Below are 57,179 nucleotides of genomic sequence, written 5' to 3'. Positions count from 1 at the left end.
TCAACCACGTTTTTACAGACTTCGAAGAAATGCACGGTGATCGCCACTACGCAGACGATCGCGCCATTGTGGGGGGTATCGCACGTTTAGATGGCCGCCCTGTGATGGTGATTGGTCACCAGAAAGGTCGTGAAGTTAAAGAAAAAGTATTGCGCAACTTTGGTATGCCGCGTCCAGAAGGTTACCGTAAAGCACTACGCTTGATGGAAACAGCAGAGCGTTTCAACATGCCAATCGTGACGCTAATCGATACTCCTGGGGCTTACCCTGGTATCGGTGCGGAAGAACGTGGTCAAAGTGAAGCGATCGCTTTCAACTTGGCTGTGATGTCACGCCTAAAAACACCGATCATCTCTACCGTGATTGGTGAAGGTGGTTCTGGTGGCGCTTTGGCCATTGGCGTATGTGACGAGCTAATGATGCTGCAATACGGTACTTACTCTGTAATCTCACCAGAAGGTTGTGCCTCTATTCTTTGGAAGAGTGCGGACAAAGCTTCTGATGCGGCGAAAGCCATGGGCATTACCGCTCAGCGTCTACAAGAGCTAGGTTTTGTGGATAACATTATCCCTGAGCCATTAGGTGGTGCGCACAATGCTCATGAGCAAATGGCACAAAGCCTAAAAGAGAATGTATTAGCTGCTCTTGATCGTATGGAAGCTTTGAGCACAGAAGAATTGCTAGAACGCCGTTACAAGCGTTTGATGTCTTACGGACTGTAAGCCTTTCGAGTAAGAAAGAGCCTCCTTCATGGGGGCTTTTTTGTTTTTAAAATCGTGATTTTAGGGCAGTAAATGACGCTAACAGACCGCTTTATAGACGACACCAACGCATTAACCTTTTCTCCTACATGGCTTGAGGCTTTGCTTTCCGACGCCGGACGGGTGTGGGTAGGGCTAAGTGGTGGGGTGGATTCTTGTGTTCTGTTGCATGCTCTCGTTAGTCAGATTACTCCAAAGCAAAGACAGCAATTAACCGCGATTCACATACACCATGGTTTGAGTGCAAAGGCGGATGAGTGGCTTCTGTTTTGCCAGCAGCTTTGCCAAGACTGGGGCGTGGGGTTCGTCGCAGAAAAGGTCACCCTAAAGACGCAATCTTCCATTGAAGATGCCGCCCGAAAAGCTCGATACGACGCTTTTGAACAGCATTTAAAAGCCAAAGATGTGCTGCTACTTGCCCACCATCAAGGGGATCAAACCGAAACGGTTCTGTTTCGATTAATGCGTGGTACAGGGTGCAAAGGCTTAGCTGGCATGCCTGTAGAAAGGCCTCTTGGTGAGACCGGTGCGCGATTGTTACGGCCATTGCTGTCGGTAAGCAAAACTCAAATAGAAAGTTATGCAGAACGTTTTGCTTTGAGTTGGGTGCAGGATGACTCCAACTTTGACGAACACTATACCCGCAACTTTTTACGCCAGAGTGTTATTCCTCCACTGGTGTCTCGCTTTCCCAAAATGCAGGAAAATATTGCCTCAACCGCTCAGCGCATCCAGACGGATTACACCATGCTGGCGCGTTTCGCAGAGCAGCAATTAGCAAGCTGGTGTAACACTCAGGGAGGCTTAATGCTTACTGAATTAGCTGAACTGCCAGCAGAAGAAAGGCAATTTTGGTTGCGTCACTTCTTGGCTCAGCACCAGGTATCTTTGCCCCACCGACAACTGCTGAATCTAGATGCCATGCTCACCAGTGCCGAAGACAAACAGCCTGAAGTCTTACTAGCGGATAAACGCCTACAACGTCATCAACATTGTCTGTATGTGTTGCCACAAGAAAACACAGTGGTACTTGGAAAGCTAACCGAAGGCCAATGGCTAACACGCCCATTCGATAGAGTAAGAGTAATCGGAGCGACCGACTGCGAGCTTAAACCCCGCCCACAAGGCGTTAGCATTACCCTCGCCAATGGCAATACACGCAAGCTGAAAAAGTGGCTCAACGACCAAAGCATCCCCAGCTGGTGGCGAGATCATTTACCCTACATCTATCAAGACAACCAACTGGTCGCCATCGGCGACCTTTGGGTTCATCCAGACTGGCAAGGCACAGTCGAATGGCAGCCCTCACCACAACTGCCAATCTAAAGCTGATAAACACAACTTCTCCATTATTAATGGCATTTGAAAATGACATTCCTCCTCGAAACTACCGCCTACCTCGCCGGAATGTCATTTTTTAAACGCCTCGTATCGTAGGTCGTACTTCAGTGCGACAAACACGAATCTCCGACCCCCTCGGATTATTGACGCCATTTGAAAATGACATTCTTCCTCGAAACTGCCGCCTACTTCGTCGGAATGTCATTTTTCAAACGTTTAGTATCGTAGGTCGGCATTTATGCCGACGCGGAAACCATCTTCCCCCGTAGATCGCTAGTCTTGGCGACAAACACAAACCTCCGAACCTCTCGCATTATTGATGGCATTTGAACATGACACTCCTCCTCGAAACTACCGCCTACCTCGTCGGAATATCATTTTTCAAACGCCTAGTATCGTAGGTCGGTATCTATGCCGACACTGAAACCATCTTTCCCTGTAGATCCCCATTAATGGCAACCAACACCAGCCTCCGAACCTCTCCAATTATTGATACCATTTGAACATGACATCCTTCTTCGAAATATCATTTTTCAAACGCCAAGCATCATAGGTCGTACTTCAGTGCGACAACTTACTTTACTTTTGATCTGCTCAATTCTCTACTCACTTGGTCTAAAAAATAATCATAAATTTGTGTGTTTATACTGGCCGATAACCAAAAAGTCTTTTAGTATCAATCAACAAGGTTGTACAGTGTCTAAATAATGTGCTGTGGATAAAAGGAATATCACGCACGCTCGTTTTGCCCGCTTTTAGTTTTGTGAATAGCTTTATAAATTCATCTTAATTCAGTAGGTTATAAAATTATTTAGATAGTTTGGAATACATGTGAACGAGCGTGCGACTATTAAAATGATATATGCTTCGGAAAGCAGGCATGTTGAATGTCGAATTAAAAAAGAGACATAGATGTTAGAAAGAATACATAGAATAAGAGGTATAGGGCTTTTACATGATGCTGATGCAAGAGCTCATGGGTTGCAGAAAGCCAGCTTTATCTATGCAGATAATGGACGAGGTAAATCAACACTCGCTTCATTATTTCGTTCTTGTTCCACGAATAAGCCTGAATTACTTGTAAACCGCCGTACTATTGATGGTAATAACGACCAAGAAGTAATTCTTCAATTTTCTAATGGACAGAGTTCTAACTTTAAAAATGGTAGTTGGGATGTCGATCGCCCAGAACTTTTAGTATTTGATGCCGATTTTGTTGAGCAAAATGTTTATGCAGGTGGGCAAGTTACCGCGGACCAACGTAAAAATTTATTACAATTTGCACTTGGCGAAAGTGCTGTTGTGGCGCAACAAGAATATGATCTTGCAGATAATAGTGCGAGAACAGCAGCCAGCTCTTTAAGAGAAACAAGTAATCAATTAGAAGTGTTACACAGAGGTTTGACGCAAACTCAATTTCAAAGAATAGCCGAAGTTGTAGATGCAGATGACCAAATATCCGTTCTTAATGGCAGAATTGTTGAAGCTCAAAACATCGGTCTAATTCAAGCTAAGGCATTACCTCAGCAATTGGTGTTGTCGACACTTAATGTCGATGATGTTTTCAATATTTTAGGTACATCCCTTGAAAATATTGACCTAGCTGCGGAGCAGCAAGTTAAAGAACATTTAAATATCCACAATAAAAGTCGTTTAGAGAAATGGATAAGTGACGGACATGCATATGGTGATGAAGGTAATTGCTTGTATTGCAACCAATCTCTTGATGGGGTCGAATTAATACAAGCATATCGCAGTTATTTTAACCAAGATTATAATCAGCTTAAAACAGATGTTTCTCGGCTGGCAGGCCTTATTAACGCAAGCTGCTCTAATGAGATAATTGAGATATTAAAGGCACGGTTTGAAACTGCCAGCGCAGTTATTGATGGTTGGCAGGAACATTTAGAGGTATTGCCTCCAACATTCGATGAAAGTTCAGCAAGAGATGCTCTTTCTAATATTGAAAATCTGTTAAACGCCTTGAGAGAGAGAAAAGAAGTCAATTTGCTTGATTCTGTTGGCTCTGAAGAGGATAGAAACGAAGTTGCTAGAAACTGGCAGGAAGTTTTAGATGTTGTTGTTGCATGTAACGAATCAATTTCAAATGCTAAAGCTGTTATAACAGACTATAAAAACAATTTGGCAGCTCTAAGTATTGATAATTTGCAAACCCAAATCCGTGATTTGGAATGGGCTAAAACACGTTACAGGAAAGATGTCATAGATTTATTTTCACAGCTCGCGTTGGAAAAAAATCAAGACATAGCTGCAAAAGCTGAAAAGCAAACTAAGAAAGATGCCTTGAATCAAATCATGCAGGCAACACTGGAAAGCTACAAAGATCGTATTAATGAGCTTTTACGCGGTTTTGGTGCTCAATTTCTGATTCCTAATATTGATTTCAATTACCGAGGTGGTTTGAGAAGTGATTATGTACTGCAAATGCGCGGTGCCAATATTGCTTTAAATGGCGGTGTGCCAGATTTTAATACTTCTTTGAGCGAAGGTGATAAACGCACATTAGCTTTTGCTTTCTTCATAGCTTCTGCAGAGTCTGATCCTGATTTAGCCAACAAGGTTATCGTAATAGATGATCCAATGTGTAGCTTAGATCTTAATAGAAAGCAGCAAACACGTACTGTGTTGAAGAGAATGCATGATAGCTGCGAGCAAATAATTGTTCTTGCACATGACGTTCATTTTCTTCGAAATCTTCGTGATGATGTGTTGCGTACAGGAAGCCCAAACGGCATTAAGTGTTTAAAGTTAAAATCGGTTATTAATCGCTATAGTGACTTTGATGTAATTAATCTTGATCAAGAATGTGAAAGTGCATATTTCAAATGCCACCGCATGCTTGATGAATATATAGTTGGCAATGTTCAGAGTAGTAGTATGGAAATAGCTAGATCAATTAGGCCTATGCTTGAAGGGTATCTACATAGACGTTTTCCTAACCTGATAAATGGCGGTCTTTTGTTTGGTCAAGTTATTGACTTGATAAGTAATGCGCAACCACCAAGCCCCTTAATTAAAGCTAAAAACATTACTAATGAACTAAATGAGATAAATCGTTACGCAGGACAGTTTCATCACGATACCAATCCTGCGGCAGACCAAGTTCAAATCACAGATGGTGAGCTTTTAAGCTTTGTGGAGAGGTCGCTAGCTGTGATATATGCTGGATAAACATATTAGTAATCAGCACATAACAAGGCCATAAAGTCGGATTCGTAACAGTTGGCTCGGTTCTGCTTCGCTATACATTTTAGCCAACTGTTACTCACCGCTTATGGCAGCGTTATGTTTCAGGTAAGTTATGAGTGACATCGATAGAATCATCAAGCAAATAGAGTACCTTACAGCACCTGCAAGGCAAGCTGCTGAGGCTATGAATAAAGTAATACCTCCTCAAATTCAAAGGCTTCATGAAACAATGTCGCCTGCTATCCAGCGCATAAATGAAATTACTCACGCATTCCAGCCGTATATCTCTCAGCTAAATGCGACAATGGCAAAAATGGCAAAAATAGCCGAGCATGCCCAGCTGTGGCAGGAAGCCAGAAAGCAAGATGTTACTATCATGGCTGAGAATGGCTGGTATCCGAACTGGTATACATTCTTTTATTCACCTGAACATGAGCCAGAATCATTAGATGAGCTTATGATCAATCATCTCAATGAAAACTGGGATGAAATATCATCAAAAATTATCGAGCTTTGCCCTAATCGCAACCACATTCTTGAGAATGCATTCGCCCTGCACAAATCAGGAAATTACATAGCTTCTATCCCTCTGTTGATATCCCAAGCAGATGGCATATGCTGCGAAACGTTAAAAAGTTTTCTGTTCACAGGAAATCAAACAGAAGAAAAAATATTAGAGCTAATTGAAAATGATGAGATTTCAGAAAACATACTAACAAATATATTTTTGGAGCCGTTTAAATTAAAAAACCATCATAATGTTGGTATATCTAAACATAGCAAGACAGCTAAAGACAAAGCTCCAAATAGGAATGGCATAATACACGGACATCGTCGGCACCTAGATTACGGAACAGAAACAAATTCACTAAAGTGTTTTTCATTACTTAGCTTTGTAGTTTATTCAACCAAGGAGCTTATAAATGAAACATAACAAGTCAATCAACCACGTGCCTTTCAGGCGCCGGACGCAGCAGAGCTGCGCCGGTTATTGAAGCGTTAGTTTTTTAAGGAAAGTCATGAGTGATATCCCAGTTAATGTACTCGTTCCAGTGGGTGTGGTGATTGCCGCACTTATCGCAGGTTCATTCTCGTTTCTGAATTTGGTGTTAACCAAAGAACAGCAAATTTCCCAACTAAGACAAAACTGGATAGATGCCCTACGTGATGATATATCAAAGTACATAGCAGCATTAGTCGCAACAGAAGAAATTTATTGGGCTATGAGTCACAAGCATGGTGACGCTGTAGACGTATTAGATCGAACTATGGAAACTAAGGATGAACACCAAGAATTAGCGATTGCCTATTCAAGTATAATGATGCGATTAAACCCCAATGATAAAAGTGAACATCAAAAGGCGTTGCGTAAAAGTCTTGTCCAGTCGAAAACTCTTGCAACTAATGGGCAGTGGAAGGAGTCGGCTGCAATGGTTGATAGTATCCGAGAGTTCGCACAACTGACGTTAAAAGAGGAATGGGAGCGCGTTAAAGAGGGCGAACCATCCTTTGTAAATTCAAAAAGGGTAGCTGCAATTGGTGTAATTACTGCGTTAGTGGTTGCAGTGTTGGCAATCTACAATATCTCAGTATCTTTTGAGATCCATGCAAATAAAAACTAACAAAGCGCTCAACAGTGACCCAAAACGTATTTAACTAGGCCATGCACCTCAAAAAGCTAGTAAATCCGTGGTTTTAGCCATTTTCTAAAATATTCTTGGTGATCTTTTCTATTGATGTTTGTGCTTATGCTGTAATGAGTAATCATCTCCATATTGTGCTTCACATAGATGAAGAAAAAGCCAAATCATGGTCGACATTAGAAGTTATACAACGTTGGCATCAGCTTCATAAAGGCACCTTATTTACACAACAAGATAATTCGGGTCAGAGTAAAATTAGCCTCTGACCCATCCCCCTTATGACTGCCTAACCAGCCCACTGCACAGGACATTGAAGGCCTCTATTGCTTTTGGCAATACAGCTTCTGGTTTATCGCTTGCGGCAACCCAAAGCGCGGCGTTAAGCGCAGCGCCATTTAACAAGCGTGATACGGCTTCTACATCGACATCCTTCAAAACGCCTGTATTTACTAGTCGCTTAACTTTCTCAATAGTGATTTGCAGGCATGCGCTCTGGCTTGGCCATTGCGATGGGTCACCAAGAAAGGCTGGTCCGTCCAACAAAACAATGCGCTGTATTTCTGGTTCTAGTGCCATTTCAATATAGGCTGTTCCCTCCTGTAACAAGCTTTCCCACTCGCTTGCCGCTTGGTCACCCTCTGCTTTGGCTTTTGTCGCCATTTCCGAGTCAAGCTGGTCAACAACCGCAGCCAACAAACCAAGCTTGTTGCCAAAATTATGATAAAGCGCACCTCTTGTTAAGCCAACGTTTGACGTTAGGTCATCCATAGAGGCTTTCGCAAAGCCTTTTTCGGTAAAGGCTTTTCGTGCTGCTTGAATCAATTTAAGCCGAGTTTCGGCCATTTGCTCCTGTCTCTTATTCATTAACTTACCTTTCACATACGATGCGTATATAAATTTGACATACGCTATGTATTTAAAATAAAGTGACATACGTTGTGTATGTCAGTTAGGTGGATTTTACCCATAATCTGCCTTTTATACACGCGGCAAACAGACCATTTCTTATCATGAAGGTGTTCATTTATGTCAAATCGAGAAGCGATACTACCAAAAGCTGCAGAACGTCACGCTTTATATGAGGCTCATGGTTATTCTGCTGCCATAAAATCCGGAGACTTATTGTTTGTGTCGGGACAAGTAGGAAGCAGGTTAGACGGTAGCCCAGAGCCAATCTTTAAAAAACAAGTCGAGTTGGCATTTGGAAATTTAAAGAGTGTCTTAGCTGCGGCAGGTTGTGACTTTGAAGATATTGTTGATGTCACAACTTTCCATACTGACCCTGAAAATCAGTTTGGCGAAATCATGGAAGTTAAGGAGGCTCTTTTCAATACAACTCCGCCATCGAATTGGACGGCTGTTGGAGTAAACTGGCTGGCAGGCTTTGATTTTGAGATTAAGGTGATTGCAAGAGTGCCATCCGTTTAAGGTTCAAAATAGTGGTGAACTGAAAATTCGCGTCAGAGTACATTTAGCTCCCTACTTGGGGGGGCTAATCTTTATTTGTTGAAGGTGTAAATTGGCAGGGCAGAGACAAACACAGATGAAATGATGAGGGTCAAAGGCAGGGCATATAGTTTAATTTTACTTTGACCCCGTAGCACTACTTCTAAGTCCAACCTTCCACTTCTCGTTTTTAGTGGTAAAATTAGATCTTACTCAATGGGAGTTATTTTATGTCTGACGCATTAAAAGTGATGCTTGAAAATATCGAGCAACTCAGTACTAAAGAGAAAGCTCTTGCTGCCCACTGCCTGCTAACGGCTATGGACGCTAAAATCGACAGTGATGTGGAATCTGAGTGGATAAAGCTTGCCGAAGCTCGCAGTGTGGAGCTGGAATCAGGTGTAGTAAAAAGCATTAGTTGGGAAGAAATAGAAAAGGATCTTAATTAGAAGATGCTGCCTGTTTCCTTTCACCCTGAAGTCAAAAGGGAAATTAAAGCGTCATTTAGTTGGTATCAGGCACAATCACTTGGGCTGGGATATGAGTTCACTCAGGAGATTAAGGAAGCCATCGATTCAGTTCGCTCTTTGCCATCTGCATGGGCCAGAATAGGGAAAACTCACCGACGTTTTGTATTAAGCAGATTCCCATATTCTATTATCTATAAAATTATAGAAAATAAAGAGATTAGTGTAGTAGCAATTATGCACAATCATCGAAAACCAGGTTATTGGTATGAACGTGGTAAATAAAACGTTCTAAGCACTCCTTTAAGTCGCTGGGACATCCTCCCTTGTAGGCAATATCATTCGCTCCCCCGCATTACTAAAATAAATTAAAGACTTATCAATCTATCCACTTTGCCTTTGTAGCTTTCCACAAGGCGTGCATTTAAGCCATCACTGGCGTTGATTCTGTCCATGGCTTGTTGATGACTAAAGCCCCAAGCTTGCATGTGTCTTTTCGCCAAGCGTTCTATGGCAAGTTCCACCGGCACATCCAAAAACCAATGTTGGTCGAAAAGTGCTGCGGCGTCTTGCCAGCCATCGTCTTGGTGGAGCAGGTAGAGGCCTTCAATTAAGACCACTTTAGTTTGTTTTCCGATACTTAGAGCATCCAGCACGGGATCGCCTTGTTGGTGATCGAAACTCGGCCATTTCAGATCATGAGTTTGGTAGCTCCCACGAATGTTATTTACAGCGGTTACGAAGCCTTGGCTATCGAATGTCCATGGAGCACCACGTCGAGCAATGGCGTGTTCTGCGTCTGGGCGTTCGGCAAGTTGTGCTTTGGTGAGATGAAAACCATCCATAGATAAGGCCGCTAGAGCATTTTCTTGGTGGGCAAAATGCTCGGCTAGATAGGTCGCTAAACTGGACTTGCCGGAGCCTGGCCCTCCCGTTAGGCCGATTAAGGTACGCTGTGGGGCTTGTCGGCATTGCTCAATATATTGAATCATGGCTTGAACGCTTTGACTTTGCTGATATAGCTCATTAAGTTGTATAGGTGTCATGGTGAATATTTTAATGAAATCCTTTGCCAAGAGAGAGACAGTCTGTAACTTTTTACACTGTATGGAAAGCGAATTCCATTGCTTATTAGGTTAAAATATATCCACCATTTTTGTCCTATAGGACAAATCAAGCTCGTTTTACATTGAGCAAAAGGGCTTGCAATGTTAGTATTCTCCTCCGTCCTGAAGGTACACTTGGCTGTACCATCATCTCTCATATTTTTATACTTTAAGGCGGGTTAAACACTCATGGCGACACGATATATTTTCGTCACAGGCGGCGTGGTTTCATCACTAGGTAAAGGGATTGCATCAGCATCTTTGGCAGCAATTCTTGAATCTCGTGGTTTGAAAGTCACCATGCTTAAATTGGATCCATACATCAACGTGGATCCTGGCACCATGAGTCCATTCCAGCACGGTGAAGTCTTTGTAACAGAAGACGGTGCTGAGACAGACCTAGATCTAGGTCATTATGAACGCTTTATTTCCACTAAGATGGGCAAACGCAACAACTTTACCAGTGGTCGTGTGTATCAACACGTACTGAAAAAAGAGCGTCGCGGTGATTATCTTGGTGGTACGGTTCAAGTTATCCCACACATCACGGACGAAATTAAACGTCGTGTACAAGCCGGTGCTGAAGGCGCAGATGTTGCCTTGGTAGAAATCGGTGGCACAGTGGGTGATATAGAATCCCAACCTTTCCTTGAAGCTGTACGTCAACTACGCGTTGAGTTAGGCGGCCGTCGTGCGTTGTTCATGCATCTGACGCTAGTGCCTTACATTCGTACCGCAGGCGAAACCAAAACTAAGCCAACACAGCACTCTGTTAAAGAGTTGCGTTCTATCGGTATTCAACCAGATATTCTTATTTGTCGTTCTGAGGTGTCTATTGAAGCGCCAGAGCGTAAGAAAATTGCCTTGTTTACGAACGTAGAAGAGCGCGCGGTTATTTCATTACCCGATGCGGATACCATTTACCGTATTCCACAGATGTTGAATGACCAAGGTTTGGATAGCCTAATCGTTGATCACTTTAATTTAGATTGTAATACCCCTGACCTAGAAATCTGGAACAAGGTAACAGTTGCTAAACTGAACCCTGAGAAACAGATTAATATTGCTATGGTTGGTAAGTACATGGAGCTATTAGACGCCTACAAGTCTCTAATTGAAGCCATGGATCATGCCGGTATTCATGCTCGAACTAAAGTGAAGCTTCACTATATAGATTCAGAGACCATTGAAGAAAATGGCACTCAAGCCCTACAAGGCATGGATGCGATTCTTGTTCCTGGTGGTTTTGGTGAGCGTGGCGTTGAAGGTAAAATTGCTACAGCTCAATACGCTCGTGAAAACAAGGTACCTTATTTAGGTATTTGTTTGGGTATGCAGGTGGCGGTAATCGAATACGCCCGCAACGTTGCCAAATTGGCTGGTGCCCACAGTACAGAGTTTAATTTAAAAGCAGAGAATCCAGTGGTTGGTCTGATTACAGAATGGACTAACACCGAAGGTTCCAAAGAAATCCGCTCAGAGGAGTCTGATCTGGGTGGGACTATGCGTCTTGGTGCGCAAAACTGTAACTTAACAGAAGGCACTAAAGCCTTTGAAGCTTACGGTGAAGCGGTTATTGAAGAACGTCATCGTCATCGTTATGAAGTAAACAACTTCTATGTTTCAGCATTAGAAGAAGCAGGTCTAACCATTTCTGGTCGTTCTGCTGACAACTCTTTGGTAGAAATGATCGAGATCGCCGACCATCCTTGGTTCGTGGCTTGTCAGTTCCACCCAGAGTTTACTTCAACACCTAGATACGGACACGGCTTGTTCAGTGCGTTTGTTCATGCAGCGCTAAAACATGCCGGTAAAGAAAAATAATCTTCGCAAATTTTTTGTTTGTGGTTTTTTACTTATTTAAAGGGGTTTTTTATGAGTCAGATCGTTGATATTAAGGGCCGAGAAGTACTTGATTCTCGTGGCAATCCAACTGTTGAAGCGGATGTTATCCTAGCAGACGGTTCTATTGGTTCTGCTTGTGCGCCTTCAGGTGCTTCTACCGGTTCACGTGAAGCCTTGGAATTGCGCGATGGCGATAAAAGCCGTTACTTGGGTAAAGGCGTACTTAAAGCGGTTGCTGCAGTAAATGGTCCTATCCGCGATGCCCTAATCGGCAAAACGGCGGCAGACCAAACTGAACTTGATAAAGTGATGATCGATCTTGATGGCACTGAAAACAAGTCAACTTTTGGCGCAAACGCTATTTTGGCGGTTTCTCTAGCCGCTGCTAAAGCCGCTGCGATCTCTAAGAAAATCCCTCTTTACCAACACATTGCTGATCTAAACGGCACACCTGGCGTTTACTCTATGCCAGTACCAATGATGAACATCATCAATGGTGGTGAGCACGCGGATAACAATGTTGATATCCAAGAGTTCATGGTTCAGCCTGTTGGTGCACCAAACTTCCGTGAAGCACTACGCTACGGCGCAGAAATCTTCCACGCCTTGAAAAAAGTACTAAGTGCTCGTGGTTTGAACACAGCGGTAGGTGACGAAGGTGGTTTCGCGCCAAACTTGGCGTCTAACGCAGAAGCCCTCGCGGTAATTAAAGAAGCTGTTGCGGCGGCTGGTTACGAGCTTGGCAAAGACATCACTTTGGCGATGGACTGTGCAGCGTCTGAATTCTTTGAAGACGGTCAGTACAACTTGAAAGGTGAAGGCAAAGTCTTCTCTTCTGAAGGTTTCTCTGACTACCTAGCTGAGCTATGTGAAGAATACCCAATCGTCTCTATCGAAGATGGCTTGAACGAGTCTGACTGGGAAGGTTTTGCTTACCAAACTAAGATCCTAGGCGACAAAATCCAACTAGTAGGTGACGATCTGTTCGTAACCAACACTAAGATTTTGAAGCGTGGTATCGACGAAGGTATCGCTAACTCTATCTTGATCAAATTCAACCAGATCGGTTCTTTGACTGAGACACTAGAAGCTATTCGCATGGCGAAAGCAGCAGGTTACACGGCTGTTATCTCTCACCGTTCTGGTGAAACAGAAGATGCCACTATTGCTGACCTTGCTGTCGGTACAGCGGCTGGCCAAATCAAAACGGGCTCACTATGTCGTTCTGACCGTGTCTCTAAGTACAACCAATTGCTACGTATTGAAGAGCAATTAGGCGGCAAAGCACCTTACAAAGGTCTTGCTGAGATCAAAGGCCAAGGTTAATTTTAACCTAGCTCATCAAAGGGAGAACTTAGTTCTCCCTTTTTTTGTTTTTTTTTCACTCGTTTCCTTTGATAATAGGGAATCTATTTTTTATTGAGGGCGTTATGGCACGTTTGTTATTGGTGTTGTTCATTTGTGCCATTGGCTATCAGTCATACCGATTTTATTACGGTGAGCAGGGCGTGAAACGCCAAGAAGAATTAGCCAAGCAAATCGAATATCAAGAGCGTATTAATTTACGTTTGAAGCATCGTAATGATGCTTTACGTGCTCAAGTGGAAGATCTTCGTTTAGGGGAAGAAGCGGTAGAAGAGCATGTTCGTACAGAGCTGCAATACATAAAAGAGGGTGAAGTTTTCTATCGGATGGTGGAGAAATGAGCGCGCCAATATGGGTGATCATACCCGCTGCTGGCGTGGGCCAGCGTATGCAAGCGGCTTGCCCAAAACAGTATTTACCCCTGTCTGGTCAAACTATCCTAGATCGTACTATTGGCCTGTTTATTGATCATCCGCACATTGCCGGTGTTGCCGTTGGTATCAGCGAAAACGATGCTTACTGGCCCGACTCTCAATGGTTCTCTCATCCACAAGTGATTCGTTTCAATGGTGGCGATGAGCGCAGTGATACTGTTTTGAATGGCCTTGCTTTGCTCTTACAAACGAAAGGCATTCAAGATCAAGCTGTCTTAGTGCATGATGCAGCCCGCCCACTGTTAAGTTCCTCTGGTTTGCAACGCATCCTTTGCCATCAAGGAGAACAAGGTGCTTTGTTGGCGATGCCTGCGAAAGATACTGTAAAACAACAAAACAGCGCCCAGTGCGTACAAACCACCTTGGATCGACAGTACATTTGGTTGGCACAAACACCACAAAAGTTTCCTGCAAATGCTTTACACAACGCCTTAGTGAAAGCCAAAGAGCAAGGCCTGCCAGTGACAGATGAATGCTCCGCGATGGAGATGATTGGCTGGCAGCCAGCCTTGGTAGAAGGCGAAAGCCGCAATTTAAAAATTACCTTACCCGAAGATCTTGTGATGGCTGAAGCCCTCTTACAACAAACACAGAAAGCCTCGGGCAATCCACCTACAACAGGGGAAAAAATATCATGACACCGTTTCGTATAGGCCATGGTTTTGATGTGCATAAATTTTCCGAAGGCGAGTTTATTATTATGGCTGGGGTGAAGATTCCCTATCATCAAGGTTTACTCGCTCACTCTGATGGCGATGTCGCCCTGCATGCTTTAACGGATGCGCTGTTAGGCGCTGCGGCGTTAGGAGACATTGGCAAACACTTTCCTGATACTGATCCCGACTTTGCGGGAGCAGACAGTCGTGTGTTATTGCGCACTGCCTATCGAGAAATTCAAAACTTAGGCTATAGCGTGGCGAATGTGGACGTTACCATCATCGCCCAAGCGCCTAAAATGCGTCCTCATATAGACGATATGCGGGCCAATATTGCCAAGGATCTTGGTGTGGAAATCGGTGCCGTTAATGTAAAAGCTACAACGACGGAAAAGCTCGGTTTTACGGGTCGTAAAGAAGGTATCGCCGTTGAAGCGGTGGCCTTGATTTATAAGCAAGGTGATCTATGAATACCGATTGGCGCTATGCATGGTCAAAGCCAAATGTCACTGGGGATCTGAAAACCCATGTGCAAGATTTCTATGTCGAAGAGCAGCTTGGTTTCGAGCCGGATGGGCAAGGGGAGTTTTGTTTTGTCTTCATTGAAAAACAGGGGGTGAATACAGACTTTCTTGCGAAGCGTTTGGCGCAAATGGCGGGCATAGCCAGCCATAAGGTTACTTACAGTGGTGTTAAAGATCGCCATGCTTGTACTCGTCAGTGGTTCTGTTTGCACGTGGTGAACAAGGAGCCAGACTTTAGTGGTATCCAAGAAGCCTTTCGAGCTCCAGAAAGCGTACGTTTAATCGTGCAGTTACGTCATTCTAAGAAGTTGCGTACAGGTTCTCATATTGCCAACCGCTTCGTGCTTAGAATACGCAATATTGAAGGCGATATCGCCGAGCTGGAGCAACGCTTAACCTTGATCAAGCAAGGGGGCGTTCCTAATTATTATGGCCCTCAGCGCTTCGGGATAAACGGCAACAATTTGCATAACGGAAAAGGTTTTGTGCTCCAGGGGCGGCAAAGTAAACGTAAGCTTGCCAAAACAGAATCCTTTTGGCTGTCTGCAATACGTTCTTGGTGTTTCAATGAGGCCCTTAGTGATCAAGTTGAAAACGGTATGTGGGCACGTTTGTGCGATGGCGACATTGCTCAATACCAGCAAGTAAACGAGCAGTTTAGGGTGAAGAAGATGGATGCAAAAACTCATTTGCAAGCCTTGCATGGTGAGGTAAGCCCAGTGTTGCCTTTGATTAGTGGCGGTTGGGAAGCCGGCACAGGGCCTCAGCGTGAGGCTGTCATTAAAGCGTCTCTAGCGGACGCCCAAGAGATTGTTGACGCTTTAATTGCCTTCGAACTCTCACGAGATAGTCGTTTGGCACGATTAGTTCCGATGAATATGGCGTGGGAATTGCTAGGCAGTGGTCAAGAGGAAAGGCAGTTGATCGTAGAGTTCTCTCTCACAAAAGGGTGTTTTGCCACCAGTGTGTTACGGGAGATGATTGATGTCACGGATAAGTCGGCCGAGAAGTACCATGAGAATATTGATCGCGAATGATGACGGAATAGACGCATTGGGCCTAAAGACCCTCGCGAGACAACTTTCTAAAGAATATGAAACCCTAGTAGTCGCCCCCGATCGCAACCGAAGTGGGGCCAGTAATTCACTAACATTGACGCGGCCCTTGCAACCCACACAAGTGGCAGAGCATGAGTTTCGAGTGGATGGCACCCCCACAGACTGCGTGAATTTGGCGTTGTCTGGCATGATAGATGGTCAGGTGGATATGGTGGTGTCGGGGATTAACCATGGCGCGAATCTAGGCGATGATGTCATTTACTCCGGTACGGTTGCTGCGGCCATGGAAGCCCGTCATTTAGGGCGTCCTGCTTTAGCGGTTTCTTTGGTGGGGACACAACACTTTGAATGTGCCGCACAAGTGATTTCTCAACTCCTGAAAGATTCTCATACTCTACAGTTACCCGCAGGCATTTTACTGAACATCAATGTTCCTGATGTGCCTTATGAGGCGCTTAAAGGTATCCGAGTGACTCGCTTAGGTTATCGCCATCGTGCCCAGCAACCGATTTCTGCGGCTCACCCAAGAGGATTACCGAGCTTTTGGATCGGCGCTTTATCAGAGCCTAATGATTGTTCACCGGGTACAGACTTTGAAGCCATTGAATCTGGTTATGTGTCCATTACCCCAATACATACCGATATGACCTGTTATCAGGCCCAATCATCGCTTGAAGAGTGGGTGCATACAATTCGTCCATGAAGCAACGTGATCTTAGTCGGCTGGTAAAAAACACTGAACCTCAAGCCTCTAAAATGGTTCAACAATTAATGGCCCACGGTATTCATCATACTGAGCTACTTCAGCTCATGGGCGATATACCGCGTCATCAATTTGTCGAGTCTGCTTTTTCGCATCTTGCTTATTCTGCAACACCATTACCCATTGGTAAAAACCAAACGATTAGTCAGCCCTTAACCGTCGCTCGTATGACCCAGTGGCTATTAAGTTACGCACGCCTGGGTCGAGTATTAGAGGTCGGCACGGGTTCTGGTTATCAAACGTGTATTTTGGCGCACTTTTTCAATAAAGTGCACACCATAGAAAGACAAGAGTCTTTGTACCTTAAGGCTAGGCAACGGCTGACTGACATGCAGGTGAATAATGTGGAATATTTATTTGCGGATGGACAGCAAGGGTGGCCAAGTGACATGCCCATGGATGCGGTGATTATTACCGCCATGGCCAGTAAAATTCCTTTGGCACTGACCAGTTGCTTAAAGGAACAAGGAATTTTAATTATGCCGATTGACCACCCAACGCCGCAAATAGGTTGTTGGCGAAAAGAAGGCGATCGTTGGAAATGTTTAGGGACACAACCTGCTCATTTTGTGCCCTTATTAGAAGGATTAGAACATGCCTAAGTGGCTGAAAGTATATTTAAGTGGCGTTCTTATGGGTGCAGCAGACGTGGTGCCTGGGGTTTCTGGGGGCACTATGGCGTTTATTTTAGGTGTGTATGACAGGCTGATACGTGCTTTAAGCGGTGTGAATAAAGACAGTATCCAGCTTTTGTTTAAAGGCGACTTCAAGAGCTTATGGCGTCATTTTGATGGGGTTTTCTTATTGCCGTTAGGGCTCGGTATTATGACGAGTATTTTCGCCATTGCTGGCCTCATTACCCATTTGCTCGCGACGTATTCTAGTTTCCTATGGAGCTTCTTTTTTGGTTTGATCCTCGCTTCGGCTGTCTTTTTACTGACTCAAATTAAACCGCTGCGATGGCAGCACATAGTGCTACTTATGATTGGCGCAGCGCTAGGCAGTAGTTTGTCTATGTTGGTGCCAACTCAGCTGAATACCTCTTATGTGATGATCTTCTTTGCGGGAATGGTGGCAATTTGTGCGATGATTTTACCGGGCATATCCGGTAGCTTCTTGTTGCTGATGATGGGCATGTATGGCTTTGTTCTTTCCGCCATTAAGAGCTTTGATATGGTGGTGATTATTGTTTTTGCTCTGGGTGCGCTGGTGGGCTTGCTCAGCTTTTCTAAGCTGTTAGGGTATTTATTAGAACACGCAAAAAATGTCACTTTAGCCGCACTAACAGGGGTTATGTTAGGGGCTTTAGTGAAGGTTTGGCCATGGAAAGTCACTGATCGCTGGGTGGAAATAGGCAGTAAAAAATTGCCAATCGAAGAGCATTTAATTTGGCCTTGGCAGAGTGTTGGCTTTCAAGTGACGCAAGATTTGCTATGGCCAATGGGTTTCATTTTAGTGGGTTTTTTAAGTGTTATTCTCATTTCTTACACATCTTTACGAAATTCTGAGAATGTATCCTGAGACCTTAAAATTGATTGTAAGAGAGGTAAACGTATTTTAAGTTGGAGCGTGGTAAAAACACTGTTTTGCTCTAAAACCTACCGTATTGGTTGGGTCGCTTTAGCGTGTTTTTTGACGACGGCTTGTTCCTATGAAGTGCTGCATTACTCTTCGGGTAATAGCCCTACCAGCCGCTCAACTTCTTCTAGTCAAAGTGCGATTCCGAGCACCGGCTATCACCGGGTGAAAAGCGGTGAAAGCCTGTTTTCTATTGCTTTTCGCTATGGTTTAGACTACCGAGATGTGGCGGAATATAATCGCATCTCTTCTCCTTATGTGATTTATCCAAATCAGAAAATTCGTCTGTCAGTACCGACTAAGAGCGCTCAAGCTGAGCCTGAACTGGTGGCGAAAACTAGCCCAACGCGTGCAGCCAAGGCAACGACTCAAACACCAACGAAAAGTGCTAAAAAAGCGCCTGTAACCACGGTTACAAAAGCTACAAATACGCCTCAAAATGTTGCTTCATGGCATTGGCCTGTGGATGGCACTGTGACTCAGGGGTTTTCAAACGCTGGCGTAAGTAGTAAAGGTATAGACATCAAAGGCAAAAAAGGCGCGTTAGTTAAGGCCGCTGCTGATGGTGTAGTTGTTTATTCAGGTAATGGTTTGATTGGCTATGGCAATCTGGTCATAGTGAAACACAGCGATGTTTACCTTAGTGCTTATGCGTATAACGAAAGCATTCTCGTTAAAGAACAGCAGAATGTTAAAGCAGGGGACTCACTTGCTGTAATTGGAGGAAAAGGCAGTAACAAACCAGTGCTTCATTTTGAAGTACGCCGTGATGGTCAACCGATAGATCCGCTAAAAATTCTACCAAAAAAATAATAGCTAAAAGTTGGTATTTGAGGAGGCAGTATGGAGTTAACCAATATGGAAAAGGTAACCTCGGAAGAGTTGAATGCTGGTAAGTTTGAATTAGAGGGTAGTGAACAAGCTATTCTTGATGAAGAATCTGAAAATCAAGAATTTGAGTCCGCAGTAAATGCTATGTACAGCGATAACGCATCGACCAAAAGTCTAGATGTGACCCAGCTGTATTTAAGCGAAATTGGCTTTTCGCCACTGCTTAGTGCAGAAGAAGAAGTCTATTTTTCTCGCCTTTCTTTGAAAGGGGATGAGAAAGCCCGCAAGCGCATGATAGAAAGTAATTTACGGTTGGTAGTGAAAATATCACGCCGCTATTTGAACCGTGGATTGTCTTTATTAGATTTAATCGAAGAAGGCAATTTAGGACTTATCCGCGCGGTGGAAAAGTTTGACCCAGAAAGAGGTTTTCGCTTTTCGACTTACGCGACTTGGTGGATTCGTCAAACCATAGAGCGTGGCATCATGAATCAGACCCGTACTATTCGGTTGCCTATTCATGTGGTGAAAGAATTAAATGTTTACTTACGAGCCGCAAGAGAGCTGACCCAGAAATTGGATCATGAGCCGAGTGCAGAAGAAATAGCAGAAATGCTTGATCGTCCGGTAAAAGATGTACAAAAAATGCTGGGCTTGAATGAAAGAATAAGCTCCATTGATTCTCCTGTAGGAGGAGATGTCGATAATGGTAGTCTAGTGGATATTCTGGCTGACAACTTACATCAAGGTCCAGAAGAAGATCGCCAAGAAGGTGATGTTCTGCACAATATAGAAGGCTGGCTTAATGAGCTAAGTGACAAGCAGTGTGAGGTGATTGCACGCCGTTTTGGGCTTCGTGGACACGAACCCAGCACATTAGAAGATGTCGGCTCAGAGATAGGTTTAACGCGAGAGAGAGTACGACAAATTCAGGTAGAGGCATTACGTAAATTACGTCTTATTATGGATAAGAACGGCCTGTGTTTGGACGATGTGATACGCATCGAGAATTAATAGTCGAATAAGTGTTCGGCAGTGCTAAAAAAAGATCGCCCTAAGCGATCTTTTTTTATGGGTATCAAGAAAGTGCTAAACAACCGTTTTGCTCATTTCTTCTATGTGTTGTTGCACTTTTTGTTGGTACTTACCAGATAAACCTTTTACCGCATAAGCCATCATTTCTTCCTCATTATGCTCCAGAATTTCTGGCAAGCCTGTAAACACTCGATTCTGTATATGGGGTAGGGTGAAGACACTTTCGTTTAGTAACAGCACGTTGGTGCTTTGAGATTGTCTCAAGGCTTCAATTTCTGTTAAAAGCTCGCCCATATCATCGGCGATGAAATCATCTTGATGAACCATCTCGGCGGTTTTGCTATTACCCTTGTGCAACCCCAAGTGAAATTCAAGCGCTGGGGCTTCTTCATAAAGCTCTGTCGAAAGTAGCTGATTCACTAAGCCTAAGAAAAGCTGCGCTGTGCTCACGGCATTAAGGTATAGGTTATCTTCGCAGTCCGTTGCACTGTAGAAAATCATGATGCCATCACTTTTGTATTGCTTTACCTGACCAAGGTAAAGATCACTGGCTTGGAAAATGGCGCGATAAATGGGGGTGAGTAGGTTCGCAACCTGTAGCTCCGACATACTTTTATGCCATTCGCTTAAGTTCACTATGTCTATGTAGAGAACACAGCTGCGTTTTTTCGATTCGGCAAAAATTTCATCAAAGTTAATTTCAAACTGCGCTTTTTCGGGTGTTTGCTCTATTTCTTCTTTTTCTATTGCGGGTGGTGTCTGTGGCGTAAAGTCCAAGGCTTGCACCGATTCAATTTGCTGAAAGAGGTGTTTTACCTCTCGATATTTAGGCTGTGGAAGTGGAATGTCTTTATGGCCTTTTACTAAGCTTTCTAAGGCGTAGCTGGCATCGTTTATAGGGTTATAAAGCCAGCGAGTAATCAGCAATATTAGAATGGCCGCAATGGTGGTGGAGAAGATCGCTACGCCGATTAGCAAGTTATTAAGGTGCTGTAACGTCGCTTGGGCTGGGGTTTTATCCAAAGTGATCAGCACATGGCCGACAATTTCATCACGGAATTTAATACTGGAGCTGTAAATGCGTCGCTGATCACTTGGGCGATAATCTTGATCTGCAATTCGATTGGCTTGGCTGCTGTCTGCTTCCGCTAAAAGCTCATCTTTTTTATTAAAGACCCGAGCACTCAAAATATTTTCGTCAATAACCAGACGATTCAACAACACATTAAGGCTTAATAGGTCGTTAGTGAGAATGGATTGGGTGGCATTGAAAGCGGCTTGTGTGGCTAAACTGCTGCCCAACACTTCGGTTTGCTGGGTTAAGTAGTTCCCCAATGCATGGGTGAGGGTATATAAGAACAAGCAAACCGTAAGAACAATTAGTGCGATAAAGGTCGTGACGGTGACAGCGGCGGCGTTAACCTTGTCACGTAAAAAAACCATAAAACGACTTTCTTTCAATGCTCTCATTAATGTCCTGCAAAAACTCATCGGGATAAAAGGGTAATACAAAGCTAATAAAGGGTTAGCTGATTGTTAAGCCAAGCCAACATGGCTCACATTTTAAGTATACCTATCATAACGGCGGTTTTCTGGATTCTTTAAATTAAAACAGGCACTCATTGAATAAAATTTTACTGGACGCCTAGCGGCTTTTTCTAGCCCTGTGTCCACATTCCCTACTTTCATCTAAAAGGCGATTTGTTATAGTAGCTGCCATTATTGAATTAAGGAGTTTACATGTCTGCCCGCATTACTTTAATTGGCAACTTGAACGCTGAATTCCTCGAGGAATTTACCCACTGGTTAGCGTCAAATCACAGTGTTTCAGGCGAAAGTCGCTACCTAACCTCAACAGCGGCAGATGTCGCGGTGGTTGAACTGGTTCTAACCTCTGAAATTACTGATCTAAAACACTTGCAGCAGCAGCTCCTAGAGCGCTCGGATACCACAGGGGTTGATCATATTCTACAAACCCACAGTGTCGATATTCGTCGTGGCGGTGTGGCGGTGTTTGACATGGATTCTACCTTGATCAAAGCGGAAGTCATGGATGAGTTGGCCGTCGAGGCGGGTATTGGTGAACAAATTTCCCAAGTGACAGCCAGCGCTATGCGCGGCGAAATTGATTTTGTGGAAAGCTTTGTGCAGCGCCTGGCTTTGCTGGAAGGGTTAAGCAGTGAAGTCATGGATGGTGTGTATAAGCGCATTGTACCTATGGATGGTATCGCAAACCTAATGAAGGTCTTGAATCATTTTGGTTGGCATACAGCGATTCTATCGGGTGGCTTTACCTATTTCGCAGACCGTGTAAAAGCGGCTTATGATATGAGTGAAGTGCATGCCAATGTACTTGAAATTGTCGATGACAAATTGACAGGTAAACATCTTGGCCCGATTGTAGATGGCGAGCGTAAAAAGTATCTGTTATCAGAGATCGCTGCCCAACAGGATACAGATTGGTCTCAAACCATTGCTTGCGGTGATGGTGCAAATGATCTGTTGATGTTGAATCATGCGGCATTGGGTGTGGCCTTGCATGCTAAGCCTTTGGTGCGAAAACAAGCGCCTTGCCCGATGAATAATATGGGCTTAGATGGCATTCTGTATTTATTGGGCATGACGGCAGACGAAATTAACGTAGCGTTACGATAAATATTGTCAGATACCCCCTGCTTGGAAGAAAGCTTGTTATAATCAGCAGTCATAACAAGAAGAGCTTTCTCTTACTAGGGGGTATTCGTGTCAGAAATCAAACTATCTGATATAGATTTGAATCTGTTGCACATCTTACAAGTGTTAACAGAAGAGTTGAATGTCACCAAAGCGGCATTACGTTTGGATGTTTCTCAGCCTGCAGTAAGCCGTTCCCTCTCCAGACTTAGAGAAATTTTCGACGACCCGTTATTTGTTCGCACCTCCCATGGACTTTCTCCTACAGCGAAGACGCAATCGCTATCTCCTACTTTAGGCCAGACGCTACAGGCGTTAGAAAGCCTAATCCAGCCAAAAAACTTTGTCCCACAGACCAGCCAGCGCCGTTTTACGCTATCAACGACCGATTTTGGTATTTTGACTGTGCTTCCTAAGATCTTGGATCAATTTCGACAGCAAGCCCCGAATGCTGTGTTGGATGTGAAAGCTTGGAATGAAGACACGAGTCTCGACTGGGACAGCATGGATGTGGATCTCGCCGTGACTGTGCTATCGAAAGAACCTTCTAATAATGTTCATGCGACGCCTTTAAAAAGCGATAGGGTCGTATGTTTAGCAAGAAAGAATCACCCGAACACTCAACAAGGTTTGACCTTAGAGAGCTATTTAGCGGCAAGCCATGTGCAGGTAGTGTTAGGGCGAAGAGAGTACTTCGCCGTGGATAGAGAGCTCGAAAAAATGGGTGCAAAACGTCATGTGGCCGTGCAATTGCCCAATTTCGTACCCGCTGCACGAGTGGTAATGGACAGTGATTTGCTGTTAACCGTACCGGAATTGTTCGCTGCAGATATGGTGGCGACAGCGCCAGAACTTGAACTATTTGAATTACCTTTCTTTAACCGAACCTTTGACTATTCCATGATCTGGCATGAACGCTATCAACATGATGCGGCACATTTGTGGTTTCGCCAGTTACTGAAAGACGCTTTTATTGAAGCGTAAACCTAAACAACAAAAGCCCGGCATAATGTCATGAACCATTTGCTAGGCCTTTGTTTAAGGCGGCGCGATCTGTTTGTGTTAGAACTCACTAAAAGGGTAAAAGTCGTACTCTTTCCCTTCTTCGATCCGTTCTCCTGCCTTGATGTGTAAATAACCAAGACTTTCACAAGCCGCTAATAGCGCCCCAGAACTTTGTTGGCGATGAGCAATTGCTGAACCTTTTTCATCCATAGAAACGCGAATGAATTCATCGCGACCAATGCTTTTGTTACGGCTAAAGCCTGCTGTGACCGGGTAAGCCTTTGGTCGTGCTGTTTGCTGACCAGCACTGGCGGCCAGTAAGGTGCGAGCAAACCAGTGGAAGGTCACCAGTGTGGAGCTTGGGTTACCCGGTAATCCCAAGAATGGCACGCCGTTGACGCTAGCATGCACTAAGGGTTTGCCGGGTTTAATGGCGATTTTCCATAAATGCAATTGGCCGAGTTGTTCAAGGCATTGGGTCACATAATCTTTCTCGCCTACTGAGACGCCCCCAGAAGATAAAATCACATCACATTCTTGGCTAAGCTTTGTTAGAGCGTCAAGGGTTGCTTGCTCTTCATCTTTTACATGCAATGCACATGTAACTTGATAGCCTAATTGGCTGACGAGAGCTTGCAGCATAGGGCCATTGGAATTGTATATTTGGCCTGCTTCAAGCGTATGGCCTGTTGGGACAAGTTCATCCCCTGTGGTTAAAATTCCTACTTTTAAGGGTTGGTAAACGCTCACTTTCGTGAGGCCTAGGCTAGATAATAATCCAATGTGCATGGCTTTTATCTTGGTACCCGCACGTAGCACAGTTTGGCCGATGGACATATCTTGCCCTCGGGGGCGAATATTGTCATGACGCTTAGGCTGCTGAGCAAATATCACCCCTTGTTCAGTGACTTGAGCATTTTCCTGCATGATGACCACATCGGCACCAGCAGGAATGTTGGCACCGGTAAATATGCGTGCGCAACTGCCCGCCTGTAGAGGGTCTGGTGCACTGCCTGCGGCAATGTATTGGCTGACAGACAGAGCTTTGTCCGCCTGCCAATCTTCATATCGCAAGGCATAACCATCCATCGCACTGTTGTCACAAGGAGGGACATAACACTGAGCAAGGACGTCTTCACAAAGAATCCGATTTAAAGCATTACCTAGTTCGCAGTTTTCGGCTTGAACCAGCGTTTTGCTGCTTTCCTGTAGGCTTTTTAGGGCCTCTTCAAAAGGCATGAGTGGTGGCACAGCTTAGACCTCATGTAAAGGTGAGATATAAGGACCAATTAGCATGCTGACAAAATTACAAGGACGATGAGAAGCGTCCAATTGCTCTGCTAAAATGCCATTCCAAGCTGTCTTACAAGCCCCTGTTGATCCCGGCAGGCAGAAGATAAGCGTTTGGTTAGCGAGTCCAGCGACAGCACGAGACTGTATGGTTGAGGTGCCGATTTCTTGATAAGAGATTTGTCTAAACAGTTCACCAAAACCTTCAATGTTTTTATCAAACAAGGGGGTCATGGCTTCTGGGGTGCTGTCTCTAGAATAGAAGCCTGTACCGCCTGTAATTAACACGACATGCGTCTCTGTGCTGGCGATCCATTGGGACACCACAGCACGCATTTGGTAAACATCGTCTTTAACTATTTGTCGTTCGCTAAGCTGGTGGCCTGCATTCTGCAAAAGCTCTACCAGAGCATCGCCAGAAGTATCTTCGGCAAGAGTACGAGTATCGGAAACGGTTAATACGCTGATTTTTAAAGGGCGAAAAGGGGTTTTAACTTTGCTCATAGGGGTCCTTTGTTAGCCTCCAGTTGCGCTCATAAATCGCAATATTTGTGGGGCTTCATCGAGGTTAAAATGATGTTTTTCAGGCTTGAGTGTCAAAGCCTCAATAATCGCCTCTTGCAGTGTGATGTTTGACTGCGCTTGTCGAATATAAGGCTTCAAATCTTTGGAGTGTTCATTGCCCAAACACAGTAATAACCGACCTTCTACGGTTAAACGCACGCGGTTACAAGTATCGCAAAAGTTATGACTGTGGGGCGAAATCACACCAACACGGTGGCTATGGCCGGCCACTTGATAATAACGAGTGGGGCCGCTGGTGGTGCTGGTGCTGGGGGTTAATTGGTAATGTTGACTTAAATCTTGGATGACTTCGTCGCTGGATTTGTAGGTGGCCGCTCTATCGTGGTCACTAATATGGCCCAATGGCATTTCTTCGATAAAGCTAATGTCCATGTTGCGCTGAAGAGCGAAATCCGTCAGAGCAAACAGCTCATCATCGTTGTGATTTTTTAAAATCACACTGTTAATCTTTAGGCGCTTAAAAGGTAAAGAGGCCGCTTTCTCAATACCTTCGATTACTTGTTGGAATTTGTCTCGACGTGTGAGAGTGAAAAAACGCTGAGGATCAAGGGTGTCTAAACTGATGTTGATACGAGACACCCCCACATCAAGTAGGTCTTGAGACATTTTATAGAGCTGTGAGCCATTGGTGGTAATGGTTAACTCTTCCAGTCCTGGTGTTGATGCGATTTGCTCGAGTGCCCAAAGAATGTTCTTGCGTACTAAGGGCTCACCACCGGTAATACGAATACGTTTGGTGCCCATGGCTATAAAGGTTTTGGCGACTTGCACGATTTCTTCTAAAGACAAGATGTCTTTTTTCGGCAGAAAACTAACATCTTCATCCATACAATAGGTACAACGAAAATCGCATCGATCTGTAACTGATATGCGTAAATAGTCTATTCGGCGACCAAATGGATCAATGAGCTGTGAGTCGTGCAAAAAAATACCTCATAGGTTGGATCACCATCAAAGCAAAAAAATGCCAATTTAGCAAAGTCATGATGGTTAATTTGAACATTTAGCCGCTGATTAGTTCCCAGAGGTATTAAGGTCGGGAGGAATTGCCTGCTTTTTGGAGGACGTTATTTGTGCTGCTGTGCAATGGCCCAGTCAACATGTTCTTTTACCAGCTCTGAGGCATCGTTGGATGCGGCTTGTAAACTGTTCATGACGCGCTCAGAAAAAGGGGCATTACCCAGTGCGACCGCAAGGTTTCGGCGCCAATTTTCATAGCCCGTACGACGAATAGGGGAGCCTTCAGTATTTTTAAGGAAGGTCGCTTCATCCCATTCAAATAAACTGACCAGATCTTCCGAATCAAGGTTATGACGTGGTTGAAAGTCGTCTTCCTTGGTGTATTTGGCAAACTTTGTCCATGGACAGACCAGCTGGCAGTCGTCACAGCCAAACACTCGGTTGCCCATTTTACTGCGCAGTTCTACGGGGATGGGGCCTTTGTGTTCAATGGTCAAATAAGAGATGCATTTACCCGCATCCAGTACCCAAGGTTCAACAAAGGCATCGGTTGGGCATTGGGTGAGACATGCGGTACAACTGCCACAGTGACGTGTTTGGGTTGGTTCGTCCACCGGCAGTGGAAGGTTGGTGAAGATTTCCCCCAGTAAAAACCAGCTGCCTGCTTTGGGGGTTAATAATAGGGTGTTCTTACCTATCCAACCCATGCCGGCTTGTTCGGCCATTTGTCTTTCTAAAATAGGCGCACTGTCCACAAAGGCTCGATAGCCATGAGAACCCACTTGTGTTTCTATCTTTTTGGCCAATTGTGTCAGGCGTTTACGGATCAGCTTATGATAATCACGGCCCAAAGCGTAACGAGCAATATAAGCTTTGTCTTTGGTGGCAAGGCGTTTTACGGTCTCGACGGATTGAGGCAAGTAGTGCATCCGCAAGGAAATAACGCGTCGTGTGCCTGGGTGTAAGTTGGCTGGCTGAAAGCGTAACTCTGAATGGTTGGCAAGGTAATCCATGCCTGCGTGGTAACCTTTTTCTAACCATTGCTCGAACTGGGGACGATATTGCTCAAGTTCAGGTTCCACAATGCGTGCTTCGGCAAAGCCAAATTCTGTGGCCCATAGCTTAATGTCGCTGGCTAGTTTTTCGAGGTCTGCACTGGTAGATAAAGATGGGGGAAGCAAAACAGGTACCAAAATAGGCTTGGCTAGGCGAGGGTGTCGCCTAGCTCAGGATGATCAGTAAAGCAGAGAGTCGCCTTTCACCACATCCATTAGCAATTTAACGAACATGCGGTCCGCTTCTGTGTGGTTCTCTTGGATTTTAAGTGTGGTTTGGTTAGAGACCTCTTCCGCAATGCGTTCATAAGCATTTGGCTCATTGATATTTTCTTTAGCAATGCGTACCAATTCCCCTGCTAATTCTGGATCCATCAGCATTTTTCGGAAACAGCGCAAAAATTCATCAATAATACGATGTTGATTGAGCTCAGTGGCCATTTTAAAACTCCTAGTCAAATAATCTTGCTATGACACCATGAAGTGTAGGTTAGAGCAAGTTTTATCATTGTTTTCCAAGGCGGGTGTTGACAATATTTTAGGTAAGCTCCAGAATATTAAAATATTTTCGGCGCTACCCTGTCGATTACGTCCTTTTAGGGGCCATCAGCCCTCTCAATCAGATGCAATCTGATAAACACAAGTATTGAAAAGCGTGATGTTTGCCTTTTGATACTTCCCCTCGCGAAAAGACGCGGGCAGTGTAAAAACTGCGATTTCTTGCGTTTGAGTGCCCTTAATTTCAGGTTACCTCATTAGTTTTAGCAAACTTCGTTCTACCAACTTTAATCTGCCTAGCTTATACGGTTACAATAGAGCCCATACAGTGTGCAGACAGAATAATATAATAGAGGCGAAATAAGGTGGAGTTATTATCCGGTGGTGAAATGATTGCTCGCTTCCTTAAAGATGAGGGAGTTGAATATATCTATGGTTATCCAGGTGGTGCCGCACTTCATATTTACGATGCTTTGCATCGTCAATCTGATGTAAAACATGTGCTTGTTCGTCATGAACAAGCTGCGACGCATATGGCAGATGGCTATGCGCGCGCAACAGGTAAAGCGGGTACGGTACTGGTGACTTCAGGTCCTGGTGCAACGAATACCGTGACTGGTATTGCAACTGCTTACATGGATTCGATTCCAATGGTGGTTATCTGTGGTCAGGTCATGAGCTACCTGATCGGTGAAGATGCCTTCCAAGAAACCGATATGATCGGGGTTTCTCGTCCTATCGTAAAGCACAGTTTCACGGTTAAGCACCCTTCAGAGATCCCGATGATCCTGAAAAAAGCCTACCATATTGCTAGCTCTGGTCGTCCTGGTCCAGTGGTTGTTGATGTACCAAAAGACATGACCATGCCGGGCGAGAAATTTGAATACAAATACCCAGAATCTGTGTCTTTGCGTTCTTACAATCCGCCAAGCAAAGGCCACAGTGGTCAGATCAAAAAAGCAGTTGAGTTATTACTCGCGGCTAAACGCCCAGTTATCTATGCAGGTGGCGGCGTGATCATGGGTGATGCCTCACCACTGTTAGTGGACTTAGCGAAAAAATTGAACACGCCTGTTACCAATACTCTAATGGGATTGGGTGGCTTTCCGGGAACGGATAAGCAGTTCGTTGGAATGCTAGGCATGCATGGTAGCTATGAAGCGAATATGACCATGCACCACAGTGATTTGATTCTTGCCGTTGGCGCGCGTTTTGACGACCGTGTCACCAATGATCCAGACAAATTCTGCCCTGGGGCAAAAATTATTCATATCGACATTGACCCTGCTGCGATCTCGAAAACCATTCGTGCAGATGTGCCAATCGTTGGCCCTGTGAGCCAAGTATTAGAAGAAATGCTGTCTTTGGTCGAAGGCCAATCTCCTAATAAAGAAGCACTAGAAAACTGGTGGAAACAAATTAATGATTGGCGTGCTGTGCACGGTGGCCGTTATGACACCAGCAGTGAAAAGATCAAGCCACAAGCAGCGGTTGAAGCCTGCTGGCGTGCTACCAAAGGTGATGCCTTTGTTGCTTCTGATGTAGGTCAGCACCAAATGTTTGCGGCGCAATACTATAAGTTTGACAAGCCGAATCGCTGGGTAAACTCTGGCGGTCTAGGCACCATGGGCTTTGGTCTACCAGCAGCCATGGGCGTTAAAATGAACTTTCCTAAAGAAACCGTTGTGTGTATCACTGGGGAAGGCAGTATTCAAATGAACATCCAAGAGCTTTCGACTTGTTTGCAATATGGCTTACCAGTGAAAATCTTGTGTTTGAACAATGGTTACCTTGGCATGGTTCGCCAATGGCAAGATATGAACTATGAGGGTCGTTACTCCAACTCATATCTAGACTCTTTGCCAGACTTCAAAGTACTGATGGACGCTTACCGTCACAAGTACGTTGAAATTCGTGGTAAAGATGAGCTGGATGCTAAAATGGCGGAAGCGTTTGCAATGGAAGATCAATTAGTCTTCATCAACTGCTACGTAGACCCAGAAGAGCACGTTTATCCAATGCAAGTGCCTCGTGGCTCTATGCGCGATATGTTCTTGAGCAAAACGGAGCGAACCTAACATGAGACACATTATTTCTGTATTAATGGAAAACGAGCCGGGCGCTTTGTCTCGCGTTGTTGGTCTGTTTTCTCAGCGAAATTTTAACATCGAGTCACTTAACGTAGCGGCGACCGACGATCCAACACTATCACGTTTAACGCTAACCACTTATGGTTCAGACCAAGTGGTTGAGCAAATCACCAAGCAACTGAATAAGTTGATTGATGTGGTGAAATTGGTGGATTTGACAGAAGGTCAGCACATTGAGCGTGAAATGATGTTGGTGAAAGTACGTGCTACTGGCGCTCAGCGCGCTGAAGTTAAGCGCACGGTGGATATCTTCCGTGGCAACATAGTAGATATGACACCTTCTATTTATACTGTCCAAATCGTAGGTGAGTCGGATAAGTTAGACGGTTTCCTACAAGCATTAGGTGGCGCGCACTTACTCGAAGTTGTACGTACCGGTGTATCGGGTATAGCTCGAGGCGAGAAGGTATTAAGCCTGTAAGCTTGAGCTGATAGTGTTATGCCAAAATGCCGCTAAGAAGCAATTCTTAGCGGCATTTTTATAAGTAGCTTGAACCCCTTGGATCCCATGAAAGCAAATAAATTGAAGGAGCGATTGTGGATAGAATAGACCTAAAACTGATCAAGGCTTTAGAACAGAATGCGCGGATGACGTACGCTCAGCTCGGTAAACTGGTGCATTTGTCTGCGCCAGCGGTCACGGAACGAGTGCGCAAGCTAGAAGAGCAAGGTGTCATTGCCGGTTACCATGCTATGGTCAATTTAGAAAAAGTTGGCGTGCCGATTACCGCTTTAGTGGAATGCGAAGTGTATCGAACGAAAGAACGAGAGTTCAAAGCCTTGGTGTTGAGTCTTGAAGAAGTGATTGATTGCTATAATGTAACGGGACCTTCCGCTTTTATGTTACGTGTTGCCGTGACATCCATGTCTAAGCTTGATGAGCTGCTAGAAAGGCTCATTGATTTGAGTGACACACGTACCATGATGGTGCTCGCACAGCCGGTAAAGCGCGGTATGCCACTCAATATAAACTAATTCATTGGCGCAGCTTGGTCTGTCACTTTCATTTGCTTGGTTGGCCACTGGCTTGCCATCATGCCTACAAAAATAAAGGCACAACCTAATAATTCTCGATGGGAGAGAGTTTCATTCATTAATAACCAACCACCTATGGCTGCAAATACGGCTTCAGTCGATAAGATCAACGCAGCCGAGCTTGGCGCGACATTCTTTTGTCCTAAGGTTTGCAGTGAGTAGGCAATGGCCGATGAAGCTATGCCCGCATAAACCAGAGGTAACCAGCTTAATTTAATAGCTTGCCAAGTTGGTTGCTCGAAACTGAGTGCCATCAGCCAAGATAAAGCTGCCACAATGACTAATTGCACGATCGAAAAACTAATAATTGGTACTTTTCGAGAGTAGTAGCCCACCACTAATACATGCCCTGCCCAAAAGAATGCGCCGATCAGTTCTATACCATCGCCTTTTTGAATGCTTAAGTTTGGCCCTACTGTCAGCATAAATAAACCAACCAATGCCAGGATAATTCCAAACCAGGTATTACGGGCAATTTTATGCTTTAGAAATAAGCCCGCAATGGGAACAAACAGCATGTACATGGTGGTGATAAAGCCGGCATTTGCCGCGGTGGTATAAAGCAAACCGACTTGTTGTAGGGTCGCGCCCAGAAACAACACTAGACCTGCAATGGCACCAGCCTTAAGGGTTAATGATAAGTCAGCCCTTCTATGCCTTTCGAAAAGATAGGCCAGAGGCAACATGGAAAGAGCGGCTAAGGTAAAGCGCGTTGCGTTAAAACTATAGGGACCTAACAAATCCATACCGACGCTTTGCGCGACAAAAGCAAAACCCCAAATTACTGCTGTAAGCCATAAAAAACCATGTGAGATTGTCATTGTCTATCCTATTGCAAAACAGAGTGCCAAAAAGCAGCACTTCAATAGGGAGAGAATTTTAGGGAGAAAAGTCTTTGAGCAACAGATAAATAAAAAGGGATATAAAGGTAATTGCTTTGGAAAGATAAGATTTTGTTGGTTTTTACTTTTGATTCGAAGGTGATGACCTTGCTTCGATTGGTGTGGCTTTATTTTGGGCTAAGTAGTGAGCGTTATCGAGCCTTCTTAGCTTTTACTAGGACAGGCACACCTAGAACCCAGCGATATGGGTGATAGTTATACCGGTTCGAGTATTTTTGGCGAAGCCAGATAAGACTATTTTCGACCTTTGCTCTGTACCGCTTTAAAGCGAGGATTGGATTTTCAGATCACGTAAATACGGCCTCTGCGTCTAACCACTTGGGCATCTGGATGAGGTAGTTTGGCGCTTTTTAATGAACTGAGCACTTGCATGGTTATTTTTTCTGACGCTTAAAGCGTTTATTGAATTTGGCAATACGACCCTCTTTTTGCGTAACACTTTGCTTACCAGTATAGAAAGGGTGGGAAGTACTGGACACATCTAGTGTCATGTAAGGGTAGCTTTCATTGGGTATTTATTTTAGTTTTAATGCACCTAGACTTAATAAGAGTTCATACTTATGGTGCAATCCTATGAGTTTCTAAAATGTGTTCTTGATTCGATCCAAGACCATATTGTGGTGATTGATAACACCGGAGAAATTCAGCTTGTTAATCGTAGTTGGGCAAGTTTTGGTGAAGAAAACGCTTGTACAGTCAAAATAGATTGGCAAGGGATGAATTACTTAGATGAGTGTGACAAAGCGGCTAATAAGGGGGATGAGTTTGCGCAGATGGCGGGAGCCGGTATTCGCTCCGTGATTGCAGGGCAAGAGCCAGCGTTTTATTACGAGTATCCTTGCCATAGCCCAGAAGAAAAGCGTTGGTTTATGATGCGAGTCACACCTTTTGAAGTGACTCAGCATCGCTATTTTGTGGTTGCTCACCAAAACATCACCGAAAGAAAGTTAGCGGAAAAAAGAGTGCAAGCTTTGGCTCGTATGGATGGCTTAACGAATGTTCCTAATCGCCGCACCTTTGATGAGTTTTTTAAGAGCGAATGGCAGCGATGTTTAAGACTAAAAAAACCGATTAGCTTAGCCATTATTGATTTGGATTTCTTTAAGTTAGTTAACGATACCTATGGTCACCAAGCAGGAGATGATTGTCTAAGACAGGTTGCAACATTACTCAGTCGTTACGCCAAACGCCCTAGCGATATTTGTGCAAGATATGGTGGTGAAGAGTTTATTATACTCTGGGCCGATCAACCTCTTGATCAAGCAAAGCGTCTTTCGGAGGATATTTTATATGAGCTCGGCCAACTTAAAATTGACAACGTGAGTTCTAGTGTTGCCGCCTATTTGACAGCAAGTATTGGTGTCGCGCAAATGTTTCCGGATCATCAAAATCATATGAGTGTTTTACTTGAAAGAGCCGATCTAGCCTTGTATCAAGCTAAAGATGAAGGGCGAAACAGAGTTAAGCTGTTTGCCCTCTAAAACCTTACGACAGCGTGCTCTACTAGGACACGCCGTTATTGTATTAGTCTCCTAGTACCAAACCTTCACGTCTTGGATCTGCACCCCCCAGTAGCTGGTTGTCTTCGACGATAATTCCTTGAATGCCTGAGTTTAGGTCACGCACAGAGACCTTAAAACCCATTTCAGTCAGCGGTTCTGCAAAAGCCTCGGCACTTGAACCCTCTTCGATATCATAAGTACCAAAGCGGTTAAGCATGTTTGGCAGCGAGATGGCTTGCTGAATATCCATGCCCCATTCTAAATGTGCGATGAGGGTTTTCGCGACATAACCAATGATGCGTGAGCCACCGGGAGAACCTACGACAAGGTAAGGAGTGCCCTCTTTCATCACTATGGTTGGTGACATAGAGGAACGAGGGCGTTTACCCGGCTCTAAACGATTGGCAATTGGGTAACCATCTTGAAAAGACTTAAACGAGAAATCGGTGAGTTCGTTGTTCAACAAGAAACCATTACTCATCACGTTGGAACCAAAGCCATTTTCGATGGTGGTCGTGACAGACACGGCATTGCCATCTTTATCCACAATTGAAATATGGCTGGTGGAAGGCAATTCAATGGCGATGTCGTCTGCTTGAGCAATCGGAAAGCGCCATTGGGGTGCACCCGGTGTCACTGACTCTAAAGCTTTGCCGGGTGTGATGAGCTTAGCGCGTTCTGCAAGGTAGCTTTTATCGAGAAGGCCTTGTGGCATAGGTACATAATCCGTGTCGGCCATATAGCGGCCACGATCCGCAAAGGCTAAACGGGACGCATCCCCGATAATCTGCCATGCCTCAGGGGAGTTTGGCCCCATCTCTGCCAGATTAAATTGCTCTGTAATCCCCATAATTTGGCCCACGGTTAGAGCGCCGGAGCTCGGTGGACCCATGCCACAGATATCAAATTGTTTGTAAGGTAAACACACTGGTGTGCGTTCTTTCACCTTGTAGTTTGCAAGGTCTTGCTCAGACAGAACACCGGGGTTATCCCCAATACCTTGCACTTTCGCCACTATGTCCTTCGCAATTCTGCCTGTGTAAAACTCTTCTGGACCATAGGTGGATAAAAGATTCAGCGTTTCGTAATAGGCAGTATTAGTTAGCTTAGTGCCCGCTTCTCTAGGCGTGCCATCGTGATTGAAGAAATAGGCTTTGGTTTCTGGGTAACGAGATAATCGCTCCGCACTGCCTTTGATCGATTCTGCTAGGCGTGGTGAAACAACAAAGCCTTCTTGAGCAAGCTGAGCAGCAGGGGCTAGTAAGTCTTCCCAAGGCAAAGTGCCGTAGCGGTCATGCAGTTCGCCCATTAATTTTACGGTTCCCGGAGTTCCTACAGAACGGCCGCCCACAACGGCGGTGTAAAAAGATAAAGGTTCACCTTTTTCGTCCTGAAAAAGTTCTGGTGTTGCGTCCATTGGTGCGGTTTCACGACCATCGAAGGTAGTGAGTTGTTTTTTGCTGGCGTCATAGTAAACAACAAAAGCACCACCGCCCAAACCGGATGATTGGGGTTCTACTAAACCTAGGGCCATTTGTACGGCAACGAGTGCGTCAATAGCGGTACCACCAGCCTTTAGAATATCGTAGCCGGCTTGGCTGGCGACTGGATTTGCGCTCGCCACCATGTAGTTTTTGGCTTTGATTAATGCTTGCGCTTGAAGACCTGTTGACGCTTCCGGGGCAACCGAGTCTGCAGCCTGACCTACTGCGAATAAACTGGTACTAATCAGATAGAGAGGGGTGATGGCAAGTAACTTACGCCATGTTGGAATTTGAAACATAATGGCTACCTTTATCCTTGTGGCATTTAATGAATACTCATACATGTAATCACACTATAGGGGGCGGGAAAATGCTAGAACGCGACAAGATAGTTAGAAATGTTTTGTTATGTGAAAGTGTGGAGATGTTGATTTTGCGCTAAGCCACAAGTGACGTACTCTTGGTTTACTTGGGCATCTTTGAATTTAATTTGAAACGGTAGTGGATATGTCGGGAATAAAAGCGTTAGAAACCTTATTGGCTTCTATGGAGCCTGCTTTAAAAGAGACAGACTATGTATTTTGTACTGTGGATGGCTCAGTAAGTGAGTATGTGTCATTAAATCCCATAGGCATTTTTTGTGAAGAAGAAGGCGTCACCTTGGTACTGGAAAAAACCATGGCAGAAGAGGCTGACTTTGCTTTTAGCGGAACTTTTAAGCAAATCACTTTGACGGTACATTCGAGTTTAGAAGCGGTGGGGTTGACCGCGGCCATCTCAAATAAATTGGCAAATAAAGGCATTAGTGCCAATGTGATCGCAGCTTATTACCATGACCATATCTTTGTTCCTGCAGACAAAGCGGATGAGGCATTGGCAGCCTTAGGAGAGTTCAGTGTGTAGGTGTGTTATTACTCAAATATCACTGGTGACTAGTTTGAAATAGCTGTGGTCATTTAGAGCCTTGCTTATCATCATTGCCCCTTCTAACAGGCTTACTGTTGTAATAGCCGCTTGGGTTGGGTTCTCTGATCCTAGTGCTCTATGCGCTGCTGTTAGCCAAGTAAGGTTTTTATTAAAAAAGCGCTGAACCTCAACTTGTACCTTCTCTGGCAAACTTTCATTCTGCGCGCCTAGTAAGCCACAAAGACACATTTTGTTGTCTTCTAATAAAGCATTGCGGAAAATATTAGTGTATACGTCAATAGGGTTGTCGCCCTTTTCCATGATGTCACTTATGTCTCCTAAAGCCTTCATGAAGGCTTCCGTATATTGATGGGCAACAGCTGCACCCAAATCGGCCTTGGTTGGAAAGTGGTAATGCACACTCGCACTTTTAATGCCGATTTCTGTGGCTATTTCTCGAAAGCTAAAGTTGCTATAGCCACCTTGGCGCACTTTATCTTCAGCAATGTTTAATAACTTTTCGCGGTTGCTCATTGTCATCATCCTACGTATATCCTTTCAATTATCTTATAGCGCCTATCCCTTTACAAGAAAATCATCTTTTTCGAAAACTTAGGACAATAAATAAATAAAAATTTAAATGACATAAAAACAATAGCTTAGGTCGTATTAAGAGATTTATAGGGCCGTTATAAAAATATAATTATTGACTACCTATCGGTAGGTAGTCAATAATTCTTGAGCTCGATGTAGGGCACTTTATAAATAATTTAATAATGTTAGGAGTTAGTGATGATTGGATACACAACAATAGGCTCGAAAGATTTAGATAAAGCCGTAGAGTTTTATGATGCTCTGTTGGGCTTGGTTGACGGTAAAAGATTGATGGAAATGGATAGAATCAAATTCTATGGAACCGATGCGGGTGGTGCTATGTTGGCGGTTTGTACCCCGCATGATAATCAACCTCAAAGTTCTGGAAATGGCCAGCAAGTAGCGATACCGGGTGGCTCTATTGAAGGTGCTCAAGCACTTTATAATAAAGCAATTGAGCTAGGAGCGACTGATGCTGGTGCGCCTGGACAACGTTTTGACTTTTTCTACGGTGCTTATGTGTATGATTTAGACGGCAATAAACTGTGCTTTTTCCACATGTCCTAATGTGTAATTTGTGCTTCCTTAAGGTAAGGCATAACCTTTTCTTGCCTTAAGGGAATATCGTAAGTAGATGTATCTATGATTTTATTTGGGAGTTTACATGGAAACTTTAGCCAATTTTGATCAGCGCGTAATTGTACACAGTGCCGAACTTGAGTGGATACCTTCCCCGACTCACGGGGTAGACAGACGCCCTTTAGATCGTGTGGGAGGAGAAGTTGCCCGCGCTACCAGTATTGTCCGTTACGCAGCGAACAGTAAATTTCCTGCTCATGTGCATACAGGAGGCGAAGAGTTTTTGGTGTTAGAGGGCGTGTTTCAAGATGAACATGGTGATTTCCCTGTAGGCTCTTATATACGAAACCCTCCTCAGTCTAAACATCGGCCTGGTTCAGCGGAAGGTTGTGTGATCTTTGTGAAACTATGGCAGTTTCAACCGGAAGATCGCACCCACGTTAGGCTACAAACCCAATTTATGGCCTCTGTTCCTCATCATGATCACCCTGGTGTGTCGATGACACCTTTATACAAAGATACAATGGAAGAAGTTTTCCTATTGCAGATTGAGCCTAACGGTGAATTCGCTATGCCTCTCATTGAAGGTGGCGAATTATTGGTTTTAGGTGGAGAGTTAACGGAAAGTGATGATGTGTTGGTTAAGCACTCTTGGTTGCGTTTGCCAATAGATAGCCAATTGGATCTTAAGGCTGGGAATGAAGGTGTAAAAGTATGGATAAAAACTGGATATTTGGCGGATGTTGCTGCACAAATTGAGCGAGTTCAAGCGGTTATTTAAGTCTCCTTGAGCCTATCGAATTTAGTAAATTACAAGGTTTCAACGTTGCAAGCATTGTTAATTTTCATACGAAAGGTAAAGATAAAAAGCATATTCAATAGAGACTGAGCGATCCATATGAGTAAAGGCTTTTCTATTTCATGTGAAAGAAATCAACAACCGATTCTTGAGCAGCTAACTAAGTGGTTTAAAGACCGTCAACAAGTGCTCGAGATTGGTTCTGGCACTGGCCAACATGCGGTATTTTTTGCAAAACACTTATCGCATCTCAATTGGCAAACCAGTGATATGCAGGAGAATCATCCGAGTATTAAGGCATGGCTAGCGGAAGCTGAGTTGCCGAATGTGAGCGTCCCAGTGGTGTTTCACCTAGGTAAAAACGATTGGCCAGATGTAGACGCCGATGCTGTCTTTACCGCCAATACGACTCACATTATGCAAAAACACGACGCTAAGCTGATGATGCAAACCATAGGTAAGCATCTAAAGAATGGTGGGATTTTTTGCCAGTATGGGCCAATGAATATTGACGGTGAATACACCAGCGAAGGCAATCGTCAGTTTGATCAGCATTTGGCAGAAAGTGGTTGCGGCGGTATTCGGGATATTACCGAACTTAAAGAGTGGGCTGAAAATATGCAGCTGGTGGCGCAAATTAACATGCCTGCCAATAATTTTTTGTTAGTATGGGAAGTGATTTAATCTAACTTCCATGAAAAAAGGGTGTCCAACATGGACACCCTTTTTCATTTCTTTAAGCTTTGCTTAGCTGTGTTCTTTTAGGAACTCTTCGCTCAAGTAAAGCTCTTCATTGCTGTTCACCTTAACATCGCGGTCTAAAATCATTTGGGCGATTTTTTGCGCTTCTTCAAGGGAGTGCATTTCGTATGTACCGCATTGGTATTCGTTAAGCTCAGGAATGTCGTTCTTTGCTTTAACGCCTAATACATCTTGCATTGCTGCTTTCCATGCTGAAGCCACTTGGCCTTCTGCTGGTGTACCAATCAGGCTCATGTAAAAACCTGTACGACAGCCCATTGGTGAAATATCGATGATTTCCACTTGGTCGCTGTTTAGGTGGTCACGCATGAAGCCGGCGAATAAATGCTCAAGCGTGTGAATACCAGTTTCCGATAAAATCTCTTCGTTTGGAATGCAAAAACGTAGATCAAAAACGGTGATGTCATCACCTTTAGGGGTCGACATGCTTTTGGCAATACGTACCGCTGGAGCGTCCATTCTGGTGTGGTCTACACGGAAGCTATCTAATAAAGGCATGGTTTTCTCCAAGAATATTTATGAGTTCAATTTTGCGTCATTGTACAGCAATTTCGACGATCTGTAAGGCAATAAAAATGTTGTCGTCTTTACTGATGCAGCGGCTGGTTCAAAAAAGAAAAACGGCCTCAAAGTTGAGGCCGTTATAAGTTTTTACGAATGCGCAACTAACTTAGCGAAGTGTACCAAGCTTGATGAAGTAAGTTTCACCTGTACTGTCATCAACACCGTCATTATCCGTTACGGCATAGCCTTGACTTAGGCTATCAAGGGTGAAGCCTTCAATTTTATCAACCACTATGCCATTACCCGCTTTTAGTTCTGGTAAAAAATCGTGTACCAGCGTTTTTGTCGCCAAAGGCAGTTTAGAACCAATAGCAGCAGGTTTTAATGAGCTTAGATCCACTTTGTACAAACGCTTCACTTTCGCTGCTTGCGCCAATTGGTTGTCTCTTTCCAAGATATATAACATGCCACCGTGCGCGGTAATTTCAGACAGCCCTATCCAACCTTTTTGAGCTGGTTCTAATGGATAGTAAACCGCTTGCCATGATTGGTTGCTAAGGTCGTAGCGTAATAGCTTAGTGCGATCTTTAGTATCGTCTTTCCAAGGACGTTGAATCGCTACCCATAGAGCATCGTCTACTAAAGTGATGCCTTCAGCCGCAAAACGTAGCTGATGCTTTAGGAGTTCAGCTGGGAAAGGTATGGTTTGGTCAATTTCACCGTATTCCGTGACATGGTAAATCCCATGAGGGACTTCTTTGCCAGGATGGCCTTCAGACGCTAGCCAAAAACCGCCTTTAGGGTCAACCGCAATGCCTTCTAAATCCAATTTTTCTGCTGGCATTCCTTGGCGTGTCACGGTTAATTTATGGGTGATACGAGCCGGTGTTTGGTTTGCATCGATGGTGAAAATAGCTGGCTGTGCCGAATAGAAGCTGTCATTAACCCCATAAAGCTTGCCTGGTGTTTTAATGTCAGCGGCCAAGCCCGATAACGCCCCCCAACCTATCGGTTGTCCAGAGGCATTGTTTTGCGACACTATGCTAGGGTAGCTGGCATTCTGCTTTTGCCATTGGTAAAGCATCACATGAGAGCGAGGACCGCCGTCTTCCAATAGATCTGCTTCATTAGCTGTCGCAATGATGTTGCGTTGCGGAATTGCTATGGCAGATTCTGGCGCAATACCTGAAGGCATCATTTGTACAAGTTCTGGTGCTGCACCTGTGTCACGATAAACCCCGACAATGGAACCACGCTCTGACATCACAAAAATATAGGTTTCATTGCCAAATTTAGCGACTTCTAGGCCTTCTGGCTCAGCACCTTTTTTAGCTGAACGCTTTTCAGGATAATGACCTGTTTTTACGACTTCATGCTCGAAGCTTTCCGCGCTTTCAAACAAGACATCACCTTGTTTGTTGAAAATGGTGAAGCCGCGAGCTCCGCCTTTATAGTCTCCCTCGTTTGCAATCACAAAGCGCTCATTGTCGAGCCATTTGACTGCATCGGGTTCGCGTCTCACGTCTTCTAAACTCTCATTGAAAACCAAAGCGCCATCACGTTTGGTGTCAATGTTAGAAAGGTTTACCGTGCCTGCAGAGAAGTCATTAACAACTTTTTTGCTGTCAGCGTTAATAATGATCAGATGGTTGTTTTCCTGCAGAGTGAGCACAATCTCATTAAGGTCGTTAAAAGCAACAAATTCTGGCTCGGGGTCATTCGGCGCAATCTCGGCAAGCCCGTTAAGGTCTATTTTATGAACGCTTTGGCAAATGCCAGTGTCCACATTGAAGTCGATGACCGATAGATAACCTGCAGGCTGCTGTGGTATCTCGCCATCATTTAGGTCTTCATCTCTTTCGTTCTCAATCGCCACGGCGATGTACTTGCCATCTTTTGAAACCGCGACAGAATCAGGCTGCCCACCAAGGTCGCAACGCTGTACAACTTTTTGGCTATTAAGGTCTATCACAGCTAAATAACCACTAGGTTTTACATAGCTTTCGGAAGTGTTTACACCGGCAACCACCCAGTTTGCAATACCTGCCACGGAAGTGGGTTCTCCACCTAGAGATAAGAAACCCGCAGCTTGAGGGTTTTGAGGATCTTTGATGTTAACAAAGCCGACTCCGCCTAATGGGCTATCAGAGTAAATGAGTGTATTACCATCTTCCGACGCTGTGATGATCTCCGCTGATGTCTCGGTAGCAATAGGGTTACTGCCTAGGTTTTGAGCAACAGGGAAACTAGCGACACGCTGAAAAGAATTGGCTGTGGCCGTTAGGGCTACACCTGCTAAGCAAGTGGCGACTAGAGTGCGACGAAAGTGGCTTTTAAACATTTTTTACTCCGAAATTGAATACATCTAATGATTTAACATAGGGTAATTTGATGACAGTAATGTGTTCCTACTGTTTCATTTTGATGACATGGGAAGGAGGGGGAAGAATTAATTTAACCGCATGTTTAGGATATGACTTAGATGATAGATACGGCGGCGTTAGAAATGGGAAGTAGAGTTTTTATTCATATTGTTGGCGCCAGCTGGATGCGAATTGCTGGTGTATGTTAGTTTATGGGGAAGGGGTCGTTAAAACATAGAGCACTGGATGATCATATCTCTTGGCTATTTTCTTTAATCACAGTCGTATGAAAGCTAACTATTTTTTCAGTCGATAAAGCCCCGAATGCTTCGGGGCTTTATCGTTTATAACTGTGTTGTAAAAGTACCCTGCGGGCTTACAGGTAAATACTTTTTGTAGAAATCTTGGTAAGTCTTTTCTGGATCCAAATCTTTAAAAAGCTCTGGATAAAGGGCTTTAGCATAAAACTGTATCATTGCGCTGTCTAAAATAGTTCTACAAGCCCCATGATAAGCAGAATAAATGCGATTAGTCTGTACTGCGTTTAGTGTTGACCAGCCTGTACGTTTTTTGAATCCTGCTAGGCGTTGTTTAGCGATTGCTTCATCAACACCTTGGCCCATGATCATTGAGTCGTCACTGCTGCCGGTTTCATAGCCAGTAATAAATATCACATCTGGATTAGCCGCTAGAATTTGTTCTGGATTAAGTTTTCCCCACCATTCAACATAAGGTGCTGAAATGTTGTCTCCCCCAGCCATGGTGGAAATTGCTCCCCACATATTTTTACCGAATGTATAGCCTACTTCGTTAACACCTGCGGCACCGTATTCGGTATAAATTTTGGGAGAAGGTAGGTTTGCTTTGGCAAGCCGCTGGCGTATTTGCTGATAATTATGTTCATATTCGTCAGCAATTTTTTGTGCACGTTCAGTTTGGCCTGTAATAACGCCGATTAACTGGGTGCTTTTGATATGGCGCTCTATCGTTTGAGCGTTATAATCTACGACTAAGACAGTTATTCCAGCGTCTTCTAATCGCTCAATGTCATTTCCGAGACCTTTGTATTGCCAATCTGCAAGCATTATTAGATCAGGGTCTAATGCAATTACCTTTTCAACAGAAAAGGTTTTTGTATCAACTCGGCCAATTGCAGGAATGTCATCCAAAGATGGGCGATGTTTAAGGTACATCTCCCAATTAGCTGAGCGTGCTTGCCAAATGTATTTAGACATACCGACCACATTGTCATAGGCCTTCTCTGTTCCAATCGCCATATAATCTTCGGGGTAGAAGCCTACAATGACTCGTTTTGCTGGGGCGTCAAAACTAACTTCTCTATTTAATACATCTGTTACCGTGACTTGTTCGGCATAGCAAAGAGTGGTTAAGAGTAAAGATAAAGCCATAAGGCTTTTTTTGATCATGTTTGGTTCCTTAAGTGTTTAAATTTTAATGGGATAAAAACTATCAATTTGAGTCCGAATAATATTAGAATATACCTGAGAATTGTTATCATTTGTATTATTTTTTGAGGTTTTTGATGGGTGTAAGTCATATTTTGGCCATGGTTGGTCTAATGTCTGTTTGTATTAATGGTTTTGCTCAGATTCAGGTTATTGAAGATGTTTTGGGTCGTGAAGTTGAGGTGGACGTACCTGCCGAGCGTGTCGTCCTAGGTTTTTATGCTGAAGACTATATGGCGATTGGAACAGAGAATGCCTTTGATAATGTTGTCGGTCTCTCGCTAGATACATGGAAATCTTGGCGACCTGCTAGTTGGAATTTGTATACTGACCAAAGACCGTCTTTAAAGAAAATTCCAGATGTTGGAGAAGTTGAGTCACAAACCTTTTCAGTCGAAAAAGTTCTTAGCTTGAATCCAAGTGTGGTCTTATTAGCTGATTGGCAATATAAAGGGTTGGGTATGGATGCTGATACGCTAGAAGATGCCGGTATTCCTATTGTTGTCGTTGATTACAATGCTCAAACATTAGAGAGACACTTAAAAAGTACTCGAATTATTGGCAAGCTAACAGGGCAGCAGGAGCGAGCTGAAATGATTGCCAATGAGTATGAGGAAGCCATCCGACATATTCATAATGCCGTTGCTCAAGCAGGTCTGCCTAAGCCACGCACCTATATAGAGTTTGGTAATCAAGGACCAAGTGAATACTCTTATACGTATGGTAAAAACATGTGGGGAGCCATGATTTCAAGTGCCGGAGGCGATAATATTGCAGCGCCCTTTGTCGAATGGTGGGGGCCAATTAACCCTGAACAAGTGATTTCTTCAAATCCGGAAGTCATATTGATATCAGGAACTGAAACAGGCAAAAAAACGGATGCCATGATAATGGGGCAAGGCGTTTTAAAACAAGATGCAGTGGATAGGTTGGAAGGTTTTACAAAACGCCCTGGCTGGCAAGCGCTAAAAGCCGTTAAAGATAGAAGGGTATTTGGTATATACCAAGGAGCGTCTCGAACTATTTTAGATGCGAGTATGATGCAGTTTATTGCTAAAGCAATGTACCCTTCGCTATTTAAAAATTTACAACCAGCGCAGAACTATTTGGACTTTTATAAAAAGTATTTACCGGTTGTGCCACAAGGTACTTTTGCGGTAAAAATCACTGACTGATGGCCACTACACATATTATTAATGAAGCCATAAAAGCTCAGCGAGATCATGAAAAGCGCCGTTGGGTGGTCATTGGGGGAGTGCTATTTGTTTTAGTGCTTTCCTTTATTCTCGATATTGCAACAGGCCCTTCAATGTTGAGGGTGGGAGAGGTGACCAACGCGTTATTAAGCCGAATAGGCGTCCCTATAGAAGTCTCAAGGACAACTGACGTCATTGTCACAAATTTACGTCTACCTATTGCTTTGATGGCTTTGATAGTGGGGGGCTCTCTTGGTGTGGGTGGCGCTGAAATGCAAACTCTTTTGAATAACCCAATGGCCAGTCCTTATACTTTAGGTATGGCGGCAGCTGCTGGCTTTGGTGCAGCGTTAATGTTGTATCTAGGCGGTCTTGGACTTAATGCGCAACTGGCTGTACCAATAGGGGCTTTTGTCTGTTGTATGATTTCGGCAAGTTTATTATTCGGTTTGGCAATGTTGCGGCATATTACATCTGGTCAGTTAATTCTGGCTGGTATTGCCTTACTCTTTTTGTTTCAGTCTTTGCTGTCTCTTGTTCAATTTGTGTCTTCTCCGGAGCTAAGTCAACAAATTTTGTTTTGGCTTTTTGGTAGCTTAACGAAAGCGAACTGGACTAATGTAGCGATTACTTGTGTTGTTACTGTAATTTGTGTGGCTGTTTTGCTGAGAGACTCTTGGAAGCTCACAGCGCTGCGGTTAGGAGAAGAAAGAGCGAAAAGTTTAGGTGTTAATGTTGCTCGACTAAGGTTAAAAACACTTATTATTGTGGCAATAATGACGGCGACAGCTACAAGCTTTGTCGGGATTATTGGTTTTATTGGAATTGTTGCGCCAAATATTGCCCGTATGCTGGTAGGTGAGGATCAACGATTCTTTTTGCCATTATCCTTTTTAATTGGTGCCTTTCTATTATCCAGTGCCTCTGTATTGTCTAAAACAATCGTACCAGGAGCGCTTTTTCCCATAGGTATTGTGACAGCGATTATTGGCGTGCCATTTTTCTTTTGGCTCATTATTAATAAGAGACGGTAGTTTATGTTAGAAGTTAGTAACCTTTCTTTAGCATTTGGTGATTTGGTGCTTGCCGATGACATGAGTTTCCGACTGAACACAGGGCAAACCCATGTCATTATTGGCCCTAATGGCACAGGTAAAAGTTCCCTGCTAAAAACACTGTTTGGCGACATTCGTCCGCAGAAAGGGAGCATTCAGTTTTCTGGTGAAGTTTTCAATGTAAAAAATGTCACCCAATGGCGTAGGCAATTTGGCTATATGCCACAAGACATTCGTCTGGATGTCGGGTTGAGTGTTTTAGAAGTTGTGCTGCTTGGTCAGTTAAATGCTTTATCACTTAAATTGGGTGATTCTTTACTTGAGGAAGCATTATTTGCTCTGGAGCAAATAGGTTTGGTTTCTTTAGCAAATCAAGATGTGCGGACGCTGAGTGGTGGGCAATGTCAGATGGTATTGTTTGCCCAAGCTTTGATGAGAAAGCCGAAAATTCTAATGTTAGATGAACCTGTAAGTGCATTGGATCTTCACTTTCAACAAGTTATGTTGAACCACCTTGATCAGCAAACCAAAGCAAATGGTTGGGTGTCCTTGATGATACTACACGATTTAAATTTAGCTGCTCAATATGCAGATAACTTGTTAGTGCTGAAAGGAGGTCGTTTAGTGGCGCAAGGAGCACCGGCAGATATTTTGACGCCTCAGTTGATTAAAGACGTATATGGGGTAAATGTAGATATAGAATTCGATGGGGGCGGTGTCCCTTTTGTTCGCACTCATCGATTTTCAGGTCAAGCTGGTATTCATAGTAATACCAGTCAAATAAAAGCTGTTAGTTGAAAGCAAAATATAAAGCCGTTAGTTGAAAGCAAAATATGTTGTATAAGATTTTTAATTTAGGAATAGCGTTCTGTTTGCTTGTTTCTACCGAAGCATTTTCGAAAGACTGGCAGGTCAATATGCTTAATTATGGTGAAGCCGGTTCTATGGTGTTTGAACCCGCGTACATTGAAGCCAAGCTAGGGGATAGCGTAACTTTTATCCCCGCTCAATCGGGGCATAACGCAAAATCTTACTTGGTACCTGAAGGTGACAAAGGATGGGCTTCACAGTTGAATGAAGAGTTTACGCTATCTCTCAACCATGAAGGTGTGCATTTATTTTATTGCCCCCCGCATTTAATGATGGGCATGGTTGGCTTGATTAAGGTAGGAGCAACTTACAATAAATCTCTTTTGGAAAAGCAATACCCAAGATTGAGATCGAAAATAGTGCTCAATCCAGAGCGCGCTGACGCTATTTTAGAGAATTTATAAGTTACTTCAATACGATGACATTTCGAAATACTTTAGAAGAATGGCGTAACTTGTCAGCAGCTAGCCGAGTGCTGGTGATTAATGGTTTTACCTTTAATCTTGGCTTTTATATGTTGCTCCCTTATTTAGCTGATCACTTGCAGCATACTCTGGGGATGACTCCTTGGCATGTGGGTTTAGTGATCGGTTTACGGGTATTGAGTCAACAGGGGATGTTTTTGGTAGGAGGGACGTTAGGGGATTATCTCGGCTACAAACGCTTAATTTTGTTAGGGTGTTTAGTGCGTGTAGGCGGTTTTTTAGCGCTGGGGATTGCTTCCAGTCTACCTTTAATATTAATTGGAGCCTTCCTTACGGGATTTGCAGGTGCCTTATTTACACCTTCTAGTAACGCCTATTTAGCTAATGAAGCCTCAGATCAAGTTTCCCGAGATCGTATTTTTTCAATGCAGAATTGGACGAGTGAAGCAGGAATGTTTCTTGGTCCGCTGCTTGGTATAGCGCTCTTTCACTTAAGTTTTGTATGGGTTGGCATATCAGCTGCTGGTCTCTTTCTGATGCTGTTTTTGATTCAGTGGCGTTACTTGCCAGAGTTAATTGGGCAGGAGAAAAGGCAAGGCAAGAAAGCTTTCTTTTGGAAGCAATGGTTAAGTATGTTGTCTAATCGAAATTTTGTTATGTTTGTTTTGTTTGCTTGTAGCTTCCACCTATTTTTTCATCAATTATATCTGGCGCTCCCAAATCAGGTGCGGTCTAGTGGTTACTCTGCCGAAGTTATTACATGGGTATTTATTACTTCTTCCGTGTTAGCTATTAGCATGCAGTTACCAATCTCACGCTGGATCGCAAAGACAATAGGCAATGCTCACGCCATGCGTGCAGGCATGATACTGATGGGCTTTTCATTTCTGTTTTTTACGTTTCGCATAGAAATGTTGTCTTGGGGTAACTTTCTGTTATTTGCCACCTGTTTCAGCTTTGGCTCTATGATGTTACTACCTTTATTGGGATCGCATGTCCCAAAGTTTTGCCCTAAATCTGAGTTGGGAAGCTACTATGGCTTATATTCTTGTGTTGGAGGTGTTGCTGCCTTTTTAGGGAACTTTATAGTTGGTTGGCTTTTATCTAGTGATGGTGTTGACGCTCAATGGATTTGGGTGGCATTTGCCGTCATTGGTGTTTTAGCTGGTCAAGGTATTTATCGTCAGGTTCATGCCATTCAGTCGTGATAGAGTAATTTGATTGCACATTTTTAATGTGTAGGGTGGCAGGTTGGTTTTGATAGGCGATTCTAATCACCTATCAAAAAAGATTATAGCTGCTCTTTAGGGCACGGTATGAGTACACTTTTTGCGTGTTATATAGTTGACCTTTAACTTTTCATAACACAACGCAGTGATCATAATGGCGATCGCAAAAAGCATATTCATGCCGATAAAGAACGCCATGGCAAGGCAGCTTACTAGGGCTAACACGGCAAGCACTTTAAGTGTGTTGTTCACCAATCTAAAAGCCGCAATGCAGGTGAGGGCGTAGATCAATAAAAAGTTGCTATTGGTCATTTCGATAAACCAAGCCATTTTCCAGCCAGACAATTCAGAAAAGACGATTGATAAAAGTACAATGGAACATACCAGTAACACGGCATTGATAGGTGTGCCTTGTGGAGAGAGCTGCGCAAATTTATGAGGCAGCGCATTTTGGGTAGCTAAGGACTGAACCATCCGCGCGAAGCCTAAAATGTAGATGGCAACGTTAGCGAAAGCGATAATGTAAGCGCCTGCTGCAAAGAGCTTGCTACCAGTCTCCCCGACTAATTTATTGACCAGTATGGCGAGAGACTGGCTATTGGTTAATTCATCACCGTAAGTGTGGTGGTAGGCAATCAGTAATACCAAACTAAGATACGCCAGAATGACCAATGTGATACCGCCTAATAGAGCGATAGGAAAGTCTCGCGCAGGGTTCTTAAATTCTGCGCCCATATGTGCCATAACTTCTATACCGAGAAAACACCAGAATATGACCCCGGTTGCATATAAGGTTGTTTGCCAATCCGAGGAACTTTCTGGGGTGGCGATTACGCTCACACTACCGCCAATGTCGGCAATGACACACAGCCAGATAATGGTCAATATCATGACGATGACAACACCTGTCTGAAAGCGTGCTGACGCTTGAATGCCCGCTACGGAAAATAGCGTTAGCGCAATAATGGTGATCAGGCTTAGTACCAGCAAGCTGATTTCTGGAATATCTATGATGATACCTAGGTAGGCCGCTGCGACCTTTACGGCGACCGCTGGTCCGAATAGCAAAATACTCAGGAAAAGCCAGCCGACGGCTTTTTCATAATGTGCTCCAAATGCCTTACCAATATAGTGGGAAGCACCGCCAGCAGAAGGATACTTTGCGCCTAAGAAAGCAAAGATAAAGGCGATAGGAATCACCATGGCGGCGGTGATGAGCCAAGCATAAAAGGCAAAAGAGCCTGCTTGAGTGACAGATATGGCGGGTAAGATCATCAATCCTGTTCCAATAAAGGTAGTGACCGTCATTGCCATACCCTGGAGTGGGCCAAGTGTTCTTTGATATTGCATTGGATGTCCTTGAAAAATAGACAAAAAGAGCTGTTAAATGAATGATGAAAGGATATGATGAAAAGCATTTTTATGGGCTAAGCAAAGTGTCGTCATTACCTCGCAAACTGTCGGATGTTTCGTCAAGTTGTTAGGTTCTAGTGATAAGTAGGACTCAATATGGCTTTAGATCGTTATGACCAACAGATTTTAGCGTTGTTGGTTAAAGATGCTCGTTTGTCTGTATCGGACATTAGTCGACAGATAAACTTGTCTCGCTCCTCAGTATCCGATCGGATCAAGCGTCTGGAAGAGCAGGGGATCATCACGGGGTATCATGCCCATACGGCGGTTTCAAAAGAAGAGGGCGTGGAGGCTTATTTGGCTTTGACGTTCCGTCCGTTATCTTGCGATCTCGTCGTGCCTATGGTGGAAAGTATCCCAGAAGTAAAGCTTGCCCACTCCATCAGTGGTGACGTGGATTTATTACTGCTTGTACAAGCGCCAACCATGAAACGCTTAAATGAAATTCGTGAAGAGATTGAGACGTGGCCAAATTTACATAAAGTCATGACTCATATGTGCTTAACAAAACGAGTTGACAGAATTTAGCTAGGCGCCCTGAACGAGAAGAGCGCCTAACGAGAGCGGCTGTTACGGCATCATACCTAACGCTGTTAAGCCTTGATTTTCAGCTAGACCCAGCATTAGGTTCATGTTCTGGATAGCCTGGCCTGAAGCGCCTTTCACTAAGTTGTCGATTACCGATAACACTACCACTTTATCACCACCTTGAGGGCGATATACCGCGATACGACAGAAGTTCGCGCCTTTCGTACTGCGTGTTTCTGGCAAGCTGCCTGCTGGCATCACATCTACGAAGAAATCATCTTTATAGCGTTCTTCGAATAAGTTCTGAAGATCTACTGAAGTATCCACTAAGGTTGCGTACATAGTGGAATGAATCCCACGAATCATCGGAACTAGGTGTGGAACGAAAGTTAAGCCAATGTCTTGATCACTCACTAGCTGCAAACCTTGTTTTATCTCAGGTAAATGACGATGTCCTGCCACCCCGTACGATTTAAAGCTTTCACTGGACTCACATAATAGAGAGCCAATGTTGGCACCACGACCCGCACCACTAACGCCGGATTTTGCATCAACAATAAGATGTGCTGGATCTACCAATCCTGCTTCTAATAGTGGAATTAGACCAAGTTGCGTCGCCGTTGGGTAACAACCAGGGTTCGCGACAAGTTGTGCGCTCTTGATCGCTTCGCGGTTTATTTCAGGTAAACCATAAACTGCCTTGGCAACGTAATCTGGCGTTCTATGCTCCATGCCGTACCATTTAGACCACTCAAGGGTATCCTTGATACGAAAATCTGCCCCTAAATCGACAACCTTGATGCCGCGATCAATCAATTCTGGAACTTGGTCCATGGCAACGCCGTGCGGCGTAGCAAAAAAGACTAGGTCACATTTTGCCAATTCATCAATACTTGGGGTAGTGAAGCGTAGGTCATAGTGGCCGCGTAAACTAGGGTAGATGTCAGAAACCAGTTTGCCTTCTTCACTGCGTGAAGTGATGGCACTTACTTCCACTTCAGGATGATTGGCGAGAAGTCTTAATAACTCGGCACCGGTATAACCCGTTCCACCTACGATTCCTATTTTATACACGTGTCTTTTCCTACTGTTTTTACCGAAAAAATGGTAATTTTGAATTTAAATGTGATGGAATGAATAGTGCCCGAATTTTGGCTTTGTTGAAAGTGAGGTGTAAGCCTGAAAGGATTAAATTTAAAAGAAAAGTGGCAATCTAAAACTCAGCCCCATAGCGATCTGATGATTTTGTCGGTTTTAGGTGCAGTATGTGGCGTACTCAGTGGCTTAGTCATGGCGCTGTTTTATATATTGATTTATCTACCGTTAGAACCTTTGATGAATGGTGGTATTGATGATTTCGAATCCTTACCAGTCGAAGTTAGAGTCGCTCTGCCTATACTGGCTTGTTTATTATTGGCTGGACTTTTTTCATTCTTACCTAAAAAACACAGTAAAGTCGGCATACCCTTTGTAATTGAGAGATTGAACTATCATCAGGGCAGCTTGCCGTGGCGTAATGCGGTAGTGCAGTTTGTCTCGGCGGTGATCGCTTTGGTCGGCGGTTTGTCGGTCGGAAAAGAAGGTCCAACGGTGCATATTGGTGCATCTCTAGGCGCAGGCTTTGCTCAGCGTAGTAAATTGTCTCAGTACAGTGTCGAGACGCTTATTGCTTGTGGTGTAGCGGGTGGAATCGCTGCCTGTTTCCATACCCCTTTAGCAGGTGTTCTATTCGCGCTTGAAGTCATCTTCTTAGAGTATCGAATGCGTTATGTACTGCCCATTCTCCTTTCAGCCGTCATCGCAACACACGTGAGTCGTTATCTAATCGGACCTATTGAGGTCTTTGATGTGGGTAATATCACTCTGTCTTTTATCACCACAGACTCGGTGTTTGCTTGTTTAGCATTAGTTCTTTTTATCGTGGTTTTAGCCTGTACTTTTTTTCAATTACAGCGACATCTGTGGAAACTTGAGTTCATTTCCGTTCACTGGCGATATTCGGTCGTCGCTTTCATTACGGTGGCCGTCGCCATCTATTTACCCCAAGCAATGGGCAGTAGTTTCGATTCGTTTTCTCAGTTGTTGCATGGCGAGGCGATTGGCTATTCTCTGTTGGCACTCATCTTAGTAAAGGTATTACTTAGTGCTTTTAGCCTAGGATTAGGTATTCCCGGTGGCATGATAGGCCCAACTTTTATGATTGGAGGGTTAGCTGGAGTTCAAGTTGCCTTATGGTTTGATATGACAGGCAGTAATATTGCGCTGTTTGCTTTGTTGGGAATGGCCGCCATGATGGCTACTTGCTTTCAGGCACCATTAACGGCTTTGCTCGCCATGATAGAAATGACCCATTCGTCTGAGGTGATTGCCCCAGCCTTGTTTGTTATCGTGCTGTCTTGTTTGGTCGCTAAAACCTTACTGGGTCAAGAGTCGATTTTCATTGAAAGGCTTGAGCACATGGGGGTTGCATCAAGTATTAGTGCCTTCCAGCGCCACTTACGTCGTCAAAAGGTCGCTCCTGTGGCGGACCCTATAGAGGTGATTTCCCATTTATTGCCAATTGAGCAAGTGAAGGATTTTGCTGGGAGTATGCTAGACTATGCAGTGTTTGAGCACAGAGGTCGTTGGTACTTACTGGATTGCAGGGTGGTTTTAAATCTTTTACAGACATTAAATGATGGCCCTCAACCTTGGTTAGTTGCTCAAGCAGATAAAAATTGCATTGATATTATGTTGGCGCTAGATTGCCAGCCATTGGTTTGTTTAGAGGAGCCTGACTCCCTAGAAACCCTGCTGAGTTGGTTTCAAACCACTAAGAATACTAATGTTTTGGTGCACTTACCTGACGGAACTTATTGTCTGGTGCGCCGTAATCGGTTGGACGAGTTCTTATTGAAAGAAGATTAAGCGCCAATCGGGACGTGTTACGTCTTTATCGGATAGGTGTTTGTATCCCTATCCATGTTTTAAATTTTTATGGATCAATATCACTATGAGTCGTTCTGAAGAACTTTATGCCCGTGCCCAACACCGTATCCCCGGTGGTGTTAACTCTCCTGTTCGTGCTTTTAATGGTGTCGGTGGCACACCAGTATTTTTTCAACAAGGCTTAGGCGCTTATTTATTTGACGAAGATAAGCAGCGTTATATTGATTATGTAGGTTCTTGGGGACCAATGATTCTTGGTCATTCTCATCCGGATGTTTTAAACGCTGTTCGTGAGCAGTTAGATTTAGGCCTGAGCTTTGGTGCGCCTACCGAGATTGAGATCACTATGGCCGAAAAAGTCTGCGAGCTTGTCCCTTCTATGGACATGGTACGCATGGTGAATTCAGGTACAGAAGCTACGATGAGCGCCATTCGTTTGGCTCGTGGTTACACTGGTCGTGATAAAATTGTGAAGTTTGAAGGTTGTTACCACGGCCATTCTGACTCTTTATTAGTGAAAGCAGGTTCAGGGGCTTTAACTCTTGGTGTGCCAAACTCCCCTGGTGTGCCAACGGACCTCGCGCAACATACCGTTACCTTGCAATACAATGATATTGAAGGTGTTAAACAATGCTTCGCAGACATCGGCGACCAAATTGCTTGTATTATCGTAGAGCCAGTTGCCGGCAACATGAACTGTATTTTGCCGGAGACGGGGTTCTTAGAGACCTTACGTGAAGCGTGTGATGAGTCTGGCGCAGTACTCATATTTGATGAAGTCATGACAGGTTTTCGTGTTGCTCTAGGTGGTGCGCAAGAATATTTTGGCATTACGCCAGATTTGACGACATTGGGTAAAGTTATTGGTGCTGGTATGCCGGTAGGGGCCTTTGGCGGCAAACGTGAGATCATGTCACATATTTCTCCACTAGGTCCTGTTTATCAAGCGGGGACTTTATCAGGTAACCCTGTAGCCATGGTGGCAGGCTTGGCTGTGCTGAATAACATCAGCGCTCAAGGCTTTCATCAACAACTCGCTGAAAAAGCTAAGCGCTTGGTGACAGGATTAAAAGCGGCGGCGGATGAAGCGGGCGTGCCTTTCTGTGTCGTCAGTGTTGGCGGTATGTTTGGCTTCTTCTTTACTGAAGCGGACAAAGTAAGTCGTTTTAGTGACGTGCAAGAATGTGATTTGAAACAATTTCAAGCCTTCTATCATTATATGCTGGAAGAAGGCGTATACTTTGCACCTGCGGCATTTGAGGCTGGGTTTATTTCACAGGCCCACACGATTGAAGATATCGATTTTACGATAGCCGCCGCAAAACGAGCATTTAAAAAATTGGTCGTTTGATTCAAATAATTAAGGTAATGATATGTCAGTACACGAAAAAGAAAGCGCGTCAGCAGAAGATGCCGCGGTTGAGTCAAGCTGTGAAGACGCCATTAAGAAACCTCGCAGGGAAGTATATTTGCTGCCAAACCTATTTACGACTGCAGCACTTTTCTCTGGTTTTTACTCCATTATAGCGGCAATGAATGGTGAGTTCTCGAATGCCTCAGTAGCGATTTTTATCTCTATGGTATTTGATGGTTTGGATGGACGTGTTGCCCGCATGACGAGAACACAAAGTGCATTTGGTGCCGAATACGATTCTCTTGCTGATATGGTATCGTTCGGTATTGCACCTGCGTTAGTTGTCTTCACGTGGTCTTTAGCGCCTTTAGGAAAAGTTGGTTGGATTGCCGCCTTTATCTATGCTGTTGGGGCCGCGTTACGATTAGCTCGGTTTAACACCATGGTAGGAATTGAAGAAAAACGCTACTTTACAGGTTTGCCAAGTCCTGCCGCTGCTGCGATTGTCGCAGGTGTTATTTGGGCGGCCAATGATAAGGGCGTTTCAGGTGAGGCGCTGTCTACTATCATGGCTCTGCTTGTGCCGATTGTTGGCTTGCTAATGGTCAGTAATGTCAAATATCGCAGTTTCAAAGACTTGAACCTAAAGGGGCGAGTGCCTTTTGTTGTTCTGCTTATCGCGGTTTTATCCTTAGTACTAATCGCTCTTGAACCCGCGTTAGTTCTGATGGGGGTGTTTTGTCTATACGGTCTTTGGGGATTGCTTGGAATCGTATCAAAACGTTTCCGATAGATTTTAAAAAGGTCACAATCAGCCCCCATTAGGAAGCCTCATTGATAAAGAGGCCTCCTAATGGGGGCTTTTTTTTGAACTAGTTAGACTAGCTTATGTCTACTTATTAAACATAGGAGGTCTAACATGTTAATTCGTCAAAAACGTCGTTCAGATTGTGCTGAGCATGAAGTCACCGATGAGTCCGTTTATTTAAATCGCCGCCAGTTTATGAAGGCCTCTAGTGGTTTGGCTTTAGGTTCCGGATTAATCGGAAACGCTATGGCAGCGGTGCAATCAGGTAATGGCCTGCAACCTCACGCAAATATTGCCAATGCATTTAGCTCGATCAAGGAAACTGCTTATGGTGCTGGGGAAACTGTCGCGCCGTTTGATGTGGCGACTACTTATAATAACTTCTATGAATTTGGTTATGGTAAAGGGGATCCAGAGGAGCGAGCGGCAAGTTTAAAAACCACTCCATGGACGATCACGGTAGAAGGTGAAGCCGAGAAAACTGGCGAATTTGATCTAGACGACATTATTAACATGTCGGTACTAGAGGAGCGTATTTATCGCCTGCGTTGTGTCGAAGCTTGGTCGATGGTCATTCCTTGGGTTGGTGTGTCATTAGGTGATGTTCTGAAACAATTTAAACCTACCTCAAAAGCTAAATATGTGTACTTCGAAACGCTTTATGACCCTAAGCAAATGCCTGGACAGAATGGTGGCGGCATTGAGTGGCCTTATCGAGAGGGATTAAGAATAGACGAAGCAATGCACCCGCTAGCGATGTTTGCTGTGGGAATGTATGGCAGTGTCCTACCTAATCAAAATGGGGCGCCGGTTAGACTTGTTTTACCGTGGAAATATGGTTTCAAAAGCATCAAGTCTATTGTGAAGGTTCGTTTTGTTGAACATATGCCTAAAACCACTTGGAGCATGTTGGCACCAAGCGAGTACGGCTTTTATGCAAACGTAAATCCACAGGTTGATCATCCACGGTGGTCTCAAGGTCAAGAAAGACGTTTGCCGGGTGGCATCGTTTTCCCCAATGTTATAAAAACCGACATGTTTAATGGTTACGATGAAGTCGCAGGACTGTATTCGGGAATGGATTTAAAAAGGAACTATTAAGCGTGGCAAAGTTTTGGGATAGGAAAGAGAAACCTTTTGTATTAGTCGTGTTTTTATTGCCATTGGCATGGATGGTGTATTCACTATTTACTGGGCGTTACTTTCCTGACCCTGCTGAACCTCTTATGACATTAAGTGGTGTTTGGGCCTGTGTTGCCATGGTTGGTGTGCTCTTAATTACACCAATGGTTAAAAATACTCAATTTAAGTTCTTAAATAGATACCGCCGTTTTGTTGGTCTAAGCGCTTTCTTTTATGCATTGCTCCATTTACTGATATATCTAGTCTTTCATGCAGGTCTGAGTTGGCAGTGGATTATCCAAGATGTATTGCAGCGCCCCTATATCTATATCGGTTTATTTGCCTTTGTCATTTTGCTTTTGTTGGCAATGACGAGCACCAAAAAAATGATGAAGCGTCTTGGTGTGAATTGGAAGAAATTGCATCAATATGTCTACTTCGCAGGCTTAGCCATCGTTGCTCATTTATGGTGGCAAGTGAAAAGCGATATCACGATTGCTTTATGGGTAAGTGCCTTCCTAGCGCCTCTTCTTTTAATGCGTATTAAACAATTTCCTTTGTTTAAAAACTTTTTTACAAAAAGTTAAAAAACTACTTGCACTAAATCTGTAGATCCTTAATATACGCCCTCGCTGACACGGACAGGGCTTCACTCTGACATAGAGACGAAGTGGCTTAAGTGGTACGGCAACGCTCTTTAAAATAGATAATCAGATAATTTGTGTGGGCGCTCGCTGGAGACTTCAGAAGATCGACTTACTAACTTCGGTTAGTGGTTGATCAAAAAAATTGAAGTCTTACGAGACGTCAAACACGTCAATTCGCTTTATAAGTAAATTGTTAGTGTTTCGATACTTGAGTAAGCAAGCTTTTTAACTGAAGAGTTTGATCATGGCTCAGATTGAACGCTGGCGGCAGGCTTAACACATGCAAGTCGAGCGGAAACGATGATAGCTTGCTATCAGGCGTCGAGCGGCGGACGGGTGAGTAACGCGTAGGAATCTGCCTAGTAGAGGGGGACAACATGTGGAAACGCATGCTAATACCGCATACGCCCTACGGGGGAAAGGAGGGGA

The 57,179-nt window shown here is 44.1% G+C and carries 57 protein-coding genes, 1 rRNA gene and 1 pseudogene (1 of these 59 running past the window's edge); 41 read left to right on the top strand and 18 right to left on the bottom strand.

Going from position 1 to position 57,179, the window contains the following annotated elements; translation table 11 throughout:
* The 5 genes from accA to ABJF92_RS01760 all read left to right on the top strand — a co-directional run.
* A protein-coding gene (accA, locus tag ABJF92_RS01780) for an acetyl-CoA carboxylase carboxyl transferase subunit alpha (RefSeq protein WP_446814139.1) crosses the window boundary here: on the top strand, positions 1-722 show its 3' portion. It extends 226 nt beyond the left edge of the window; the window shows 722 of its 948 coding nt (coding positions 227-948); its start codon lies off the left edge, out of view; the stop codon is at positions 720-722.
* 72 nt (positions 723-794) lie between these two features.
* Positions 795-2,087: a tRNA lysidine(34) synthetase TilS gene (gene tilS / locus ABJF92_RS01775; RefSeq protein WP_446814138.1), complete on the top strand. Its 1,293-nt coding sequence runs from the start codon at positions 795-797 to the stop codon at positions 2,085-2,087.
* Between the two features lie 927 nt (positions 2,088-3,014).
* On the top strand, positions 3,015-5,294 hold the full coding sequence (locus ABJF92_RS01770) for an AAA family ATPase (protein WP_446814137.1): 2,280 nt from the start codon (positions 3,015-3,017) through the stop codon (positions 5,292-5,294).
* 130 nt (positions 5,295-5,424) lie between these two features.
* A complete protein-coding gene (locus ABJF92_RS01765; RefSeq protein ID WP_446814136.1) occupies positions 5,425-6,246 on the top strand; it encodes a hypothetical protein in 822 nt (273 codons plus the stop codon).
* Between the two features lie 85 nt (positions 6,247-6,331).
* Entirely contained in the window at positions 6,332-6,934 is a 603-nt protein-coding gene (locus ABJF92_RS01760; protein ID WP_446814135.1) for a hypothetical protein, read from the top strand.
* 297 nt (positions 6,935-7,231) lie between these two features.
* Here ABJF92_RS01760 and ABJF92_RS01755 read toward each other — a convergent pair whose 3' ends face one another.
* Positions 7,232-7,819 carry a TetR/AcrR family transcriptional regulator gene (locus tag ABJF92_RS01755; RefSeq protein WP_446814134.1) on the bottom strand — a complete coding sequence of 196 codons (588 nt, stop codon included), beginning with the start codon at positions 7,817-7,819 and terminating at the stop codon, positions 7,232-7,234.
* Positions 7,820-7,981: 162 nt separating this feature from the next.
* Here ABJF92_RS01755 and ABJF92_RS01750 point away from each other — a divergent pair, with 162 nt between their 5' ends.
* From ABJF92_RS01750 to ABJF92_RS01740, 3 genes are all read left to right on the top strand, one after another.
* Positions 7,982-8,383, top strand: a complete 402-nt coding sequence (locus ABJF92_RS01750) for a RidA family protein (protein WP_446814133.1) — start codon at positions 7,982-7,984, stop codon at positions 8,381-8,383.
* 248 nt (positions 8,384-8,631) lie between these two features.
* Positions 8,632-8,850, top strand: coding sequence for an addiction module protein (locus ABJF92_RS01745; protein WP_446814132.1), 219 nt, complete (start codon positions 8,632-8,634; stop codon positions 8,848-8,850).
* 3 nt (positions 8,851-8,853) lie between these two features.
* On the top strand, positions 8,854-9,153 hold the full coding sequence (locus tag ABJF92_RS01740; RefSeq protein ID WP_446814131.1) for a type II toxin-antitoxin system RelE/ParE family toxin: 300 nt from the start codon (positions 8,854-8,856) through the stop codon (positions 9,151-9,153).
* Between the two features lie 83 nt (positions 9,154-9,236).
* Here the strand turns inward: ABJF92_RS01740 and ABJF92_RS01735 are convergent, their stop codons facing one another.
* Entirely contained in the window at positions 9,237-9,914 is a 678-nt protein-coding gene (locus tag ABJF92_RS01735) for a hypothetical protein (RefSeq protein ID WP_446814130.1), read from the bottom strand.
* 249 nt (positions 9,915-10,163) lie between these two features.
* Between ABJF92_RS01735 and ABJF92_RS01730 the strand changes: the two genes are divergently transcribed.
* The 11 genes from ABJF92_RS01730 (at position 10,164) to rpoS (ending at position 20,042) form a co-directional block, all read left to right on the top strand.
* Positions 10,164-11,798 (top strand): CTP synthase, encoded by a 1,635-nt coding sequence (locus tag ABJF92_RS01730; RefSeq protein WP_446814129.1) that lies wholly within the window; start codon positions 10,164-10,166, stop codon positions 11,796-11,798.
* Between the two features lie 51 nt (positions 11,799-11,849).
* Positions 11,850-13,145: a phosphopyruvate hydratase gene (eno, locus tag ABJF92_RS01725; RefSeq protein ID WP_446814128.1), complete on the top strand. Its 1,296-nt coding sequence runs from the start codon at positions 11,850-11,852 to the stop codon at positions 13,143-13,145.
* A 104-nt stretch (positions 13,146-13,249) separates the two neighbouring features.
* Positions 13,250-13,525: a septum formation initiator family protein gene (locus ABJF92_RS01720; protein ID WP_446814127.1), complete on the top strand. Its 276-nt coding sequence runs from the start codon at positions 13,250-13,252 to the stop codon at positions 13,523-13,525.
* Complete coding sequence (ispD, locus tag ABJF92_RS01715; RefSeq protein ID WP_446814126.1) at positions 13,522-14,256, top strand: 2-C-methyl-D-erythritol 4-phosphate cytidylyltransferase; 735 nt, start codon at positions 13,522-13,524, stop codon at positions 14,254-14,256. Before ABJF92_RS01720 ends, ispD begins: the two co-directional genes overlap by 4 nt.
* On the top strand, positions 14,253-14,744 hold the full coding sequence (gene ispF, locus ABJF92_RS01710) for a 2-C-methyl-D-erythritol 2,4-cyclodiphosphate synthase (protein WP_446814125.1): 492 nt from the start codon (positions 14,253-14,255) through the stop codon (positions 14,742-14,744). The genes ispD and ispF overlap by 4 nt, the downstream gene beginning before the upstream one ends.
* Positions 14,741-15,835 (top strand): tRNA pseudouridine(13) synthase TruD, encoded by a 1,095-nt coding sequence (gene truD, locus ABJF92_RS01705; protein ID WP_446814124.1) that lies wholly within the window; start codon positions 14,741-14,743, stop codon positions 15,833-15,835. The genes ispF and truD overlap by 4 nt, the downstream gene beginning before the upstream one ends.
* The gene (surE, locus tag ABJF92_RS01700) at positions 15,813-16,559 is read left to right on the top strand and encodes a 5'/3'-nucleotidase SurE (RefSeq protein WP_445977304.1); all 747 of its coding nucleotides are present in this window, start codon (positions 15,813-15,815) and stop codon (positions 16,557-16,559) included. Before truD ends, surE begins: the two co-directional genes overlap by 23 nt.
* Positions 16,556-17,221, top strand: coding sequence for a protein-L-isoaspartate(D-aspartate) O-methyltransferase (locus tag ABJF92_RS01695; protein ID WP_446814123.1), 666 nt, complete (start codon positions 16,556-16,558; stop codon positions 17,219-17,221). Before surE ends, ABJF92_RS01695 begins: the two co-directional genes overlap by 4 nt.
* Positions 17,214-18,140 carry a DUF368 domain-containing protein gene (locus ABJF92_RS01690; protein WP_446814122.1) on the top strand — a complete coding sequence of 309 codons (927 nt, stop codon included), beginning with the start codon at positions 17,214-17,216 and terminating at the stop codon, positions 18,138-18,140. Before ABJF92_RS01695 ends, ABJF92_RS01690 begins: the two co-directional genes overlap by 8 nt.
* 48 nt (positions 18,141-18,188) lie before the next feature.
* The gene (locus ABJF92_RS01685; protein WP_446814121.1) at positions 18,189-19,010 is read left to right on the top strand and encodes a peptidoglycan DD-metalloendopeptidase family protein; all 822 of its coding nucleotides are present in this window, start codon (positions 18,189-18,191) and stop codon (positions 19,008-19,010) included.
* 30 nt (positions 19,011-19,040) lie between these two features.
* Positions 19,041-20,042 (top strand): RNA polymerase sigma factor RpoS, encoded by a 1,002-nt coding sequence (gene rpoS, locus ABJF92_RS01680; protein WP_446814120.1) that lies wholly within the window; start codon positions 19,041-19,043, stop codon positions 20,040-20,042.
* A 75-nt stretch (positions 20,043-20,117) separates the two neighbouring features.
* Here rpoS and ABJF92_RS01675 read toward each other — a convergent pair whose 3' ends face one another.
* Entirely contained in the window at positions 20,118-21,533 is a 1,416-nt protein-coding gene (locus tag ABJF92_RS01675) for an AhpA/YtjB family protein (protein ID WP_446814119.1), read from the bottom strand.
* A 270-nt stretch (positions 21,534-21,803) separates the two neighbouring features.
* Between ABJF92_RS01675 and serB the strand changes: the two genes are divergently transcribed.
* Together serB and ABJF92_RS01665 are read left to right on the top strand one after the other, a co-directional pair.
* A complete protein-coding gene (serB, locus tag ABJF92_RS01670; protein ID WP_446814118.1) occupies positions 21,804-22,718 on the top strand; it encodes a phosphoserine phosphatase SerB in 915 nt (304 codons plus the stop codon).
* Positions 22,719-22,805: 87 nt separating this feature from the next.
* Positions 22,806-23,720: a LysR family transcriptional regulator gene (locus ABJF92_RS01665; protein ID WP_446814117.1), complete on the top strand. Its 915-nt coding sequence runs from the start codon at positions 22,806-22,808 to the stop codon at positions 23,718-23,720.
* Positions 23,721-23,798: 78 nt separating this feature from the next.
* Here ABJF92_RS01665 and ABJF92_RS01660 read toward each other — a convergent pair whose 3' ends face one another.
* The 5 genes from ABJF92_RS01660 to ABJF92_RS01640 all read right to left on the bottom strand — a co-directional run bounded on the left by ABJF92_RS01660 (position 23,799) and on the right by ABJF92_RS01640 (position 28,072).
* Positions 23,799-24,992, bottom strand: a complete 1,194-nt coding sequence (locus ABJF92_RS01660) for a molybdopterin molybdotransferase MoeA (RefSeq protein ID WP_446814116.1) — start codon at positions 24,990-24,992, stop codon at positions 23,799-23,801.
* A gap of 3 nt (positions 24,993-24,995) precedes the next feature.
* Positions 24,996-25,535, bottom strand: a complete 540-nt coding sequence (gene moaB / locus ABJF92_RS01655; protein ID WP_446814115.1) for a molybdenum cofactor biosynthesis protein B — start codon at positions 25,533-25,535, stop codon at positions 24,996-24,998.
* A gap of 12 nt (positions 25,536-25,547) precedes the next feature.
* On the bottom strand, positions 25,548-26,540 hold the full coding sequence (gene moaA / locus ABJF92_RS01650; RefSeq protein WP_446814114.1) for a GTP 3',8-cyclase MoaA: 993 nt from the start codon (positions 26,538-26,540) through the stop codon (positions 25,548-25,550).
* Between the two features lie 143 nt (positions 26,541-26,683).
* Positions 26,684-27,757, bottom strand: coding sequence for a tRNA epoxyqueuosine(34) reductase QueG (gene queG / locus ABJF92_RS01645; RefSeq protein ID WP_446814113.1), 1,074 nt, complete (start codon positions 27,755-27,757; stop codon positions 26,684-26,686).
* 54 nt (positions 27,758-27,811) lie between these two features.
* Entirely contained in the window at positions 27,812-28,072 is a 261-nt protein-coding gene (locus ABJF92_RS01640) for a hypothetical protein (protein ID WP_446814112.1), read from the bottom strand.
* Positions 28,073-28,494: 422 nt separating this feature from the next.
* Here ABJF92_RS01640 and ABJF92_RS01635 point away from each other — a divergent pair, with 422 nt between their 5' ends.
* The 3 genes from ABJF92_RS01635 (at position 28,495) to ABJF92_RS01625 (ending at position 31,254) form a co-directional block, all read left to right on the top strand.
* On the top strand, positions 28,495-30,207 hold the full coding sequence (locus tag ABJF92_RS01635; RefSeq protein ID WP_446814111.1) for an acetolactate synthase 3 large subunit: 1,713 nt from the start codon (positions 28,495-28,497) through the stop codon (positions 30,205-30,207).
* Position 30,208: 1 nt separating this feature from the next.
* Positions 30,209-30,700 (top strand): acetolactate synthase small subunit, encoded by a 492-nt coding sequence (ilvN, locus tag ABJF92_RS01630; protein ID WP_446814110.1) that lies wholly within the window; start codon positions 30,209-30,211, stop codon positions 30,698-30,700.
* Positions 30,701-30,816: 116 nt separating this feature from the next.
* Complete coding sequence (locus ABJF92_RS01625) at positions 30,817-31,254, top strand: Lrp/AsnC family transcriptional regulator (RefSeq protein WP_446814109.1); 438 nt, start codon at positions 30,817-30,819, stop codon at positions 31,252-31,254.
* On the opposite strand, the gene ABJF92_RS01620 is transcribed toward ABJF92_RS01625, so the two are convergent.
* The 3 genes and pseudogenes from ABJF92_RS01620 to rpmE form a co-directional block, all read right to left on the bottom strand.
* Positions 31,251-32,135, bottom strand: coding sequence for a DMT family transporter (locus ABJF92_RS01620; RefSeq protein ID WP_446814108.1), 885 nt, complete (start codon positions 32,133-32,135; stop codon positions 31,251-31,253). The genes ABJF92_RS01625 and ABJF92_RS01620 overlap by 4 nt on opposite strands.
* Positions 32,136-32,501: 366 nt before the next feature.
* A pseudogene (locus ABJF92_RS01615) lies at positions 32,502-32,588 on the bottom strand (ribosomal protein bL36); the annotation flags it as partial.
* Between the two features lie 2 nt (positions 32,589-32,590).
* Positions 32,591-32,707, bottom strand: coding sequence for a 50S ribosomal protein L31 (gene rpmE / locus ABJF92_RS01610; protein ID WP_446814107.1), 117 nt, complete (start codon positions 32,705-32,707; stop codon positions 32,591-32,593).
* Between the two features lie 69 nt (positions 32,708-32,776).
* Here rpmE and ABJF92_RS01605 point away from each other — a divergent pair, with 69 nt between their 5' ends.
* Positions 32,777-33,697, top strand: a complete 921-nt coding sequence (locus ABJF92_RS01605; protein ID WP_446814106.1) for a diguanylate cyclase — start codon at positions 32,777-32,779, stop codon at positions 33,695-33,697.
* A gap of 43 nt (positions 33,698-33,740) precedes the next feature.
* Here ABJF92_RS01605 and ggt read toward each other — a convergent pair whose 3' ends face one another.
* Positions 33,741-35,501 carry a gamma-glutamyltransferase gene (gene ggt, locus ABJF92_RS01600; protein ID WP_446814105.1) on the bottom strand — a complete coding sequence of 587 codons (1,761 nt, stop codon included), beginning with the start codon at positions 35,499-35,501 and terminating at the stop codon, positions 33,741-33,743.
* Positions 35,502-35,709: 208 nt separating this feature from the next.
* On the opposite strand from ggt, the gene ABJF92_RS01595 reads away from it, so the two are divergent.
* Complete coding sequence (locus ABJF92_RS01595) at positions 35,710-36,105, top strand: ACT domain-containing protein (protein WP_446814104.1); 396 nt, start codon at positions 35,710-35,712, stop codon at positions 36,103-36,105.
* 12 nt (positions 36,106-36,117) lie between these two features.
* On the opposite strand, the gene ABJF92_RS01590 is transcribed toward ABJF92_RS01595, so the two are convergent.
* Entirely contained in the window at positions 36,118-36,642 is a 525-nt protein-coding gene (locus ABJF92_RS01590; protein ID WP_446814103.1) for a TetR/AcrR family transcriptional regulator, read from the bottom strand.
* Between the two features lie 258 nt (positions 36,643-36,900).
* On the opposite strand from ABJF92_RS01590, the gene ABJF92_RS01585 reads away from it, so the two are divergent.
* From ABJF92_RS01585 to ABJF92_RS01575, 3 genes are all read left to right on the top strand, one after another.
* Positions 36,901-37,269 carry a VOC family protein gene (locus ABJF92_RS01585; RefSeq protein ID WP_446814102.1) on the top strand — a complete coding sequence of 123 codons (369 nt, stop codon included), beginning with the start codon at positions 36,901-36,903 and terminating at the stop codon, positions 37,267-37,269.
* 97 nt (positions 37,270-37,366) lie between these two features.
* Positions 37,367-38,062: a cupin domain-containing protein gene (locus ABJF92_RS01580; RefSeq protein WP_446814101.1), complete on the top strand. Its 696-nt coding sequence runs from the start codon at positions 37,367-37,369 to the stop codon at positions 38,060-38,062.
* A 117-nt stretch (positions 38,063-38,179) separates the two neighbouring features.
* Complete coding sequence (locus tag ABJF92_RS01575; RefSeq protein ID WP_446814100.1) at positions 38,180-38,764, top strand: DUF938 domain-containing protein; 585 nt, start codon at positions 38,180-38,182, stop codon at positions 38,762-38,764.
* A 63-nt stretch (positions 38,765-38,827) separates the two neighbouring features.
* On the opposite strand, the gene luxS is transcribed toward ABJF92_RS01575, so the two are convergent.
* The 3 genes from luxS to ABJF92_RS01560 all read right to left on the bottom strand — a co-directional run bounded on the left by luxS (position 38,828) and on the right by ABJF92_RS01560 (position 43,136).
* Positions 38,828-39,340: an S-ribosylhomocysteine lyase gene (gene luxS / locus ABJF92_RS01570; RefSeq protein WP_446814099.1), complete on the bottom strand. Its 513-nt coding sequence runs from the start codon at positions 39,338-39,340 to the stop codon at positions 38,828-38,830.
* 172 nt (positions 39,341-39,512) lie between these two features.
* Complete coding sequence (locus ABJF92_RS01565) at positions 39,513-41,687, bottom strand: esterase-like activity of phytase family protein (protein ID WP_446814098.1); 2,175 nt, start codon at positions 41,685-41,687, stop codon at positions 39,513-39,515.
* A 366-nt stretch (positions 41,688-42,053) separates the two neighbouring features.
* Positions 42,054-43,136: an ABC transporter substrate-binding protein gene (locus ABJF92_RS01560; RefSeq protein ID WP_446814097.1), complete on the bottom strand. Its 1,083-nt coding sequence runs from the start codon at positions 43,134-43,136 to the stop codon at positions 42,054-42,056.
* Between the two features lie 116 nt (positions 43,137-43,252).
* Between ABJF92_RS01560 and ABJF92_RS01555 the strand changes: the two genes are divergently transcribed.
* The 5 genes from ABJF92_RS01555 (at position 43,253) to ABJF92_RS01535 (ending at position 47,929) form a co-directional block, all read left to right on the top strand.
* Positions 43,253-44,350 (top strand): ABC transporter substrate-binding protein, encoded by a 1,098-nt coding sequence (locus ABJF92_RS01555; protein WP_446814096.1) that lies wholly within the window; start codon positions 43,253-43,255, stop codon positions 44,348-44,350.
* Positions 44,350-45,405 carry a FecCD family ABC transporter permease gene (locus ABJF92_RS01550; RefSeq protein ID WP_446814095.1) on the top strand — a complete coding sequence of 352 codons (1,056 nt, stop codon included), beginning with the start codon at positions 44,350-44,352 and terminating at the stop codon, positions 45,403-45,405. The genes ABJF92_RS01555 and ABJF92_RS01550 overlap by 1 nt, the downstream gene beginning before the upstream one ends.
* Positions 45,406-45,408: 3 nt before the next feature.
* Positions 45,409-46,224, top strand: a complete 816-nt coding sequence (locus ABJF92_RS01545) for an ABC transporter ATP-binding protein (protein WP_446814094.1) — start codon at positions 45,409-45,411, stop codon at positions 46,222-46,224.
* Positions 46,225-46,259: 35 nt separating this feature from the next.
* The gene (locus tag ABJF92_RS01540) at positions 46,260-46,700 is read left to right on the top strand and encodes a plastocyanin/azurin family copper-binding protein (RefSeq protein ID WP_446814093.1); all 441 of its coding nucleotides are present in this window, start codon (positions 46,260-46,262) and stop codon (positions 46,698-46,700) included.
* Positions 46,701-46,774: 74 nt separating this feature from the next.
* A complete protein-coding gene (locus tag ABJF92_RS01535; protein WP_446814092.1) occupies positions 46,775-47,929 on the top strand; it encodes an MFS transporter in 1,155 nt (384 codons plus the stop codon).
* 96 nt (positions 47,930-48,025) lie between these two features.
* On the opposite strand, the gene yjeH is transcribed toward ABJF92_RS01535, so the two are convergent.
* Positions 48,026-49,258, bottom strand: coding sequence for an L-methionine/branched-chain amino acid transporter (gene yjeH, locus ABJF92_RS01530; protein ID WP_446814091.1), 1,233 nt, complete (start codon positions 49,256-49,258; stop codon positions 48,026-48,028).
* A gap of 201 nt (positions 49,259-49,459) precedes the next feature.
* Here yjeH and ABJF92_RS01525 point away from each other — a divergent pair, with 201 nt between their 5' ends.
* Positions 49,460-49,891 carry an Lrp/AsnC family transcriptional regulator gene (locus ABJF92_RS01525; RefSeq protein ID WP_446814090.1) on the top strand — a complete coding sequence of 144 codons (432 nt, stop codon included), beginning with the start codon at positions 49,460-49,462 and terminating at the stop codon, positions 49,889-49,891.
* A 42-nt stretch (positions 49,892-49,933) separates the two neighbouring features.
* Here ABJF92_RS01525 and argC read toward each other — a convergent pair whose 3' ends face one another.
* A complete protein-coding gene (gene argC, locus ABJF92_RS01520) occupies positions 49,934-50,965 on the bottom strand; it encodes an N-acetyl-gamma-glutamyl-phosphate reductase (RefSeq protein ID WP_446814089.1) in 1,032 nt (343 codons plus the stop codon).
* 165 nt (positions 50,966-51,130) lie between these two features.
* On the opposite strand from argC, the gene ABJF92_RS01515 reads away from it, so the two are divergent.
* The 6 genes from ABJF92_RS01515 to ABJF92_RS01490 form a co-directional block, all read left to right on the top strand.
* Complete coding sequence (locus tag ABJF92_RS01515) at positions 51,131-52,798, top strand: chloride channel protein (protein WP_446814088.1); 1,668 nt, start codon at positions 51,131-51,133, stop codon at positions 52,796-52,798.
* Between the two features lie 85 nt (positions 52,799-52,883).
* Positions 52,884-54,170, top strand: coding sequence for a glutamate-1-semialdehyde 2,1-aminomutase (hemL, locus tag ABJF92_RS01510; RefSeq protein ID WP_446814087.1), 1,287 nt, complete (start codon positions 52,884-52,886; stop codon positions 54,168-54,170).
* A gap of 22 nt (positions 54,171-54,192) precedes the next feature.
* Entirely contained in the window at positions 54,193-54,966 is a 774-nt protein-coding gene (gene pssA, locus ABJF92_RS01505) for a CDP-diacylglycerol--serine O-phosphatidyltransferase (RefSeq protein ID WP_446814086.1), read from the top strand.
* 126 nt (positions 54,967-55,092) lie between these two features.
* Positions 55,093-56,082 (top strand): protein-methionine-sulfoxide reductase catalytic subunit MsrP, encoded by a 990-nt coding sequence (gene msrP, locus ABJF92_RS01500; protein WP_446814085.1) that lies wholly within the window; start codon positions 55,093-55,095, stop codon positions 56,080-56,082.
* 2 nt (positions 56,083-56,084) lie between these two features.
* Positions 56,085-56,690 (top strand): sulfite oxidase heme-binding subunit YedZ, encoded by a 606-nt coding sequence (locus tag ABJF92_RS01495; protein WP_446814084.1) that lies wholly within the window; start codon positions 56,085-56,087, stop codon positions 56,688-56,690.
* 286 nt (positions 56,691-56,976) lie between these two features.
* Positions 56,977-57,179 (top strand): 16S ribosomal RNA (locus ABJF92_RS01490); the annotation flags it as partial.

Source organism: Marinomonas sp. (genome assembly GCF_039940335.1).
Lineage (GTDB): Bacteria > Pseudomonadota > Gammaproteobacteria > Pseudomonadales > Marinomonadaceae > Marinomonas.
Note: the sequence above shows the minus strand (reverse complement) of the source record. Positions and strands in the feature narration are given on the sequence as shown.

Coding starts and splice junctions, on each gene's coding strand:
- tilS (WP_446814138.1), top strand. CDS start 795: ATGACGCTAACAGACCGCTTTATAGACGACACCAACGCATTAACCTTT.
- ABJF92_RS01770 (WP_446814137.1), top strand. CDS start 3,015: ATGTTAGAAAGAATACATAGAATAAGAGGTATAGGGCTTTTACATGAT.
- ABJF92_RS01765 (WP_446814136.1), top strand. CDS start 5,425: ATGAGTGACATCGATAGAATCATCAAGCAAATAGAGTACCTTACAGCA.
- ABJF92_RS01760 (WP_446814135.1), top strand. CDS start 6,332: ATGAGTGATATCCCAGTTAATGTACTCGTTCCAGTGGGTGTGGTGATT.
- ABJF92_RS01755 (WP_446814134.1), bottom strand. CDS start 7,819: ATGAATAAGAGACAGGAGCAAATGGCCGAAACTCGGCTTAAATTGATT.
- ABJF92_RS01750 (WP_446814133.1), top strand. CDS start 7,982: ATGTCAAATCGAGAAGCGATACTACCAAAAGCTGCAGAACGTCACGCT.
- ABJF92_RS01745 (WP_446814132.1), top strand. CDS start 8,632: ATGTCTGACGCATTAAAAGTGATGCTTGAAAATATCGAGCAACTCAGT.
- ABJF92_RS01740 (WP_446814131.1), top strand. CDS start 8,854: ATGCTGCCTGTTTCCTTTCACCCTGAAGTCAAAAGGGAAATTAAAGCG.
- ABJF92_RS01735 (WP_446814130.1), bottom strand. CDS start 9,914: ATGACACCTATACAACTTAATGAGCTATATCAGCAAAGTCAAAGCGTT.
- ABJF92_RS01730 (WP_446814129.1), top strand. CDS start 10,164: ATGGCGACACGATATATTTTCGTCACAGGCGGCGTGGTTTCATCACTA.
- eno (WP_446814128.1), top strand. CDS start 11,850: ATGAGTCAGATCGTTGATATTAAGGGCCGAGAAGTACTTGATTCTCGT.
- ABJF92_RS01720 (WP_446814127.1), top strand. CDS start 13,250: ATGGCACGTTTGTTATTGGTGTTGTTCATTTGTGCCATTGGCTATCAG.
- ispD (WP_446814126.1), top strand. CDS start 13,522: ATGAGCGCGCCAATATGGGTGATCATACCCGCTGCTGGCGTGGGCCAG.
- ispF (WP_446814125.1), top strand. CDS start 14,253: ATGACACCGTTTCGTATAGGCCATGGTTTTGATGTGCATAAATTTTCC.
- truD (WP_446814124.1), top strand. CDS start 14,741: ATGAATACCGATTGGCGCTATGCATGGTCAAAGCCAAATGTCACTGGG.
- surE (WP_445977304.1), top strand. CDS start 15,813: ATGAGAATATTGATCGCGAATGATGACGGAATAGACGCATTGGGCCTA.
- ABJF92_RS01695 (WP_446814123.1), top strand. CDS start 16,556: ATGAAGCAACGTGATCTTAGTCGGCTGGTAAAAAACACTGAACCTCAA.
- ABJF92_RS01690 (WP_446814122.1), top strand. CDS start 17,214: ATGCCTAAGTGGCTGAAAGTATATTTAAGTGGCGTTCTTATGGGTGCA.
- rpoS (WP_446814120.1), top strand. CDS start 19,041: ATGGAGTTAACCAATATGGAAAAGGTAACCTCGGAAGAGTTGAATGCT.
- ABJF92_RS01675 (WP_446814119.1), bottom strand. CDS start 21,533: ATGAGAGCATTGAAAGAAAGTCGTTTTATGGTTTTTTTACGTGACAAG.
- serB (WP_446814118.1), top strand. CDS start 21,804: ATGTCTGCCCGCATTACTTTAATTGGCAACTTGAACGCTGAATTCCTC.
- moaB (WP_446814115.1), bottom strand. CDS start 25,535: ATGAGCAAAGTTAAAACCCCTTTTCGCCCTTTAAAAATCAGCGTATTA.
- ABJF92_RS01640 (WP_446814112.1), bottom strand. CDS start 28,072: ATGGCCACTGAGCTCAATCAACATCGTATTATTGATGAATTTTTGCGC.
- ilvN (WP_446814110.1), top strand. CDS start 30,209: ATGAGACACATTATTTCTGTATTAATGGAAAACGAGCCGGGCGCTTTG.
- ABJF92_RS01620 (WP_446814108.1), bottom strand. CDS start 32,135: ATGACAATCTCACATGGTTTTTTATGGCTTACAGCAGTAATTTGGGGT.
- rpmE (WP_446814107.1), bottom strand. CDS start 32,707: ATGACACTAGATGTGTCCAGTACTTCCCACCCTTTCTATACTGGTAAG.
- ABJF92_RS01605 (WP_446814106.1), top strand. CDS start 32,777: ATGGTGCAATCCTATGAGTTTCTAAAATGTGTTCTTGATTCGATCCAA.
- ggt (WP_446814105.1), bottom strand. CDS start 35,501: ATGTTTCAAATTCCAACATGGCGTAAGTTACTTGCCATCACCCCTCTC.
- ABJF92_RS01595 (WP_446814104.1), top strand. CDS start 35,710: ATGTCGGGAATAAAAGCGTTAGAAACCTTATTGGCTTCTATGGAGCCT.
- ABJF92_RS01590 (WP_446814103.1), bottom strand. CDS start 36,642: ATGAGCAACCGCGAAAAGTTATTAAACATTGCTGAAGATAAAGTGCGC.
- ABJF92_RS01585 (WP_446814102.1), top strand. CDS start 36,901: ATGATTGGATACACAACAATAGGCTCGAAAGATTTAGATAAAGCCGTA.
- ABJF92_RS01580 (WP_446814101.1), top strand. CDS start 37,367: ATGGAAACTTTAGCCAATTTTGATCAGCGCGTAATTGTACACAGTGCC.
- ABJF92_RS01575 (WP_446814100.1), top strand. CDS start 38,180: ATGAGTAAAGGCTTTTCTATTTCATGTGAAAGAAATCAACAACCGATT.
- luxS (WP_446814099.1), bottom strand. CDS start 39,340: ATGCCTTTATTAGATAGCTTCCGTGTAGACCACACCAGAATGGACGCT.
- ABJF92_RS01565 (WP_446814098.1), bottom strand. CDS start 41,687: ATGTTTAAAAGCCACTTTCGTCGCACTCTAGTCGCCACTTGCTTAGCA.
- ABJF92_RS01560 (WP_446814097.1), bottom strand. CDS start 43,136: ATGATCAAAAAAAGCCTTATGGCTTTATCTTTACTCTTAACCACTCTT.
- ABJF92_RS01555 (WP_446814096.1), top strand. CDS start 43,253: ATGGGTGTAAGTCATATTTTGGCCATGGTTGGTCTAATGTCTGTTTGT.
- ABJF92_RS01550 (WP_446814095.1), top strand. CDS start 44,350: ATGGCCACTACACATATTATTAATGAAGCCATAAAAGCTCAGCGAGAT.
- ABJF92_RS01545 (WP_446814094.1), top strand. CDS start 45,409: ATGTTAGAAGTTAGTAACCTTTCTTTAGCATTTGGTGATTTGGTGCTT.
- ABJF92_RS01540 (WP_446814093.1), top strand. CDS start 46,260: ATGTTGTATAAGATTTTTAATTTAGGAATAGCGTTCTGTTTGCTTGTT.
- yjeH (WP_446814091.1), bottom strand. CDS start 49,258: ATGACGGTCACTACCTTTATTGGAACAGGATTGATGATCTTACCCGCC.
- ABJF92_RS01525 (WP_446814090.1), top strand. CDS start 49,460: ATGGCTTTAGATCGTTATGACCAACAGATTTTAGCGTTGTTGGTTAAA.
- ABJF92_RS01515 (WP_446814088.1), top strand. CDS start 51,131: ATGATTTTGTCGGTTTTAGGTGCAGTATGTGGCGTACTCAGTGGCTTA.
- hemL (WP_446814087.1), top strand. CDS start 52,884: ATGAGTCGTTCTGAAGAACTTTATGCCCGTGCCCAACACCGTATCCCC.
- pssA (WP_446814086.1), top strand. CDS start 54,193: ATGTCAGTACACGAAAAAGAAAGCGCGTCAGCAGAAGATGCCGCGGTT.
- msrP (WP_446814085.1), top strand. CDS start 55,093: ATGTTAATTCGTCAAAAACGTCGTTCAGATTGTGCTGAGCATGAAGTC.